The 57,671-nt window shown below is 35.1% G+C and carries 56 protein-coding genes (2 of these 56 running past the window's edge); 8 read left to right on the top strand and 48 right to left on the bottom strand.

The annotated features are described in order from the left end of the window. From nuoF to pepT, 30 genes are all read right to left on the bottom strand, one after another. Nucleotides 1-1,304, bottom strand: the 5' portion of a protein-coding gene (nuoF, locus tag M2098_RS01950) for an NADH-quinone oxidoreductase subunit NuoF (RefSeq protein ID WP_280681242.1). 586 nt of this gene lie to the left of the window's left edge; only the first 1,304 of its 1,890 coding nucleotides appear in the window; the start codon lies at nt 1,302-1,304; its stop codon lies beyond the left edge, outside the window. An 8-nt stretch (nt 1,305-1,312) separates the two neighbouring features. After that, a complete protein-coding gene (locus M2098_RS01945) occupies nt 1,313-1,813 on the bottom strand; it encodes an NAD(P)H-dependent oxidoreductase subunit E (protein WP_134169646.1) in 501 nt (166 codons plus the stop codon). A 414-nt stretch (nt 1,814-2,227) separates the two neighbouring features. After that, nucleotides 2,228-2,743 (bottom strand): hypothetical protein, encoded by a 516-nt coding sequence (locus M2098_RS01940; RefSeq protein ID WP_280685241.1) that lies wholly within the window; start codon nt 2,741-2,743, stop codon nt 2,228-2,230. Nucleotides 2,744-2,767: 24 nt separating this feature from the next. Continuing rightward, nucleotides 2,768-3,991 (bottom strand): AAA family ATPase, encoded by a 1,224-nt coding sequence (locus M2098_RS01935; RefSeq protein WP_280681238.1) that lies wholly within the window; start codon nt 3,989-3,991, stop codon nt 2,768-2,770. A gap of 143 nt (nt 3,992-4,134) precedes the next feature. Continuing rightward, nucleotides 4,135-5,493: a PFL family protein gene (locus M2098_RS01930; RefSeq protein WP_134169648.1), complete on the bottom strand. Its 1,359-nt coding sequence runs from the start codon at nt 5,491-5,493 to the stop codon at nt 4,135-4,137. An 11-nt stretch (nt 5,494-5,504) separates the two neighbouring features. Continuing rightward, nucleotides 5,505-5,774, bottom strand: a complete 270-nt coding sequence (locus tag M2098_RS01925) for an ACT domain-containing protein (RefSeq protein WP_134169650.1) — start codon at nt 5,772-5,774, stop codon at nt 5,505-5,507. A gap of 213 nt (nt 5,775-5,987) precedes the next feature. Continuing rightward, nucleotides 5,988-6,755, bottom strand: coding sequence for a MurR/RpiR family transcriptional regulator (locus M2098_RS01920; protein ID WP_280681237.1), 768 nt, complete (start codon nt 6,753-6,755; stop codon nt 5,988-5,990). Beyond that, the gene (locus M2098_RS01915; protein WP_280681236.1) at nt 6,752-7,507 is read right to left on the bottom strand and encodes a MurR/RpiR family transcriptional regulator; all 756 of its coding nucleotides are present in this window, start codon (nt 7,505-7,507) and stop codon (nt 6,752-6,754) included. The genes M2098_RS01920 and M2098_RS01915 overlap by 4 nt, the downstream gene beginning before the upstream one ends. 89 nt (nt 7,508-7,596) lie before the next feature. Continuing rightward, complete coding sequence (locus tag M2098_RS01910) at nt 7,597-8,067, bottom strand: PTS glucose transporter subunit IIA (protein WP_280681234.1); 471 nt, start codon at nt 8,065-8,067, stop codon at nt 7,597-7,599. Beyond that, nucleotides 8,067-9,395: a 6-phospho-alpha-glucosidase gene (locus M2098_RS01905; RefSeq protein WP_280681233.1), complete on the bottom strand. Its 1,329-nt coding sequence runs from the start codon at nt 9,393-9,395 to the stop codon at nt 8,067-8,069. Before M2098_RS01905 ends, M2098_RS01910 begins: the two co-directional genes overlap by 1 nt. 15 nt (nt 9,396-9,410) lie before the next feature. Beyond that, on the bottom strand, nt 9,411-9,884 hold the full coding sequence (locus M2098_RS01900; RefSeq protein WP_280686045.1) for a hypothetical protein: 474 nt from the start codon (nt 9,882-9,884) through the stop codon (nt 9,411-9,413). 11 nt (nt 9,885-9,895) lie between these two features. Further along, nucleotides 9,896-11,467: an alpha-glucoside-specific PTS transporter subunit IIBC gene (locus M2098_RS01895; RefSeq protein WP_280681229.1), complete on the bottom strand. Its 1,572-nt coding sequence runs from the start codon at nt 11,465-11,467 to the stop codon at nt 9,896-9,898. 261 nt (nt 11,468-11,728) lie between these two features. Next, nucleotides 11,729-12,883 (bottom strand): YibE/F family protein, encoded by a 1,155-nt coding sequence (locus tag M2098_RS01890; protein WP_280681228.1) that lies wholly within the window; start codon nt 12,881-12,883, stop codon nt 11,729-11,731. Nucleotides 12,884-12,977: 94 nt separating this feature from the next. After that, nucleotides 12,978-15,179, bottom strand: a complete 2,202-nt coding sequence (locus tag M2098_RS01885) for a metallophosphoesterase family protein (protein WP_280681227.1) — start codon at nt 15,177-15,179, stop codon at nt 12,978-12,980. Between the two features lie 556 nt (nt 15,180-15,735). Beyond that, complete coding sequence (locus M2098_RS01880) at nt 15,736-16,692, bottom strand: transketolase C-terminal domain-containing protein (RefSeq protein ID WP_280681226.1); 957 nt, start codon at nt 16,690-16,692, stop codon at nt 15,736-15,738. Then, a complete protein-coding gene (locus M2098_RS01875) occupies nt 16,692-17,546 on the bottom strand; it encodes a transketolase (RefSeq protein WP_280681225.1) in 855 nt (284 codons plus the stop codon). Before M2098_RS01875 ends, M2098_RS01880 begins: the two co-directional genes overlap by 1 nt. A gap of 13 nt (nt 17,547-17,559) precedes the next feature. Beyond that, entirely contained in the window at nt 17,560-17,838 is a 279-nt protein-coding gene (locus M2098_RS01870; RefSeq protein ID WP_134171288.1) for a PTS sugar transporter subunit IIB, read from the bottom strand. Between the two features lie 98 nt (nt 17,839-17,936). After that, the gene (locus tag M2098_RS01865; protein ID WP_280681223.1) at nt 17,937-19,313 is read right to left on the bottom strand and encodes a PTS ascorbate transporter subunit IIC; all 1,377 of its coding nucleotides are present in this window, start codon (nt 19,311-19,313) and stop codon (nt 17,937-17,939) included. A 35-nt stretch (nt 19,314-19,348) separates the two neighbouring features. Continuing rightward, nucleotides 19,349-19,795: a PTS sugar transporter subunit IIA gene (locus M2098_RS01860; protein ID WP_134171293.1), complete on the bottom strand. Its 447-nt coding sequence runs from the start codon at nt 19,793-19,795 to the stop codon at nt 19,349-19,351. 198 nt (nt 19,796-19,993) lie between these two features. Further along, nucleotides 19,994-20,656: a deoxyribose-phosphate aldolase gene (gene deoC / locus M2098_RS01855; RefSeq protein WP_280681219.1), complete on the bottom strand. Its 663-nt coding sequence runs from the start codon at nt 20,654-20,656 to the stop codon at nt 19,994-19,996. 77 nt (nt 20,657-20,733) lie between these two features. Then, entirely contained in the window at nt 20,734-22,758 is a 2,025-nt protein-coding gene (locus tag M2098_RS01850; protein ID WP_280681213.1) for a BglG family transcription antiterminator, read from the bottom strand. A gap of 174 nt (nt 22,759-22,932) precedes the next feature. Beyond that, nucleotides 22,933-24,528: a vWA domain-containing protein gene (locus tag M2098_RS01845; protein ID WP_280681212.1), complete on the bottom strand. Its 1,596-nt coding sequence runs from the start codon at nt 24,526-24,528 to the stop codon at nt 22,933-22,935. 78 nt (nt 24,529-24,606) lie between these two features. After that, nucleotides 24,607-25,935, bottom strand: a complete 1,329-nt coding sequence (locus M2098_RS01840; RefSeq protein WP_280681210.1) for a sigma-70 family RNA polymerase sigma factor — start codon at nt 25,933-25,935, stop codon at nt 24,607-24,609. 388 nt (nt 25,936-26,323) lie between these two features. Continuing rightward, on the bottom strand, nt 26,324-26,767 hold the full coding sequence (locus M2098_RS01835; protein ID WP_280681209.1) for a DUF3284 domain-containing protein: 444 nt from the start codon (nt 26,765-26,767) through the stop codon (nt 26,324-26,326). Then, nucleotides 26,764-27,660, bottom strand: coding sequence for an ROK family protein (locus M2098_RS01830; protein WP_280681207.1), 897 nt, complete (start codon nt 27,658-27,660; stop codon nt 26,764-26,766). The genes M2098_RS01835 and M2098_RS01830 overlap by 4 nt, the downstream gene beginning before the upstream one ends. Nucleotides 27,661-27,798: 138 nt before the next feature. Then, complete coding sequence (locus tag M2098_RS01825; protein WP_280681205.1) at nt 27,799-28,029, bottom strand: hypothetical protein; 231 nt, start codon at nt 28,027-28,029, stop codon at nt 27,799-27,801. A gap of 125 nt (nt 28,030-28,154) precedes the next feature. Next, on the bottom strand, nt 28,155-29,048 hold the full coding sequence (locus tag M2098_RS01820; RefSeq protein ID WP_280681203.1) for an ROK family protein: 894 nt from the start codon (nt 29,046-29,048) through the stop codon (nt 28,155-28,157). Nucleotides 29,049-29,143: 95 nt separating this feature from the next. Continuing rightward, complete coding sequence (locus M2098_RS01815; protein ID WP_280681200.1) at nt 29,144-29,785, bottom strand: GDSL-type esterase/lipase family protein; 642 nt, start codon at nt 29,783-29,785, stop codon at nt 29,144-29,146. Continuing rightward, nucleotides 29,785-31,923, bottom strand: coding sequence for a Tex family protein (locus tag M2098_RS01810; protein ID WP_280681198.1), 2,139 nt, complete (start codon nt 31,921-31,923; stop codon nt 29,785-29,787). Before M2098_RS01810 ends, M2098_RS01815 begins: the two co-directional genes overlap by 1 nt. Beyond that, a complete protein-coding gene (pepT, locus tag M2098_RS01805) occupies nt 31,920-33,146 on the bottom strand; it encodes a peptidase T (protein WP_280681196.1) in 1,227 nt (408 codons plus the stop codon). Before pepT ends, M2098_RS01810 begins: the two co-directional genes overlap by 4 nt. A 140-nt stretch (nt 33,147-33,286) precedes the next feature. On the opposite strand from pepT, the gene M2098_RS01800 reads away from it, so the two are divergent. Beyond that, nucleotides 33,287-33,994 (top strand): hypothetical protein, encoded by a 708-nt coding sequence (locus M2098_RS01800; protein ID WP_280681194.1) that lies wholly within the window; start codon nt 33,287-33,289, stop codon nt 33,992-33,994. 15 nt (nt 33,995-34,009) lie between these two features. On the opposite strand, the gene M2098_RS01795 is transcribed toward M2098_RS01800, so the two are convergent. The 15 genes from M2098_RS01795 to M2098_RS01725 all read right to left on the bottom strand — a co-directional run bounded on the left by M2098_RS01795 (nt 34,010) and on the right by M2098_RS01725 (nt 48,037). Next, on the bottom strand, nt 34,010-35,014 hold the full coding sequence (locus tag M2098_RS01795) for an HAD-IIB family hydrolase (RefSeq protein ID WP_280681192.1): 1,005 nt from the start codon (nt 35,012-35,014) through the stop codon (nt 34,010-34,012). Nucleotides 35,015-35,044: 30 nt separating this feature from the next. Then, nucleotides 35,045-35,662 carry a dihydroxyacetone kinase subunit L gene (locus M2098_RS01790; RefSeq protein ID WP_280681190.1) on the bottom strand — a complete coding sequence of 206 codons (618 nt, stop codon included), beginning with the start codon at nt 35,660-35,662 and terminating at the stop codon, nt 35,045-35,047. An 8-nt stretch (nt 35,663-35,670) separates the two neighbouring features. Then, nucleotides 35,671-36,681 carry a dihydroxyacetone kinase subunit DhaK gene (locus M2098_RS01785; protein WP_280681188.1) on the bottom strand — a complete coding sequence of 337 codons (1,011 nt, stop codon included), beginning with the start codon at nt 36,679-36,681 and terminating at the stop codon, nt 35,671-35,673. A 7-nt stretch (nt 36,682-36,688) separates the two neighbouring features. Then, entirely contained in the window at nt 36,689-37,351 is a 663-nt protein-coding gene (locus tag M2098_RS01780; protein ID WP_134170128.1) for a class II aldolase/adducin family protein, read from the bottom strand. A gap of 8 nt (nt 37,352-37,359) precedes the next feature. Then, nucleotides 37,360-39,423 carry a BglG family transcription antiterminator gene (locus M2098_RS01775; RefSeq protein ID WP_280681186.1) on the bottom strand — a complete coding sequence of 688 codons (2,064 nt, stop codon included), beginning with the start codon at nt 39,421-39,423 and terminating at the stop codon, nt 37,360-37,362. A gap of 19 nt (nt 39,424-39,442) precedes the next feature. After that, entirely contained in the window at nt 39,443-40,438 is a 996-nt protein-coding gene (locus M2098_RS01770; RefSeq protein WP_280681184.1) for a dihydroxyacetone kinase subunit DhaK, read from the bottom strand. A gap of 12 nt (nt 40,439-40,450) precedes the next feature. Further along, nucleotides 40,451-41,086, bottom strand: a complete 636-nt coding sequence (gene dhaL, locus M2098_RS01765; RefSeq protein WP_280681182.1) for a dihydroxyacetone kinase subunit DhaL — start codon at nt 41,084-41,086, stop codon at nt 40,451-40,453. Nucleotide 41,087: 1 nt separating this feature from the next. Next, nucleotides 41,088-42,458, bottom strand: a complete 1,371-nt coding sequence (locus tag M2098_RS01760; RefSeq protein WP_280681180.1) for a PTS transporter subunit IIC — start codon at nt 42,456-42,458, stop codon at nt 41,088-41,090. Nucleotides 42,459-42,488: 30 nt separating this feature from the next. Then, on the bottom strand, nt 42,489-42,770 hold the full coding sequence (locus tag M2098_RS01755) for a PTS sugar transporter subunit IIB (protein ID WP_134170137.1): 282 nt from the start codon (nt 42,768-42,770) through the stop codon (nt 42,489-42,491). Between the two features lie 8 nt (nt 42,771-42,778). After that, entirely contained in the window at nt 42,779-43,246 is a 468-nt protein-coding gene (locus M2098_RS01750) for a PTS sugar transporter subunit IIA (protein WP_208318311.1), read from the bottom strand. A 225-nt stretch (nt 43,247-43,471) separates the two neighbouring features. After that, a complete protein-coding gene (locus tag M2098_RS01745) occupies nt 43,472-44,047 on the bottom strand; it encodes a histidine phosphatase family protein (protein WP_280681178.1) in 576 nt (191 codons plus the stop codon). A gap of 138 nt (nt 44,048-44,185) precedes the next feature. Next, entirely contained in the window at nt 44,186-44,932 is a 747-nt protein-coding gene (locus M2098_RS01740) for a copper homeostasis protein CutC (protein WP_280681175.1), read from the bottom strand. A 57-nt stretch (nt 44,933-44,989) separates the two neighbouring features. Continuing rightward, nucleotides 44,990-45,724 carry an SIS domain-containing protein gene (locus M2098_RS01735; RefSeq protein WP_280681172.1) on the bottom strand — a complete coding sequence of 245 codons (735 nt, stop codon included), beginning with the start codon at nt 45,722-45,724 and terminating at the stop codon, nt 44,990-44,992. Nucleotides 45,725-45,733: 9 nt separating this feature from the next. Then, entirely contained in the window at nt 45,734-46,534 is an 801-nt protein-coding gene (locus M2098_RS01730; protein WP_280681170.1) for an HAD family hydrolase, read from the bottom strand. Nucleotides 46,535-46,549: 15 nt separating this feature from the next. Then, on the bottom strand, nt 46,550-48,037 hold the full coding sequence (locus M2098_RS01725; RefSeq protein WP_134170147.1) for a DUF1846 domain-containing protein: 1,488 nt from the start codon (nt 48,035-48,037) through the stop codon (nt 46,550-46,552). 819 nt (nt 48,038-48,856) lie between these two features. On the opposite strand from M2098_RS01725, the gene M2098_RS01720 reads away from it, so the two are divergent. The 7 genes from M2098_RS01720 (at nt 48,857) to M2098_RS01690 (ending at nt 55,237) form a co-directional block, all read left to right on the top strand. Then, complete coding sequence (locus tag M2098_RS01720) at nt 48,857-49,837, top strand: ABC transporter substrate-binding protein (RefSeq protein WP_280681166.1); 981 nt, start codon at nt 48,857-48,859, stop codon at nt 49,835-49,837. 28 nt (nt 49,838-49,865) lie between these two features. Continuing rightward, nucleotides 49,866-50,789 carry an ABC transporter permease gene (locus M2098_RS01715; protein WP_280681164.1) on the top strand — a complete coding sequence of 308 codons (924 nt, stop codon included), beginning with the start codon at nt 49,866-49,868 and terminating at the stop codon, nt 50,787-50,789. Between the two features lies 1 nt (nt 50,790). Further along, nucleotides 50,791-51,600, top strand: coding sequence for an ATP-binding cassette domain-containing protein (locus tag M2098_RS01710; protein ID WP_280681162.1), 810 nt, complete (start codon nt 50,791-50,793; stop codon nt 51,598-51,600). A gap of 344 nt (nt 51,601-51,944) precedes the next feature. Then, a complete protein-coding gene (locus tag M2098_RS01705; RefSeq protein WP_280681160.1) occupies nt 51,945-52,562 on the top strand; it encodes an ECF transporter S component in 618 nt (205 codons plus the stop codon). Between the two features lie 10 nt (nt 52,563-52,572). After that, a complete protein-coding gene (gene coaBC, locus M2098_RS01700) occupies nt 52,573-53,748 on the top strand; it encodes a bifunctional phosphopantothenoylcysteine decarboxylase/phosphopantothenate--cysteine ligase CoaBC (protein WP_280681158.1) in 1,176 nt (391 codons plus the stop codon). 9 nt (nt 53,749-53,757) lie between these two features. Further along, nucleotides 53,758-54,534, top strand: a complete 777-nt coding sequence (locus M2098_RS01695; protein ID WP_134168549.1) for a type III pantothenate kinase — start codon at nt 53,758-53,760, stop codon at nt 54,532-54,534. Beyond that, nucleotides 54,512-55,237 carry a hypothetical protein gene (locus M2098_RS01690; protein ID WP_280681156.1) on the top strand — a complete coding sequence of 242 codons (726 nt, stop codon included), beginning with the start codon at nt 54,512-54,514 and terminating at the stop codon, nt 55,235-55,237. Before M2098_RS01695 ends, M2098_RS01690 begins: the two co-directional genes overlap by 23 nt. Nucleotides 55,238-55,249: 12 nt before the next feature. Here M2098_RS01690 and M2098_RS01685 read toward each other — a convergent pair whose 3' ends face one another. The 3 genes in view from M2098_RS01685 to M2098_RS01675 are tightly spaced (at most 9 nt apart) and all read right to left on the bottom strand, a layout consistent with a single transcriptional unit that may run on beyond the window. Further along, nucleotides 55,250-56,101 (bottom strand): patatin family protein, encoded by an 852-nt coding sequence (locus M2098_RS01685; RefSeq protein WP_280681155.1) that lies wholly within the window; start codon nt 56,099-56,101, stop codon nt 55,250-55,252. 9 nt (nt 56,102-56,110) lie between these two features. Next, entirely contained in the window at nt 56,111-57,646 is a 1,536-nt protein-coding gene (gene cls, locus M2098_RS01680; RefSeq protein ID WP_280681153.1) for a cardiolipin synthase, read from the bottom strand. An 8-nt stretch (nt 57,647-57,654) separates the two neighbouring features. Then, on the bottom strand, nt 57,655-57,671 hold the 3' portion of the coding sequence (locus M2098_RS01675; RefSeq protein ID WP_280681151.1) for a hypothetical protein. 940 nt of this gene lie beyond the right edge of the window; the window shows 17 of its 957 coding nt (coding positions 941-957); its start codon lies beyond the right edge, outside the window — the gene reads right to left on this strand; its stop codon occupies nt 57,655-57,657.

The following is a 57,671-nucleotide window of genomic DNA, read 5'->3' as shown; positions in this document are numbered from 1 at the left end:
CATCCTCCAGAAGGTCCTCCTGTTTGTGCAGCTTTGAATTTTTTACCGTTTGGTACTCCACCACCGATTTCGTTAACGATTTCACCTAATGTGATTCCCATAGGAACTTCCACTAGACCAACGTTTTTAACTTTACCACCGATAGCGAATACTTTTGTTCCACGACCACCTTCAGTACCCATGCTAGAGAACCATTCAGCTCCCTTAAGGATAATTTGTGGCACGTTAGAGTATGTTTCTACGTTGTTAAGTACTGTTGGTTTACCAAATAACCCTTTAACAGCAGGGAATGGTGGACGTGGTCTTGGTTCTCCACGGTTACCTTCAATACTTGTAATAAGTGCTGTTTCTTCCCCACAAACGAAAGCTCCAGCTCCTAAACGAATTTCCATATCGTAGTCGAATCCAGTTCCGAAAATATCTTTTCCTAAGAATCCGTCACGACGTGCTTGGTCGATCGCAATTTGTAAACGTTGTACAGCAATTGGGTATTCAGCACGTACGTATACGAAACCATGGTTGGCTCCGATTGCGTAAGCAGCTAATGCCATTGCTTCAATAATAACATGTGGATCACCTTCAAGAATTGAACGGTCCATGAATGCTCCTGGATCCCCTTCATCAGCGTTACATGCTACATATTTTGTACTATTTTCTTCTCTAGCCGCAAATGACCATTTAAGACCTGTAGGGAATCCTCCCCCTCCACGTCCTCTTAGTCCGCTGGCTTTTATTGTGTCAATTACATCTTCAGGAGTCATTTCCGTTAGAGCTTTGTATAACGCTTGGTATCCATCAGTTGCAATGTATTCTTCAATTTTTTCTGGGTCAATAACCCCACAATTTCTTAAAGCAACACGTTTTTGTTTCTTATAGAAATCTGTATCTTGTAGAGGAAGCACTTTACCTTCAGGACTTACTGTATCTTCATATAATAAGTCTGTACACACTTCTCCCCCGATAATGTGTTTATTTAAAATAATATCCATACTTTCTGGAGTTACTTGTGAATAGAATACTCCTTCTGGATAAACAAGTACGACTGGTCCTAGCGCACATAAACCAAAACATCCTGTTTTTACAACTAATACTTTATCAGTTAAGTTGTTTTCAGCTAATACTGTATCAATTTGGTCAGCTAGTTTACGTGAACCTGATGAAGTACATCCTGTACCTGCACAAATAACAATTTGTTTTTCATATTCACTATCTTGAACTAGTGCCTCATGAGAGTTTAATGCTTGACGTACGTGAACCACGTTTTCATAACGTTTTTTAATATTTTGTAATGTTTCGAAATCCATATGTTTCCCTACGCCTCCATATCTCTGTATTTACGTAAGATACCGTCAACTTCTTCAACAGTAACCTTTCCGTAAACATCTTCATTTACTAAGATAACTGGTGCTAAACCACAAGCACCAACACAACGAGTTGCATCAATTGAGAATAATCCATCCTCTGTACAACCACCTGCTTTGATGTTTAATTTGTTTTGGATTTCATCCAATACTTTATCTGCACCTTTTACGTAACATGCAGTCCCCATACAAACACTAATTTTGTATTTACCTTTTGGTACGAGTGAGAACTGTGAGTAGAATGTAACTACTCCATAGATTTCAGATAATGATTTATCTAAACCGTTAGCGATCATTTTTTGCACTTCTAAAGGTAAGTACCCATAGATTTCTTGCGCTTCTTGCAAGACAGGCATTAACCCACCGCGTTGATCTTTATGTTTAGCAATCACTTCATTAAGCAAATCTTCTTGCTCTTTAGTTCCTTGAAACGGAACGACTTTTTCTGACATTCGCGATCCTCCTTAAAATTCTTATGCGCTCATAGACTATTATAGTATAAATAAGTTCAGTTTTCCACAACTTTAGCAAAAGATTGAAAGCACTACCAATCCTTTATTTATCAGTATTTTTGTTAGTTAAAGGTAACTATAAAATATGTACAGTACGCCTTTCATAACATGTGCAATTTTCATCAAGAAAACGCTATTTTGAAGGATTTGTACAGTATAAATAAAAAAAGAATCAACCTTTTGCACCAAATCGCTATGCAATAAGATTTATCCACTACTTTGCAATAACAACGATTTATTTGTACTAAAAGATTCATTCAGTTTGCACAGTGCACTTTATTGTTCATAAAAAGGCGAAAGAGCACTAAAAAGAACAGACACTTGTCACGCTAACGTTCTGTTCCTTTTGAATCCTTATATTTCATCTTGCAATAAATCTGCTAAACATAATTCAGCTCTATCAAAATTGTGTAATCGTTTATACTCAATTAGCGTGGAAATTAATAAATCGACATTTGAGAAATAATTATAGATAAAATCATATTTTTTTATTTGATTCATTTTAAGTATTTGTTTGCAGTAAACCGATGGTTTCATTTTACTCTTGTATTTCTGATAATCGCTATACTTATTTTCAGCAATGATAATTAGTATTTCAACTTCAGGACAAGTTAAGTATGTTTTTACAGAGTGAATTTTCATTCGATGCAACGTTTTCCGTGGCTCAAACTTTTCTTTCTTACTATCGATAATTCTCACAACCTCAATTCTTTGGTCTCCAAAATCGCGATTTAAATGGTTTTGTACTAATTTGTCAATTGTCATCCGCCCAAAAATTTGCTCATAGAGAAGTTCTGATTTGTTAAACCTAAGTTTATTACTGTCCAACAATCTATCGATAATTGCTTTTTCTGCGTTCCCTTCGCACATACATACAATTATATTCATTAGAGTTTACTCCTCTATTTTACTGTTTTGATTTCTGTTTTTAGAAAACATCTTAACAATTGATTTATGTAATCGCATGTAAGCATCGTAAGAAATAGTTGTACCAACTTTCCCTGCATCATTTAAATACCACTCACTTTTCTTAATATCTGTTCGCTTTTGCAACTTTGAAAGATTTACAAGCGATAAATCGCAAGACTTCTGTTCTTTATTCGCTATATAGATTGAGTCATTTCGATCTAATACATCAACAATTTCTGAATAATGTGTACTAAAAATAAGAGTAGCAGCATTTGGATTGGTATCTTTAGACCTGAAGAGACGAATAATATCAATAATAATAGATTTATGAAAGTGATTCTCAATTTCATCAACTACAAAGTATCCACCTGATCGTAGAATAGATATTATATAGTTAAACATTAGCAAACCTTTTCGTGTTCCCGAAGATAAAATTGTCCATAATTCTGAATATGTTAGTTCCATCGCTTTATTTGAACTATAAAATTTTAAAAGATACAATGATTTACGTGAGTTTTCAACACTAACATTTTTCACATATTCAATTGATTTATCGAAATATTGTATAATTTCGACAGATGTATCTAACGTGTGAAGTCGAATAGAATCATTATCATCATAGAAATCAATAATTGATTGATCCTTATTGCCTATAGTAATCCATGATATTGATTTATCCAACTCTAAAAAAGCTTTCATTTCATTATTCAGTGTTAAACGCTCCATGACTTTGCTATATGTATCGCTATCTCGATAGTTTGATTTGTTTACTGCTGTATTCAAGCTTCTTTCAAAAATTATTTCATTTACAAAGTAAAATTCTTCATCCTCATCATCTTTTATAATTCGAGATTCTAGATGATATACCTTTTTATCCTTAGTATAAAATAAATCTACTTCAATGGGTGAATCAATATAAATGGTTTTTAGGAATTTATTGATTTCTATATTATTTAAATTTCTATTACAAAGAAAAACTAAACAAATAAATTTTAGCATTTCTATTGTCGTTGTTTTTCCTGACGCATTAGTTCCTAGAATAGATATTAATTTATTCACATAAAAATTATCCGAAAGTGCGAATACATCATTATCCAAACTATATTTCACAACATTTTGGGAGTTCACGCAACTAAATTCAAATGTTTTTTCTTTATATCGCTTTATATTTGAAACTTTTACAAATAATAGTCTAGTAATATCATGCATAACTTATCACCTCTTTTAAAGTATACGACATTTCCGTTTAAATTAAAAGCAAATATGATTTTTGTTCTATTTTTCTATGCATTTTTATGATTTTTTAGTAATTATTAAAAAAGACCGATATTTTTAAATATCGATCCAGATCACTAATTTTTCAAACTTTGAAGCGGTGCTGGGATTTTCCCTTTACGGTTAATCATTACACTACAGTCTGTTTGGTTAATTTTCATAACTGGCCCAGATCCTAGTAGTCCACCAAATTCAAGTTCATCTCCAACATCTTTTCCAATTGCTGGAATAAGACGTACTGCAGTAGTTTTTGAGTTCACCATACCAATTGCTGCTTCATCTGCAATAATTCCAGAAATCACAGATGCACTTGTGTATCCAGGCACAACAATCATATCTAGTCCTACACTACATACAGCTGTCATCGCTTCTAGTTTTTCAAGAGTTAAAACACCTTTACGAGTTGCTTCAATCATTCCTGCATCTTCACTCACTGGAATAAATGCTCCAGAAAGTCCTCCAACAGAACTACTTGCCATAACTCCACCTTTTTTAACCGCGTCATTCAACATGGCTAAACATGCAGTAGTTCCATATGCTCCACATACATCAAGACCCATTTCTTCAAGAATGTAAGCAACTGAATCTCCTACAGCAGGTGTTGGTGCTAATGATAAATCCACAATTCCAAATGGCACACCTAGTCGTTCACTTGCTAAGTTACCAACCATTTGTCCCATTCTCGTGATTTTAAATGCAGTCTTTTTAATCAAGTCTGCAATTTCATCCATTGGTAAATCCTTTGGTGCTTTGGCAAGTGCTGCACGAACAACACCTGGACCACTAACTCCAACATGCAATACAACATCAGGTTCACCAACTCCGTGGAATGCTCCAGCCATAAATGGGTTATCTTCTGGTGCATTACAGAAGACAACTAATTTAGCTGCCCCAATACATTGGCGATCTTTTGTTAGTTCACTAGCTTCTACAATTTTGCGTCCCATCAATTCAACAGCATTCATATTAATTCCTGCTTTTGTTGAACCGATGTTTACCGAAGCACAAACATGTTCTGTTTCTGCTAAGGCACGAGGAATACTTTCCATTAATTCGCGGTCTCCAGCGGCACACCCTTTTTGAACAAGCGCACTGTATCCACCAATAAAGTTAACACCAACAGCTTGTGCACACTTTTCTAATACATGTGCATACTTAACAGGGTCTCCCCCACTAACAGCAACAAGCATTGAAATTGGTGTAACAGAAATACGTTTATTAATGATAGGAATTCCATATTCCTTTTCAATTTGTTCACCAACAGCCACTAAGTTTTTTGCTTTTGTTGTAATCTTGTTGTAGATTTTCTCACAAGATTTATCTATATCGGCATCTGCACAGTCTAAAAGTGAAATACCCATGGTAATCGTACGGACATCAAGATCTTCTTCATTGATCATCTTGATCGTTTCAAGTATGTTATCGACATTAATCATAGAAACACTCCTTAAATTGTGTGCATAGATTTAAAGATATCTTCATGCATAACATGAATATCTAAACCTTTGCTTTTCCCAAATGCTTCCATGTCATCAACAAACATTGTAAATTCTGTTGCCAATTGATCAACCTCAACTAACATAATCATTACGAACATATCGTCCATAATCGTTTGTGATACATCCACAACATTTGCTTTTGCTTCTGCACATTTGTTTGAAACGTTTGCTAAAATTCCAACTCCATCTTTTCCAACTACACTTATTACTGCGCGCATAACTTTTCCTCCTCTTACAAACAATTGTATTCATACTGCGAACACTTTCATTTTTTCTATTATATGAAATATGCACAAGAAACACAATAAAATTATGCCTTAGTTTTCCTGTATTGCTCATGTAACCGCTATATCTAATATATCCATATTTTATATACATCAAAAATCCAGCTAATTTGAAAAAGTGAACCCTTTGTTGATGCAAATTTTAACTTATACACATTCTTCCTTTGACTTGTATTCAAGATAGCGTAGAAATAGCATATTGGATATTAAGAAGAAATGTCCAGTAATACTGTACTCAATATCGTAATATCCAGTTGGAAAATCACTTGATGTAAAGGTGATTGCATAATTGGCATGTTTTTCAAGATAACTTTCCCCATCACGACATACACCAAGCACAGGAATATGCATACGATTTAAATACTTTAATAGATTAATCATCGTGCTGTTATTTCCTTGATATGATGCAACAATGAAGAAATCTTGTGCATCTACATACGTAAGTAGGGTATCTAATTCATGATCTCCTTCAATTACATGAATGATTTTTTGACGATATGCAAATTCTCGTTTCAATTCCATCGCAAAATTATACTGCACAGTTCCTGTAGCAAATACAAATATTCGATTGGCTTTATCAAGTTTCTCTAAACATTCATGCAAATCCATACTCTTTAATCTATGCATCGTTCGTTCTAATTCTTGAATGGACTGATCAATGATTGCCACATCAAATTTTGATTCATCGTCTAGCTCCATCTTGATGCGAAACTTCAATTCACTATACCCTTCAAGTCCCAGTTTTTTGGTAAAACTTAAAATTCTTGTGTGCGATAAATTACATACTTGGGCAAGTTCCAATACACTCATTTTCTTACATTGGCGCTTATGATGATAAATATACTGCCAAATGTATAAATCCGTTTCATTGAGTTCTTCATATTTTTGACGAACGAGTTCTTCTAATCGAATCATTGAAACTCACCTTCTTTCATTTGCATGTAACACATCAACAAATAATCGATGAGGATGTAATAATTGACTAAGGCTTCATATCTTGCACCACAAGGATTATCCACATTTACAGGTTCTACAAATAAGCAATGCTCTGCAATATGCGTCAATGAATTATCTTTATTTACACTTATAGAAATCATTGGAATGTTATTGATTTTTAGTTGTCTAGCAAATTCCAACATTCGTATCGTTTCCCCAGAATACGTAATAATTAAAACTAGATCAGTCGGTTGAAGTACTTGTAAGAAAGCATCTTTATCCATGTGATCATCAATGTGAAAAAATAGTTTCTTTACATTAAGAAATGAACGTTTTAATTCTTTTGCTACACTACTTTGTACATTGCCCGTACTAAATACATACAGATTTCTTGCTTTTGCAATTGCATCTACAATCGGTTTGAAGTTTACAGTCTTTAGATACTCTGTGTAATTTGCATATGCTTGAAATACTTGTTGTTGGCGGTCTGCTTGTTCTTGCTCTTTTACTAATTCTTGTGCAAGAAGCACCTTAAATTCACTGTATCCTTTACATCCAATTTTCTTCGCAAAGCGTAAAATTGTTGTACGTGATACATTACAACGTTTTGCTAGCTCCTCAATTGAGACATGAACACAGTCTTTTTGATTTTTTGAGATAATCTTCCAAATGTATAAATCATTCTCATTTAAGTTTTGGTAATTCGCATTTACTCGTTCGAATAGTTTCATTTGCTTTCCTCTATAACTTTACTTTACCCCACCCAAACTTACTTGTCTACCCTTACATAAATAAGTGCCAACGATTGCTGGCACTTATCTTACTTGTATTCAAGTATTACATCTTCATTTGCTTTCACTGCTTTTGAGTAGTATTTCTGAACTTGATGCTGATTATCATCGACAATGACTAACATAATGATATCCTTAAGTCCATGTTCTTTAAAGTACGCTAAATCAAAACTAATCAGTGATTGTCCAGCTTTTACATGATCTTGAATATGTACATGCCGTTTAAAAACATCCTTTTTGCATGCAAAGGTATCAAGTCCAATATGAATTAACATCTCTACACCATCAGAATTAATAAAGCCAATTGCGTGAGAGCTTTCATCATTAGCAAGTGTGATACGTGCATCACATGGAGCAACCACACAACCACTGGTTGGTTGTATTGCAATTCCATCACCCATCATCTTTTGTGAAAACACATCATCAGGTACATGCTCTAATTCTACACTTTCGCCATCCACAAACGCGTAGAGTTCTTTGTTTTTCTTTTTAAAAAACATTATTTAAGTTCTGGCCAATACTCTTTATTTGCTTCAATTAAGTCATCTAGGATCAATTTAGCAACGCGCGCACTTGGCACTGTTTTTGAAAGCGTAATTGCTTGCCATAGTTTTTGGTATGATCCTTCAATCCAAGCAGCAACTGTTAACTTTTCAACAGATACTTGTTGTTCCATCAATCCTTTTTGGAATTGTGGGATGGCTCCTTGCACAATTCTTTCGTATCCATTACTTCCAACAATACAAGGTACTTCTACCATTGCTGTACGATCAAAGTTTTCAATTGTTCCTTCATTAGGTACAATCAACAACATTTTCTCTTTTGTGTTTTTTGCGATTGCACAAGCTAAGTCCACAATGTATGTTGCATGTGCATCTGGTTCAAATGGTGAACCTTTTGCAGTACCTGCTTCAATGATGTTATTGCAAACTTCAAAGATATGTTTTTCTCTATGTTCCATAACTTCATTAGCACGTGTATGATTAGGATTTGCATGTTCAACAACATAGTCGGGGAATAAGTAATATTTCAAATATGTATTTGGAATAGTTTCTGGATCTAGTGCATATACATCTTTTGCTTTAGCAAATGTGTCCATCCATGAATTTTCAACATGTTGATCTGTTTGACTAATTGCACCAGCAAATCCATTTTCTGCCATCTTTTTACGAATGATTGGCATTAAATCATTTCCTTCATTGTCATAAATCTTGTGCCACCAACCAAAGTGGTTTAATCCATAATATTGTGTATCAAGTTGTTTACGGCTTTTCAAGCCAACCATGTCTGCCATTTTTTCTTCAAGGTCAACTGGCATATCACATATATTAAGAATTTTTGAATCTGGACGTAAGCGTCTTGTTGCTTCTGCAACAATAGCTGCAGGATTTGAATAGTTTAACATCCATGCATTTGGTGAATACTTTTCCATATAATCAATCAGTTCAATAATTCCACCAATTGAACGCATTCCATATGCGATACCACCTGGACCACAAGTTTCTTGTCCAACAACTCCATACTTTAATGGAATCTTTTCGTCTTTTTCACGCATTGCATATTTTCCAACACGAATGTGTGCCATACAGAAATCTACATCTGTAAATGCTTCTTCTGGATCAGTTGTATAACTAAACTCAATCTCTGGTGCATTTTCTTTAATGTATATTTCACATGCCTTTGCGATGGTTTCTTGACGCTTACCATCATTGTCATAAAACTTAATTTTACGAATTGGAAAACGGTCTTGTTCCTCAAGCAACATTAACGCAATTCCTGGTGTAAAGGTACTTCCTCCACCGGCTACTACTATTGAATACTTTTTCATGTGTTTTTGCCTCCTCTACATGATTTGCATAGATGCATAGAAACATAGAATACTAAGTGCCATAATAGCAACATTAGGTATCATGTAAGACCATGCATGTCGTATCGTTTCAAATACTTGTGCTCTTGTCCAAGATGATTTGTATAAACGGTATGTTTGAATTGCTAGAAATCCTAACACACAAACATAGAATATATTTCCTAGTAGCATTTGTGCTACCATCAACATCATTAAACTAAAGATCACAATATTTGTATCTTTTGCCTCTATTTGTTTTTTGAAATACTGTAGTTGATACGCTACAAATGGATTGATGATTGCTACTAAAAAGGAAATAGCAACCGCAGGATCTTGTTGCAACAATGCTTGCAAGTCCATTTGCGAACCAATCAATTTATACGAAACTTGAATATAGAACATGATAGGCGTCACACATAGAAGTATTTGTGCTAACGTATACCATTTCTTTAACTTTTTAGTTTTCATCATATCGTCCTTTCTTATGCAGCTAGTAATTTTTCAAAGTCATCACGAACAGATGCAACAGTTAATCCAATAATTACTTGCATTGATTTTCCTTTAGCTGCTAATCCATGTGTTCCAATTTGTTTGAAATACTTATCGTCTTTTACAATTGTTTCATCTTTTACGGTGACGCGAAGACGTGTCACACAGTTTGTAACATCTTCAATATTATCCGCACCACCAAGTCCTTCTAATATCATTTCAACATATGCCAAATCGTTACCTGAAGATGTCATTCCTTTTTTCTCTCTGAATTCTTTTTTTGAGTAGAATTTTACATCTTCATCTTCATCAACTTCTCTTCCTGGTGTTGCGAAGTTAAATTTTAAAATCAACGTTCTAAATACAATGAAGTAAATTCCTGTAAAGGCAATTCCAATTGCAAATTGAATCAAATACGTTGACCAGTGTGAACTCATTAATGGAATCCAGTTTAAGGCAGCACATTCAATTGCTCCACCTGAGAAAATTCCAACAACTCCAGCCATATATGCCACCGTTGCAAGTGTTGCTGCTAAGATACAGTGCACAACATATAGTGCGGGCGCAATAAACAAGAATGTAAACTCAATTGGCTCAGTAACACCACACATAACAGCTGTTAAAGTAATTGGTATTAATAATCCTAGTACACGTTTTTTCTTTTCCGATTTTGCAGTTGCATAGAATGCTAAAGCAATACCTGGACAACCAAACATCTTAGACATTCCTGTAAGTGTAAATCCAAATTGTGGTGCAAGTGATTTTAATGATTCACTTGATGCTGCCAATGTTGGTAACATGTTTGCCCAAGCAGAATACATACCACCAGTAACTACCGCATTATCGTAGAAGAATGGTGAGTACAGTAAGTGGTGAAGTCCAAATGGAATCAGTAATCTTTCTAAGAAGATAAATACCCAAACTCCAAAGTTACCTGTCGTCACCACAAATCCTTGGAATGCAGTCATCGCCCCTTGAACCATTGGCCATAACCAAGCAGACAATAATGCTACTGGAATCATCACAAAGAATCCAATCATAACAACGAATGTTGATCCATTAAATGTTCCTAACCACTCTGGAAGTTTCGTGTCGTAGAAACGGTTGTGAATATAAATCACGATTCCAGAAATCATTAATGCACCAATCATTCCCATATCTAGTGTTTTAATATTTGCAATCATCGTTAATCCACTAGTTCCACCTATATCTTGGCTAAAGTCTACACCAAACGTTGGACCCCATTGCGCAAGAATCGTACTTAAGAAATAATGGAATGTTAGAAATAATACGAGTGCTTCCATACATGCACGTGCATTTTGTTTTTTTGCAAGTCCAATTGGTAAGCTTACCGCAAATAGTAATGGAAGTTGATTAAATACTGTCCATCCTCCTTGTAAAATGATATTCCAACACTGATACCATATGTGTGTTGGTGCTGCCATTCCACCCATAATCGCTTCTGTCGTAAACAATGTTCCAACTCCAATACAGATTCCCGCAAACGCGAAAAGCAGTACCGGCGTGAACATCGCTCCTCCAAATCTTTGTATTTTTTGCATCATATCGTTTACCCCCTTTTAGAACAATCGTAACTGATATTGCTTGATACATTCACATCATAACATCCGATTTTTGAAGCACAATACTTTGCGATTCTTTGGGAACAAATACACAATTTCATACATATGAATATATCCTGTGATTTTTCACAAAGCCTTTAAAATAGGCATAATATTCACTTTTTTATGACTGCACGTAAAAAAAGACCAAGTGCATATTTACTTGCATTTGGTCGATTTATTTTATGTATTACTGATGATTTTTTATTCTTGTACAGGTACCTTTTTTGTTTTCGCACTTAAGATATATGCACCAAGCAATGAGGTAAATGGTACAGTCAATACAATCCCAATACTTCCTGCTAATGCCTGTGCAATCTCTAGTGAAACATAGTCCATGTTAAGTATTTGATTGGCATTTACACTGTATGCCATAAATAGAATCATTGTCGCAAAGGAACTTCCTGCATACGCAAGAATTAATGTATTTGACATCGTTCCTATCATATCTTTTCCTACATTGATTCCAGATTGAAATAATTGATATGCAGATAACTCTGGATTTACTTCATGTATTTCATGTAGTGTACTTGCAATACTCATTGCCACATCTAATAAGGCTCCCACTGCCGCAATCAATACTCCGGCAAATAATATATCGCGGATATGTAGTCCTGTTTGATTGGCAATCATAAACAATGTTTCAACTTCTTCTAACTGAAATCCTGACACTCGTAAAATCGATGAAAAGATATTGAAGATGAGTCCTGCAACCATCACACCACATGCAGTCCCCACAAAGGCTACTAATGTCTTCTTTGTTGGTCCATCAATAATCAGTAAGGTAAAAGCAGATATAATCACTGCACTTATAATCGCAATCAAGATTGGTGAGTACCCATGGAAGATTAGTGGTAAGGTGAAAAATAGAACAGTTATAAAAGTAAAGGCTAAACCAATAGATGCTTTTAGTCCCTTCATTCCACCTACTGCAATCATCAACACCACAAATAGTCCAATCATTAAGTAGATACCATTTGTTCGTTGATAATTGTAGATACTTACACTGTTTCCTGCTTGTGTTTCATCTACTGCCACAATGACTTTACTACCTTCTTCAACTAGAATGTTATGTGTTTTCGTGACATAGTTGGTAATACTAAATTCTTTACCTTCTAGTTTCCCGCTTGTCACTTTTACTTTTACATCCTGTGTTCCACGATATCCTGAACTCGTTTGTTCATCCGCTTCTAAGTATTGATCATGCACTTTAGTAATCGTAGCTTTTTCGTATTGTAGATTATCTGCATGTATTAGTGAATAGGATTCTAGTTTCTCTGTATTTAACCAATATAAAAACACAAAGAAACAGCATGCACACACAAGTAACACGATTGTACTGATTCTCTTTTTATCCATCGTTATCTTTTTCATCATGTAATTAAGAGAGATAGCTTATCCACTATCTCTCACCTTTCTATTCCATTATTTTGTAATAGAGTCTTAATCAAACTTAGTTTTTTCTTTTTAGCTTGTAAGCTCCTAATACCATACCACTAGCTAGTAACATCAAGGCAAATACCATTGGTGTTGTACTATCTCCTGTATCAGGTGATGTTGCTGGTTTTGATACATCATTATCTTTTGGTGTATCAACTACTGGCTTTTCATCCACTGGTTTTTCTACCACTGGTGTATCCGCAGTTTTCTTAATTGTATAACTATCTACTGTTTCTAATGTATCTGTACGGTATGCTTCCATTGTAAATGTATCATCTGTAAATGACAAGTGCATAAACATTGGTACTTTTGGTTGTGCACGTTTTGCTAGATATTCATATTCTGTAACTAAATCATAGTATTTACTTCCACTTGCACTACTTGTTGTTAGATATAAAATTCCATCAGGATTTTCTACTTCACTTGCAGTTGCATCAATTCCTTCTACAGGCATGAAGTTTTTCATAATCTTTGTACGTGCATAGCAGTGGTCGTGTCCCATTAAGACTACATCCACACCTAATTCTTCAAATACCGGCACGAATGCTTGTTGTCTTGGTTCTACTTGATCTTTATATGTTGATTGTTTTCCAGATGCATAAATACTTTGGTGGAACATTACAACTTTCCATGCAAAGTCTTGATCTTTCGTTTCTTCGTTTACTTTACGCATGAACTCAACATGTTCTTCATTGTTTGAATTACTTGTATTCAGTACCATGTATAGTACATTTCCATATGTATAGTAGTAATCACTATTTGCAGCACTTGCACCCAATCCTGAAAGATTTGGTTCATTGAAGTGGTTTCCATAGTTTTTGGCAATATCGTGGTTTCCTACAGCTGTAGCTGATGGAATTCCTTGTAGTGCTTTTGGTGTAAAGTATGCATCATACTCACTTTCTTTATTGGCTACATCGACCATATCTCCAGTATTGGCAATAAAGCTTACATTTGGGAACATTCCTAATGCTTTATCTAATGTATTTTCCCATCCAAGTAAGTCCGTTGGAATGGTTCCTGTACCGATTTGTGCATCTGATAAGAAGATAAATTCATATCCATTATCTACATTTTTCGTAGTTAGTTTGTATACTTTTGAATATCCATCTGCATTTCCGACACGATATACATAATTTTTACCTGGTTCAATTCCATTGTAATCTACTTTATTTGAGTAGTAGTGTGTATCTGTGAATTTTGTATATGCTTTTTCAGTTGATTTAGCAGGTATTGTTGATGCTTTTGCTTCATCAAATACGCTTACATCATTACCTTCCATGATTTGAAGTGCTCCTGCATTTTCAGAAGTCGCAAACCAAGCAAGGTTTAATGAACTTTCATCTCTACCTACGTTTAATGATACATTTTTCACTGCATCACTATCTGGTAATTTATCACCAGCAGGGTTGATGTTGAATTCAACTAATTCAAATAATGCATCTTCATCCACTTCATCATATGTGTGAAGTTCCACTGCAATTGTGATATCCATAAATGTATTTCCATACGCATCAGTATCAGCAACATCCAACTGACTAACTGTCATTTTCCAATCATCATCCCAAACATCTTTGTATGTGCCAGGAACATAACCATCAGCTAAACTTGATACATCTTCTACCAAGAATTCTTCTTCGATATATTCATCAACTTTTACTTGACTACCATACTCTGTATTTGCTTTATAGTTGCTTGTTGGAATGTTGAAGAAATTTCCAACTGGTTTTCCGTTGATGTACATAATCATTGCATCATTATACTTAACTTTTCCAGTAATCGCATAAATGCTATCTACTTGTTTTTGTGTTAAGCGGAATGTGTGACGTAAATAGTATGTACTGTATGTTGTCCCATCATCGTTTGTCTTTAACACTTGTCCATTATCATTTTCTTTTGTCGTAAATTTCTTTCCTTGATATGTAGGCCAAGCAGCATCATCAAATTTCATATCGACACCATAGTCTAACCAACCAATTGGGTACGCCCAACCGTTACGTTTATTCCATCCTTCATACCATGTATCTTTATTTGGATCTGTATTATCATCCAAATATTTCCACTCCATTGTGTCTTGCGCTACATTATAATTCGACAAGACTTCGATTGGAGCTTCATCTTGTGTTTGTGTGACAAAAACTTTATGTTCGCCACCAAAGTTTCCACTCAACAATGTCATAATTGTTACTAATGTTATTCCAATTTTCTTAAACATAATTATCTCCTTACATGTTCAATTTCATTACTTGCTACCTATCATCGTGATACTTTACTTATAACGATGACTATTCAATGCATTTATGAAGCCTAGTACTCGTAATTATGTGTACATACATAACTCCACCCAAATTTGCATCCTTTGTAGTTACACTTGATGTATCTTTTTTCACCTAATCTTTTTGATATTTTCAAGTTATTCTACGACCAAGCTACAATAACATTACCTTTACACACAAAAATACCCCCTCTTTATTATCATTCCTCCTTCTATATAATCTTTATGATTACAAAATACAAAAGTAAGAAAATTTTGACACACAACTTTCCCCAAAATTTTATATCACTTCTTTTCTTATCTGTCCCCATTATGAAAGATTGCTATTTTCTAAGCAACCTAACATTTGCACCCTACCCGTGCATATTCCTGTTTTTTCATTTAATAATGATAACGTGTATTTACCGATTGTTGTATAAAATACAAAAAGCAACCGAAATTGGTTGCTAATTCAAATAGCAACTACATTTGGTTGCTTTTCTATTGTAATAAAAGATTAGATGGTAAGATTTTGAATTGTCTTTACTACATCATCTTTGGTTAAGCCAAACTCTTTTTGTAAGTATTCTTGTGAACCTACTTGTCCAAATGCTTCTTTACAGCCCATTCTCGTTAATGGAATTTGTAATGCTTGTTCTGCTATTACTTCAGCTACTGCACTACCTAGACCACCCGTAATTGAATGATTTTCCAAAACAACGATATGTTTTTTATCTTTGCTATGTTTAAGAATTGCCTCAACATCTAATGGTTTAATTGTAAACATATCAAGAACTTCAACATCGATACCTTGATTTGCTAGTTCATCTGCTGCATCAAGTGCATCACTGACAAGTTGTCCTGCACTAATTAATAGTACATCTTTACCTTCACGTAATAGATTTGCTTTTCCTAATTTGAAAGTTGAACCTTTCGCATAAAGATTACGTACACCTTTACGATTTCCACGTATATAGTGTATTCCATCCATCTTCGCAAATTCTTTAATGATCCAATCCATTTGTACATCATCAGCAGCATCACAAATCACAACATTTGGAATGGTGCGCATCAGTGCTACATCTTCCCATGTTGTATGTGTTCCACCATTTGGTCCAGCACAAAATCCTGGATCTGATCCATAAATATTTAATGTATTAAATGCATATGCTCCAGATAAGAAAATTTGATCAAATACGCGTCGTGATGCAAATGGTCCAAACGTATGCACAAATGGCACAAAACCAGTAACACTTAATCCTGCAGCTACTCCAATCATATTTGCTTCAGCAATACCTACATTAATAAAGTTATCTGGATGTGACTTTTGAATATTTGTCCATCCACTAGCACCACCTAAGTCTGCTTCAAGTGCAACTACTTTTGCATTTTCTTGTATTGCTTCTTGTAGGGCACCAACTACCGACATACGCATTTCTTGTTTGTCTTGTCTATATCTATCTAAAGTAAACATTAGGCACCCTCCTTTGCAATATATGCTTCCAAGTTTGCAATTGCTTCACTTGTTGCTAGTTGTGTTTCTTCGCTGTTAAATTTTACAGAGTGATTTGCTGCTAACTGTTCAAAGTATGGAATTCCTTGTCCTTTAATTGTATCTAGAACAATACATACAGCTTGATCTTTTACATCCAAACTCAATTCGATTGCATCAGCGATAGCTTTTTCATCTACACCATTAACACTTACTGTATGAAAACCAAATGCACGCATTTTTGCTTCAATATCAAATGGATTACAAACATCGCATGTATATCCATCTAACTGTCTTTTATTATTATCAATAAAGACGATGCAATTATTCAGTTTATTATGTGCGATATATTGGAATGCTTCCCAACATTGCCCTTCATTTAGTTCTCCATCACCAACGATTAGATATACTTTTTGGTCTGTGTGATTCATTTTGAAGCCTGTCGCGATTCCTGCTGCTACACTGGTTCCTTGACCTAATGAACCAGTTGTCATATCAACACCTGGTGTTTTTGAACGGTCTGGATGTGAAGGCATATTTGTACCTCCAGCATTTAAGGTATACAGCATATCTTTTTCAAAAAAACCAACATTTGCCAATGTCGCATATAATCCAGGACCAGCATGACCTTTTGATAAAACAAACATATCTCGCTTGTCCCATGATGGATTACTTGCATCGTAGCGCATATACTTTCCATAAAGTACACTCAACACTTCAACAATAGATAACGATCCCCCAACATGTCCGTATCCTAATGATGATAGCATTTTGATCACATCAAGACGAATCTTTGCAGATAGTACTTTCAAATCTTTTACTTCACTTGCATTCATACATCAAACCTCGCTACTTCTTCATCTCTGCATCGAGTTTTGTTTCTAGTTCCGTCATGTCCATAATGTTATCTAAGATAATCACTCTTGGTAAAGAAGACACGAATTGTTCCAAATCTTTTCCAACAACAAATAAGTCTGCTGCATTTTCTGTTGCATCACTTACTGATGAGTGTGTTACATCAATTCCTGTGTAGCCAAGGTTTTTTAATGTTTTTTCAACATTCATACGAACAAGCATACTTGATCCTAACCCTGAACCACAGCAACACATGATTCTTTTTACTTCCATATTTTTTCCTCCTTATGAAATTATTATACATTTTTAAATAAAGGAGATACGTAACATATCTCCTTTTTTGACCATATGTCAATTACTCATTTATTCAATTAGTCTGCTTTTTTCTTTGGCATAATGTAGTTGTAAGCAATCGGGATTAAGAATAATACAATACATACAACCATTAATGCATTTCCTTGCACAAATTGTGCGATGTTTCCAAAGAAGATACCAGCGACTGAGAAGTCAGCATCTGAGAATGTTGTGTTCGCAAAGTTTAACGCTCCCATAACTGGCATACAAATTGCAGGTAGGAATGTGATCAGTAATCCGTGTAGGAATGAACCAACTACACATCCACGTAATCCACCTTCTGCATTTCCAAATACTCCAGCAGTTGCACCACAGAAGAAGTGAGGAATTACACCTGGTAAAATTAAGGCAACAGGAATGATTGAAGAGTTAATAAATCCAAGAATAAACAATCCAACAATTCCACCAAAGAATGAAACTAAGAATCCAATCAATACCGCATTTGGTGCATATGGGAATACCACTGGGCAGTCAAGTGCAGGTTTTGCATTTGGTACAAGTTTTTCTGCGATTCCTTTAAATGCAGGTACGATTTCTCCAATGATTAAACGTACCCCAGATAGAATAATGTATACTCCTCCAGAGAAGTTTAATCCACGAATGAATGCCCAAATAAACCAGTTCTCACCGTTGAAAATTGGATCAAGAACTGCTGAATCACCTTTTCCAACTGCTACTGCTGTAACTAAAATGAAGAAGACAACCATTGTTAAACCAATTGCAACTGTTGTATCACGCAAGAATGAGAAACGTTGTGGGAAGTTAATATCTTCTGATGATTTTTTCCCTTTTACTAATTTTCCAACTTGTGCAGAGAACCAGTATCCAACACTACCAAAGTGTCCAAATGCAAGTTCATCCGTTTTTACGATTTTACGCATCGTAGGTTGTGTAATTGCTGGTGCAAGTACCATGATTAAACCAAGAACTAATCCACCAGAGATAATTAATGGAACTCCACTTAATCCACCAATGTTTAAAATAACAGCTAGCATACATGCCATGTATAGTGTGTGGTGTCCAGTTAAGAAAATGTAGTTTAATCTAGAGAAACGAGCAATGATAATATTTGCGACCATTCCTGCACACATAATGTATGCTGTTTCTTTTGCGAAATCTGCTAACCCTAAAGAAACAATCGCTTCATTGTTTGGAACAACCCCTTGTACTCCAAACGCGTAGTTAAATAGTGTTCCAAAATCATTTAATGATCCTGTTTGCAGGAAACTTGCTCCAGCACTTAACACTAAGAACCCAACAATTGTTTTTACGGTTCCTTTAACTACATCCTCTACTGGTTTCTTTTGTAGAATTAACCCCAGTAGTGCCATCAAACCAACAAGAATTGACGGCGTTGACAAAATGTCTAAAATTACTTGTAAAAAACTGTTCATTTGTAAACCCCCTTTAAATTATGTTTTACTAACAGTTATTCATTTGCAGCTGCAATGAATTGCGTATATGCATCATCTGCAGTTTTTGCAGTGGCAAGTTGTTCAATTCGTTTTTCATCTGTGAAGATATTAGATACAGCTTGCATCGCTTGCATGTGGGATTCTGAATCACTGGCAGCTAACGTTACGAGAAGTCGTACATCAAACCCATCTGGTTTGAAGCGTACTGGTTGACGTAATATCGTTATAGCCAATTGTTTTTTCAGTACCCCCTGCTCTGAACTTGCATGAAGTAAAGCTAAGTCTTTACATAGCACATAATATGGTCCAAATTTTTCAGTGTTTTCAATGATTGCATCGATATATCTTGCTTCTACATATCCACCATCGATCAATGGTTGTACGCCAACATGTATAGCATCTATCCAATCTTTTACACTCTCAACAATTTGTACGTTTTCACGTTGTAACATATTTTTCATGTTTTCCTCCCGCTTACTTCTTACAAGCACATTATCAAATAACTTAGACATAAATAGAAGTCCAAATGTATGCAACTGTTTGTGCAAAATTTGTACATTCTACAACTTCTTATCTTCATTATTGTACATAAAAACCCCATAAACATCATTGTTTTTTACAATCTGTCGATGGGGTGATCCGATTCTTCTATTTCGTTTTTAGTATCCGCCAGTGACTTTTTCACCAACGACAAGTTTAATTCCTGAACTTGTTCCAATACGTGTTGCACCCGCTTCTACCATTTTTTCAACGTCTTCAGCACTACGTACACCACCAGCAGCTTTTACTTCTGCTTTATCACCAACCGTGTCTTTCATCAATTTTACAACACGTGGGTTTGCACCTTCTGTTGAAAATCCAGTACTTGTTTTCACAAAATGTGCACCTGCTTCAACACAAAGCTCACTTGCTTTTATAATTTCTTCGTCTGTTAATAAACAAGTTTCTAAAATTACTTTTACGGTATTTCCTTTTGCAGCTTCAACTACTGCACGTACATCTTCACGTACTACATCATAGTTTTTGCCTTTTAATTCACCGATGTTTAAAACCATATCGACTTCTTTTGCACCTTGTTCGATTGCTACTTTTGTTTCCCAAGCTTTTGCAGCTGTACTCATCGCACCTAGTGGAAATCCAACAACTGTACAAACTTTTACATCCGTTCCTGCAAGTTGTTCTACACAAAAAGGTACCCAGTATGAGTTTACACAAACACTCATAAAGTCATATTCTTTCGCTTCTTGGCATAACTTTGCAATTTGATCACGAGTTGCATCTGCCTTTAATAACGTGTGATCAATTAATTTATTCATTTTCATTTTTATTTCTCCTTTGTTTTTTATTTACTCTATTCTTAATAAAGAATAGTCATACATAATGTACTTCAACACCATGGTTAAGCTTTCAGTGCTTTACCTATAACTTGTAACATTTGTGGGGCATTTTTGCAAGCAAGTATCTCTGATTGTATCTCCTCATTTGAAAATAGGTGCATAACATCCTTTAAGATTTTTAAATGTTTGACCTTATCTTCAGCAGCTAATACCAAAATTACCTTTGCCATTCTTTGTTTTGGAAAGTACACACCCGATTCAAATACATTCATATTAAAGTCTAGTTGGACAACTCCATCTTCAGGTTTTGCATGCGCCAATACCACATGGTCATTAATAAACATGTATGGTCCCATCTTTCGTGTTTGACGGATCATTGCATCCACAAAATCGGTTGTAATACTTTTCTTTTCAACAAGTGGTTCACTGGACAAGCGAATGGCTTCTTGCCAGTCATAGTCTTCATCATGAAAGTAGATTGTCTCTTCATTTAAAAAGGATAACATCCCTCTACTACCATCTTGAAGTGGATGATAACGAATCTCGGTAAGCGATTCTAAGTAATGCTGTAAATCGATTTTTAGTGCTTGATGGTCTTCTTCTTTGACGTATTTTTTCACAATTTCAAGTACATCATCCGCACGAATTTGTCCTTTGCCTGATGTACGCATACATTTTCGTAAAATCATAACACGGTCTGCATCAGATAAAATGGGATGCACAATAATGCAATTGCTGCAGTTAGGTACTTCAACTGTCGATATTACTACTTGATAGTCATCAAAAGATATATCGTTGCCACGAAGTGCAACTACATCAATGGTATCTGCGTGTGGTATAAGTGTACTAACTTCTGCACGAAGCATATTTCCTGTGGATATTCCATTTGGACAGATAATTAAAATGTTCATTTGATCTACTGTTTGATTGGTAGAAATGAATCCACCAAAATGTAGGGTTAAATATGCAATTTCATTATCTGCAATGGGAACTCCAATTTGTTGGGCTAAATACTCTGCTGCTTTTTTGGTAATTTCAAAGAGCTCTGGGTATTGTCCTTTTACATCATTAATCAATGGATTTCCTATTTGAATCCCATACCGATACCGATATAAACTTGCTTTTAAATGTACAAAGATACTACGTTCAACAACTTCTTTGTTTTCAAATTCAACACAAGCAAGTCTAGAAAATTCACTTACTAGTGAAGTTGCTAAATCATAGGCTTCTTGGTCTTCACTTACATCATTGATTTCCATCGATGTTACTTCAAGTCGTGAGCCAAGTAAATGTAAGGTTAAATAGATACATTCATCCTCTACAAGATGATGAAACTTTCTTTGCACTAACGTGTATTCATAAGTATCCATAATTTTATTTTTATCGATATCTGTAAAATGGAATGATTCATCTTCTTGTCCCAGTACAGGCACAAAATGAGCCAAAGCAACTAATGTATCTCTGACATATTGTGTATCTAATGTTTTTTCTATATAATCAAACTTCTTTAGGTTTTCCTCTACTTGTTCTTGATATGGAGAACTGAGTGCTCCTGTATGATAATATGAAATCAATTCAGGAAAATACAAGAAGAAAAGTGCACGTTTTCGAATGATGTCTCCTTGAATAATATAGCCTGTCTTATTCTCAAATTTTAAGGTAAGTCCATATTCTTGTAGTTTAGTAGATGCTACCTTTAAATCATTAATAATCGTATTTCTTGAGACTTGGCAAACATCAATAAAATCCTCAATCAACAATGGACGATCCTTTTGTAAAATCATACAAATGATAATAAGCACGCGTTCACTTGGTGAGAAGTATACATTGCGTACTAACGGTTCACTATACATCAATTCACGAATTTGTTCTTTCTGTTTTTGTGACAGATTGATCCCTTTACTTCTTTCAAGGGTGACTTCTTCAATGTTATGGCTCGCTAAAAAATCATTGATCTTACACAAATCATAATACACGCTTCGTTTAGAGATTTGTTTTTCATCAACAATTTCTTGAATCTTAATATGTACCTCACTTTGCAGTAATGTATTTAATAATTCCTGACATCTTGTATCGAGTTCAATCATGTTCGTCACCTCACCTAAATACACCATAACACATTTTATATTTTCAACGAAGTCCAAAATTTGTCATAAACTTGTCCAATAATTGTAAATCGAACAAGAATTAATAAATATTAAAAAGACAAAGCACAAACTTTATCACAGTTGATAAAATTACGCCTTGTCTTTGCACTTTGATTATTTTTGTGTTCTTACTTTTTTACGTGTGTAGAAAATCACTGCACCTGAGATAACTAATAATCCCATGTAGAATAATCCATTTGATGTATCTGCAGTTTTTACACTTCCATTTACACCTTCTACGCTTACAATAATATTATCTTTTTTATCTACATCAACCGAAGGTTTTTCACTTGGTTTTGGCGTTGGTTTAGGCGTTGGTTTAGGTGTAGGTGTTACTGGTTTTTCAACAGCTACTTTCGCAAAACTAACTTGTACACTTTGGTTATCTGTTATGTTTTCAATCGTGTAACTTGCTTGCTTATCTGCTACATTTACACTTTGATTATTTACCAATAATTTTGATACTTGGTATCCTTCATCTGCTTCCCATGCAACTTGATAACTTGCACCTTTACCTACTAAACGTGAAGTTGAAACACGTCCATGTTCACCACTGTTTGTTGTTACTTCATAAATTGGTAAATCTACTGAACTTGTCGTACTTGCTTGTTTTACACTCGTTGCTGTTTTATAGTCGTAATCAAAATTATAAACAAGTGTATTTCCAACTTTCCTGTTTGTATTTTGTGCAATTTGCACTTTGAAAGATAAATCAATACGGTCAAGTTCACTCATTTTTCCTGTATGTATTTTTAGTATACGACTTTGTGCTGCTAAGCTATCATCAACAATTACATTACTTGTAGTTATTAGTGAATTTGGTACATATGTAAATCCTTCTGGAATTTGTACTTCGATATCCAACTTTTCAATAAATGTATAGATATCAACATATATTCCATCAAAAATACTTGATAAATTATCTACAGAAGCATCATAGAATTGACCAGATGCACTCATTTGTGACATATTGTAAAGAACATCTCTAGCTTCTTGTGTAACCTTATCCAATCGATATCCAATCGAAGTAATATGTACATTTGGGTTATTAGTAACTAATCCTTGCATCGATGCATAACATGAATCACGGTATGCATCATCACTAGAAACTAAATAGTCTTGTGGCGCTCCATCACCTAATAAAACAAGATACTGCTTAGCTAAAACATTTCCATATGAATCAAATTGCAATTTAGCTGCTTCGATTCCATCTTTCATTGCTGTTTGTGCACCCGTAATCGTGATACCGTCAATTGCTTGTACTACTTGATTACTATCACTTGAAAGTTCTACATATGTAATCGCGTTTGGATATGTATCACTAGTTCCAGGAATTGTCATTCCTCCTCCAAATCCAATTACGCTAACGCGTATGTTACGATTACTGTGTGCAAGTAATTCCGTTGCGAATTGTTTTGCACTTTCTTTTGCTGTAGTAAATGGTTCTCCATGCATACTATATGAAGTATCCAATAGTAAAACAACATCAATGGGTTCATATGTAACTCCATTTTCACTTGTTTTTCCACCAACGATTGATAAATCTAAACTATACATATCATCACTACCAGCAACAACTGTATTAGAAGCTGTTGCATCTACTTGAATTCCTGGATCATCATTTTCACTTGCACTTATTTGCATCGTATATGCACTTAGTCCAAACACAATCACCATCATTAAACTTAAGAATACTTTTACTTTTTTCATCTCTATTTCCTCCTTCAACACATGACCGTCTAGAAACAACGTTAATTTATCCCTAGTTGCTTCTTAAGACGAGACACATCACACACTTGGATCACTTTTTTTAAAATAATTTTCAGATTCGAGTGAAACTTTGAGTTCATTACCCGCCTGATCTGTCACATAAAATATATTTGATGAATAGTTGTCATACACGAAAGTTATGGTTTGTGTATCTTTGTTATATGTAAATTGAAGATGTGGATCACCATTTTTTATATAGCGAATCTTTGCTTCATCCACACCAGATATCAAATCTTTTATATACACGGTACATACATCACCATCAAGTGTATATCCTTCATATTCTGGCAAATCGATATCAATGTTATTTACTTCAAAGCTATAACTATCTACAACCTTGTCATCTTTCATCAGATGTACTTCATAATTTCCATTTTCATAAATTGTTAAATCTTCCCTTTGATTCAACAAGATTTTGTCATAATTATCATTGGTTGTTTCTACACGAACTTCGATTGGTTGATTGGTGTAGTTGTCACTATAGTCTACATTTGCAATATGACTTGGTTCCACAATTGCAACTGGTTTATTAACCTGTGGTTTATCTTCAGGCATAGCAAACCAAATTGCAGCACCTCCAGCAACACATAATGAACCAGCAAGCGTGATTTTCCATGCACTAATACCTGCAGCTGCCACCTTAGGTATTGGTGATTGCATCAGTTCGGCGATATTTGTATGCAAATTCACATTTGCAGTTTCTGTTTCAAACATATACGCATATGTTTGATACATCAATGGTGTAAATGCAAGTGCTCTTGCTTTGTAGGTTTGTGGAGTTAACCCTTGTTCCTTCAATGATTTTTGTAAAGTTGTTTTTACTTTACGCAATCGACTTTTTACTGTTCCTAATGGAATATTCATAATCGATGCAATTTCATTTTCTGAATAACCATTAAGAAATTTTAAAGTTGCGACATCCTTAAACTTCGCATCAAGTGTATTCACTTTGTGCGAAACAACTTCATAAATCATTTTGTCATCACCATTTTCAGGCATTACAAAACGATGTTTATCAATATATGCATCCACATCTTTTGCCTGTTCTAATGAAATGGTTTCCGCTTTTGGTTTTCTGACAATGTTAATTAGTTCATTGTACGCAATCCGCATAATCCATACATGGAATGCTTCTGGATGCTTTAGTTTTGCGACATGTCGGTGAACTGCAATAAATGTATTTTGTACAACATCACTTGCAATTTCTTGATCACTTACATGATGTAAAGCAAAAAAGTATATGCGCTTATGATATTGCTCATATATTTTTTCAAATGCATGAATGCTACCTTTTTGAACATCTAAAACAATGTCTACTGTAATTGGATTTTTCTGTTCTTTTTTCATACTTTCTTCCCTTAACACGTTTCTGACACACACCGTGATTTCTCTCTATTCATCAATGATTTTATACTACACTAACTTTATTTTACGGGTCATAGGAAATCTGTCAATTCATATGCCCATCATATGAAAATAGTTATATTATATATAAAATCAAAACATAATTTGTATGTAAAAGTGTACAAAAAAATACGCCGTAATGACGTATTTCTTGAATTTCATTTTGTTTGGTCTACATCCATATCCTGCTAGAGATTTATCAAGATGTATGCCTTACCATTTGCAATACTGGTCTTGTATATAGTAAGAAAGCCAACGCATGTAATTCATGTATATTATAGTATAAACACTGTAAATAGCAACGCATATACCATAATTGCTTACTTGCAATCTATGCTTCTTTTTCCTCGTCTCTTAGTGAGATGATATGTTTCTCAATTGCTTCAAAGCGTCCTGACATTTTCGCTTTTGCTGTAAATTCACGGAAACGACGAATGATCGCTTGAAATGAATTCTTTGAATTTACAATTTCTGTGTAATGTACTTTTATTTTGAATGGACCTTTTTCTTGAATTTCATGTTTGAAGTATTGCTTTCCATCAGGCAAATCCATTTCCAAAGCATAAACTTTTCCATATTCAAATTCTGTGATGACCTTACGAGATATAAAGTTACCAGTTTTTAGTTGGTAGGTTTGCTTGTATGAAAAACCTTCTTTGATATCATTTGTACTTACACGCTTTTTTGTTGCTTTTGGCAACTCTTGAACAAAGCTGTTCACGATGAAATCAAAGTATTCTTCTTTTGATATTTTTAATGTCTTACTTAACTTCATGCAACTACCTTTGTGAATGCAAGAGCTGCTGCTCCAATAAGACCACTGTCTTCATCAAGATTTGATTTTTGGATATTTACATATTGACGTAAATTATCAAATGTTTTCGTTTCTACACGACGTTGAATATCTTCAACAAAACCATCAATTTTTAATGCTACACTTCCTCCAAGAATTACGATTTCTGGGTCAAGTAAGCTCATTAAACTTGCAATACCATTTGCTAAATATTCTTTTGCATCTTCCATGACTTCTTTTGCAATTGCATTTCCTTCAACTGCTAAATCGTTCACTTCACCTGCATGTTTTACATCTAAACCTTTTTCCTTTGCACGATTGGTAATTGCTGTACCACTACTAATCGCTTCAATTCCACCTGGCTTGATAATTCCATGACTTGGTCCATTACGCCATAGTGGCATATTTGCAATTTCATGAGCGAATCCATGCGCACCTTGATAGATTTCACGGTTAATAACCAATCCTGCACCAACTCCTGTTGAAATCGTTAAGAAAGAAACATAACGGTAATCTTTACCTTTACCGATAGTTGCTTCTGCTAGTGTTGCTAAATTTGCATCATTTTCTAGGAATACAGGTACACCCAATAATTTTTTCATTTCATCTGTCAGTTTAAAGAAATGCCAACCTGGAATATTTGGCGAATCAAGAACTGAACCATTAATTAAATCTAGTGGTCCTGGACAAGAAACTCCTGCACCAACGATTTCTTTATTGAATGAATCGATACTTTCTTTAATTTTATGTAATGTGTTTTGTGGTTCATGAATATCAGTTGCAAATTGCACGCGCTCTAACACTTCATATGCATCATTAATTAAAGCGACACGCGTATTTGTTCCCCCAATATCAATTCCTACTGCGTATTTCATATTTCTCCTCCTATGATTAAGATGTCTGCCTCTATCATTATACGATAAAAATGAGTAAGAAACTACTAGTCGAATCTTTTTATATACAACACTTTTCAATAGAAAAGAACTGCATGACACAGTTCAATTCTCATTCATCTATAAAATATATATTGCATATAGAAATATTGCTGCACCTATAATAAAAAGGAATAATCCAATCTTTAATAAAGGTAGTGTTTTCCCATCCCACGCTTTTTTATTTGTAAAAGCCCGAAATCGATAACTTATTGATGCTCCAGCTAACAATATAATACCAATACCACAAATCAAAGCACCAGTCATAGCTATTGGTTCATTTTGAAACAACAGACTAATTTCATGTAACATGTCAACACCTCTTTCCATACTCATATTATCAAAAATACATCGCATGTACTATTTATGTACCCGAATAGTTCAAAAAAAAGACCTAATGAATGTTTCATTAGATCTCATTTTCATGAAAATATGGATTATGCTTTTAGGAATGCAAGTGCTGCTGCTCCTAATAAACCACTATCTTCATTTAGGTTTGATGTTTCAATTTTAATGTATTGATCAAAACCTGGTAGTACTTTTGCTTTTACTAAAGCTTCAACTTCTTTTGTGAATCCTTCAATCTTTAATGAGACACTTCCACCAAGAATGAAGATGTCTGGATCCTCAACTGCAAAAATCATCGCGATTGCATTAGCTAAATATTCTTTTGCATCATCCATGATTTCTTTTGCAATTGCATTTCCAGCAACTGCTAAGTCATTTACTTCTCCAGCATGAGCAACTTCTAAACCAAGTGCTCGTGCACGATTGGTAATTGCGGTTCCACTACTGATTGCCTCTAATGCTCCACTTGCTAAAATGGAATGTTTTGGTCCATCTTTCCACATGATCATGTTACAAACTTCATTTGCCTGTCCGTGTGCACCTTGAATGATTTGTTTATCTACAACATAACCAGAACCAATCCCTGTTGAGATCGTTAAAAAATGAACGAAGCGATACGACTTTCCTTTTCCAACGGTTGCTTCGGCTAAACATGCTAAGTTTGCATCGTTTTCTAAATAAACGGATACACCATAGCGTTTTTCCATTTCTGCAACAATTGGATAATGAAACCAGTTTTCCCCTAAATTCACTGCCATACCAATTTTACCATTGATCAAGTCCATTGGACCTGCACAAGATAATCCAACACCAACAATGTCATGACCAAAATCGTAAATGGCTTTTCCAATGGAATCAAGCATCACACTAGGATCTGCTTTTTCTGTTGGAAACTCGACACGTTTTGTAATTGTATAATTTTCATCAACAAGTGCAATTCTCGTGTTGGTTCCCCCAATATCTATTCCTACCGCATATTTCATCTGAGTACCTACCCTTCAATCTTTTTATAACATAGAAAAAGAGCAAACACAATACTTGGTATATACCAATGTTGTATTTCCTCTTTTTTTCGTGTTTATTCGTTAATATATGGCTCAATTAAGGATGCAAACTTGTCATATCCTTTTTTGCTTAGATGAAGTCCATCTGTTGTATATTCTGGATTCATCTCTCCATCTTTTAAGAATTCTGGATACATATCAATGTATTTTACAACTGCACCATCAAAGTTTAATGCAAGCTCTTTATACTCTTTACCAAGTAACCATAACGAACGGTTATTACGGTTACGTGTAATTTTCTCTTTAGAGACAGGTAGTGGTGAAACGATATAAATTTGATCAATATGATAATTGCGTTCGAAAATCGCAAGTAGATTATTTACGTTAAAGGCGATATCTAACACATCACCTTGATGCGCATGTCCAGCAACATGTTTTCCATGTTCTTCATTTAAATCATTCGTTCCAATCATCAAGAATAATTTATTTGGTTTGTATAGTTTAATTGCATAGTCATGTAAATATAGTAACTGATGACTTGTTGCTCCATCCAATCCATTGTTGTAGATATGTGCATTTGGAAAATAATGCGCAATATCAAATCCATATAAAATAGAATGCCCAAATAATACGGTTTCGCCTGGAGTTGCTCCATAACCACGATCTTGAATCTCTTTTACTCTATCTTGTTGATAGTCAAAATACACGTTTTCCATTATTTCCCCCTTATAGTTAATTGCACTTTGTGCTTTTCTTCGTCCTTTTTATAAACCCATACCTTAATAATATCACCAACACTTACTACATCGCTTGGGTGATTGATGCGACGTTCACTCAATTGCGAAATGTGAACAAGTCCATCCTCCTTTAATCCTATATCAACAAAGGCCCCAAAGTCCACTACATTACGCACAACTCCTTCAAAAACATCACCCACTTTGATATCTTCAAAGGATAATACGTCTTGACGTAATAATGGCGCATCATATTTATCACGATAATCACGAAGTGGCATCGTAATGGCATCCAGTATGTCATCAAGTGTATATGCATCCGTTTCAACAGTTGTTGCTAGAGCTGTGCGATTGCAATTTTGAATGGCTTCTTTTGCTTTATCTGTACCCATATCACTAACTTCTAGTTGAAGTTCCTTTAATACCTTTTTTGCTACATCATAGCTCTCCGGGTGAATTGCGGTACGGTCTAATGGTTGTTTTCCATCTTCAATACGCAAGAAACCAGCAGCTTGTTCAAATGCTTTGGGTCCAATTTTTGGAATCTTTTTAATTTGTGTACGTGAAAGGATTGGTCCTTCTTTTTCACGATACTCAACGATGCTCTTTGCACTTGCTAGGGTTAATCCAGCAACATTACTTAATAAAGTAGCACTTGCTTGGTTAATATTAACACCAACTAAGTTTACTGCTTTTTCAACAACGAAATTCAAACGTTCTTTTAATTTACTTACAGGTAAATCATGTTGATATTGTCCAACCCCAATACTTTGTGGATCAATTTTAATCAATTCACTTAATGGATCAAGTAATCGTCTTGCAATGGAAATTGCACTACGTTCTTCTACATGTAATTTTGGAAATTCTTCAATTGCTAGTTTACTTGCACTATACACTGAAGCACCTGCTTCACTGACAAGTGTAAAGGCAACTGGTAAATTGTAATCTTTAATTACTTGTGAAACAAAGCGTTCACTTTCTCTACTTGCAGTACCATTTCCAATCGCAATTAAATCAATGTTGTATTTTTTCACAAGATCTACGAGTGTTTTTGTTGCTTCTTTCACTTTATTTACTGGTTGATGTGGATAGATGACTGCGATTGTTTCCATCTTTCCTGTATCATTAACCACGGCTAGTTTACAACCAGTGCGAAACGCAGGGTCAAAACCTAGAATCGTTTTGTTTTTCATTGGTGGTTGTAGTAATAATTTTTCTAAGTTTAGTGAGAACACATCGATACTTGCATCATGTGCTTTTTCACTAAGTTCACTTCGCACCATACGTTCGATACTTGGAAAAGCCAAACGTTTGCATCCATCCAAAATCGCTTCTTTTACATAGTCTACTGTTGCTGATTGCTCCCACTTGGCAAAGCGTGTAAATAGCCAGTTTTGAATATACTCTTCATTGATTTCAATATTTACACTTATCACTTTTTCTTTTTCAGCACGATCAATTGCCATTACATTATGTGGTTGTAAACTTGATACACGTCCTTCAAATGCATAATACATTTGATACACTTTCTTTTCATCTTCTGCATCTTTTTTAATCTTTGTGACAAGTTTTCCATAATTTGCCATAGAGTCATAGATTTTATTACGCACATTTTGTTTATCTGTAATCTTCTCAGCAATAATATCTTTTGCTCCTTGAATAATTGCTTCTTTATCTGGGTATGCTTCACACGCATAAGCCAGAATTTCATCATCTTGTAGAGTTTTTGGTAACTTCAAAAACAAGTTTGCAAGTGGTTCAAGCCCTGCTGCAATTGCTAGACCCGCTCTTGTTTTCTTTTTTTGTTTATATGGACGATAAATATCTTCCACCTGACTTAGTTTTGTTGCTTCTTTGATTTCAGCAACAATTGCATCAGTTAATTTCCCTTTTTCTTCTATTAAACGTAGAACATCTTCTTTACGTTTCTCAAGTTGTACTTGATAGTTGTACATCTCACTCAATTCACGAATTTGTTCTTCATCTAATCCTTTTGTCATCTCTTTACGATATCTTGCAATAAAAGGAACTGTGTTTCCTTCTTCAAGAAGCGTAAGGGTTGTTTGCACTTGTGCCTCTGATATTTGTAGTTGCTTTGCAACTGCTTCTATTTGATTCATATATTCTCCACTTTACTTGTCATTACATTTTTTAAAATTTCTACCATTTGCTTCATTTCATCAATACAAAGGTATTCATATTTTCCATGGAAGTTATCTCCACCAGTACCTAAGTTTGGCGTCAATAATCCTTCATAAGATAAACGAGCTCCATCTGTTCCTCCACGAATTGGTTCATAGTGAACAGGAATCCCCATATCTTGCATCACCATACGAACATCATCCACAATATACATGTGATCTTTAAATAGTTCTGCCATATTGTAATAACTATCTTCAATATCCACTTTGATGGTGTTCTTATCATATGTAGCATTCATTGCATCTTGAATCACGTAAAAATCTTGTTTTTGTGCTTCAAATTTCTCACGACTGTGATTACGAATAATATATTCCAATGTTGCAAACTCACTTTGTCCATTAAATAAAGTTAAGTGATTAAATCCTTCATAACCTTCAGTTTTCGCTGGATCTAAATCAAGTGGTAAAGCCATATGAAATTCCATCGCAAGTTTACTTGCATTAAGCAGTTTATCTTTTGCACTTCCTGGATGGATACTATTTCCTTGTACATGTACTGTTGCGCTTGCCGCATTGAAGTTTTCAAAACTAATCACATTAATTTCAGCACCATCAATTGTATATGCATAATCTGCATCAACTTTTTTTACATCAACGTGATCAGCTCCATGTCCAATTTCTTCATCTGGTGTAAAGATAACTTTAATCGTTGGATGCTTAACATCAGGATGTTTTACATAATACTGAATCAAATCCATGATGATACTGATTCCAGCTTTATCATCAGCACCAAGCAATGTTGTTCCATCAGTTACTAAAAGATCTTTTCCAATACAATGTTCCAAACTTGGAAACATTTTTGGATCCATTGTAATTTGTTCTTTCTCGTTTAAAACAATTGTCGAACCATCATAGTTTGTAATCAATCGTGGATTCACATGTTTTCCACTCATATCACTACTTGTATCCATGTGTGCAATTAAACCAATACAATCTACATCCTGTTCAACATTTTTTTCTAGTGTTGCATACACAACCCCATATTCACTTGTATACACATCAAGTAATCCAAACGCATTAAGTTGTTCTTCCAAGATTTTGGCTAACTCCAACTGACTTGCAGTTGAAGGAATACTTGTACTCATTGGATCAGATGTTGTTTCCATTTTTGCATACGCAATAAAACGATCTACTATATTCATTTTCATACCTTCCAATTCATTTTAACTACTGTTAATTTCCTTATGTAATTCCTTTGTTTTTATACATAAGGACTACGTTTTTATTATACGATAATTTCGATAAAAGTGGTAAAAATGCTTGTAAATGTTATACTAAATATATGAAAACATTATTACTAGCTGGAGAAATCACAGATTTCTTAAATGAGTTGTTTAACATCATCGATATTGAAGACATATTTAGCTTGATCTTTTTTATCGTTGTAATGGTTGGAATTGTATCAAGTTCAAGCAAGAAAAAGAAACAACAGCAAATGAAATATCAAACGACTTATGTACCAAAGGAAATGAAACGCCAAAATGTACAAGTTGATTTAACAAGCAAAAGAAAAAGTGCACCTAGACAAAAAAGTAAAGGTGCTGAAAAGAAAGGGATTTTCGCTCAGATTGCACAGTCGATTCAAGCTGGAATTGAAGAAGCGAATGCCCAAACCAATAAGCTAAAATCAAACGTATATAAACCAAATCAAAAAGTACAAATGGATGTGACAAATCATCAAGTTTCAGATGAGCAACAAAACTTATACGAAGAAAGAAATCAAGCATATGAAGTACGCAAGAGATTTGAAAAAAAACAGGCGAAAACAGATAAGCAAAGCATCTTAGATACAACTATGGATGCACACGAACAAAACGTTCTTGATGCAGAAACTGTATATACTGCTGCATATGATTCACGAATGAGTAATGAATATCAAATGTTTGCTTGGGAACCTGTTGTCCCTAAAGAAGCAATGGCTGCTGAGCCTGCAATAGAAGCAGAACCGGCACTATCCGTAGACGAAGAAAAAGGTTGGATTATTATTTAATAATCCAGCCTTTTATTATAGAAAAACACTTATGAATACCAATACAATCCACAACAAACCGAGTGTAATATTTTGAATTACCTTGTTTTTGTATAGTGGGTCTTTGTATCGATCACGATAGCGATTATAACTTTGTTTAAAAAAGAATAGAGAAATATAAAAGTAACTTACATATAGCGGAAAATTATAAAGTAAAATACCTAAACCAACTAGATATAGCAATACTTTCCAGTGCATGTTCAAAATCGGTTTTGCGCGTTTATCAAGGTGTTGTTTGACAATCTCTGATACATCTGTGACAACTTTGCTTGCAACTGCTTTTACTTCATCGCTTGCATTATCCATGGCATATCCTTGATAGGTAGCAATCATCTGCATATCATTTCCTCCATCACCAACAACAAGAACATCTTCTACAGGTGGTAAATGATTGGAAACCAACCATTGCAATGCAGTTGCTTTATTACTATCTTTGCCATTGATATCTAACGTTTCAATATTTGGATTTATTGATACTTGAGAACCATAATTTTGTTGGAGTAGTTTTGCTGATTTAACTACTTTATCATGACTATCAAAACGCATATCAATTCCGTAGTATGTGTATGCCTCTACTTTTTCGATACCCATTTCTTTTGTGAAGTAGTTGTATGTTTTTGCCACTTCAATATCACTGTTAACTAAGATACGATCAAAACCTGCCGACAAAATATAATACGAGCTACTGCGTACAATTGGATCACTAATTATCATTTTGGCTAGTTCACCTGAAAAGGATACTTCATGAATCACTTCATATGCATTATTGTAGATCACCGAACCATTATTGCAAATGGCAAAGTGAAATGGAATTTTATGTTTTTCAATGTCTTTTCGTAGTGTTAAAATATCACGACCTGTCACAAAGACAAACACATGTCCTGCATCGATCCACTCACCAATAGCAGTAATAGTTTTCTTGTGGATGATTCCTTTTTCACTGATGAGTGTCCCATCAACATCGCTTGCTAATACTTTCATAATCCTCCTTTTAAAAAAAGGTAGGTTGTCCTACCCTTTCATACTGATTTCAAATGCTTCAAATAATAATACAGCTACATATGCTCCTGGATCCAGTAAATCTCTAGAAGCTTCTCCTCGTGTTGCTGCACGTCCATGTTTGGCAATCATCGTAGCAGTTTGCTCATAACCTTGTCTAGCTGCTTTGCTTGCTTTACTTGCTAATTGCACTAATGGAAGTTCTATATTTTCTTTTAATACTTGAACTGCTGGATCGATTCCATCAACAAATGTTTTTTCACCAACGTTTGCCTTACCTCGATTGATAACACCTGCTTCAAAACTGTTGAAGAACTGCACCCAGTTTTCATTTGTAAGTTCATTTTGATTTCGTAAATCTTTTCCTGCTTGCATCAAACCAGAAGCCATTAGCGTTCCCATCGTTGATGGCACTGCACTTGCCATGGCTTTTCCACCAGCATATACAAGTTTTCCTAGATCTTGTTCATCAGTATCTTTGATAGCAAGATATGCAGCGCGAAATCCATCTGACATGGTAAGTCCTAAATCTCCATCACCAACAATTTGATCCATTTCAATAAGTGTTTCTTTATTTTCTTGCATGATGTTAGCAACAACTTCAAGATATCGTTTCATCTCTTGTAACATATTGCCTCCTACATTTGCTTAAAAAATGGTGTATTGACTGGATAATCAATCAATGGTTTTAATTCTTCATCAACTTTCAGCAGTGAAATCGAAACACCTGCCATTTCAAGTGCTGTTGCATATTCACCTACATAATAACGATATGCTTTAATGCCTTTTTCTTTTAAAATCGAATCAATTTTTCTTGTAACAATGTACTGTTCATCTAGTGGAGTTGCACCCAACCCATTAACAAGCACGGCAACTTCATCACCTTCAACATATGGTAAATCCACAAGAATTTGTTGCATCATTTCTTCTGTGATTTGATCTGCACTTTCTAATGGACCACGGCGTATTCCTGTTTCTCCATGTATTCCCATACCGATTTCCATTTCATTTTCTTCAATGGAAAATCCTGCTTTTCCAACTCTTGGAACTACACATGCACTTAAGGCAACACCCATCGTACGTACGTTATCTGCTGCTTTTTGGGCGATTCTTGTAACGGTTTCTAAATCATACATTTTTGCCGCTGCTGCTCCAGCACATTTATAGACAAAGAAAATTCCAGCCACACCTCTACGTGTGCTTTTTTCTCCTGGTGCACTTGGTCCAGCACTAGCTACATCATCAGCTCCAAGAACGGTAGTCACTTGTATATTTTCTTCAAAGTCGGCCATTTCTGCAGCCATATCAAAGTTAAAGATATCCCCATTATAGTTTCCATAAATGTAAAGAACTCCTGCACCTTGATCAATGTCTTTGGTAATTTCAAACATTTGTTCTGCTGATGGAGATTGAAATACATCACCTACTGCACAACCATCAAGCATCCCATCACCAACATAACCTAGAAATAGTGGTAAATGTCCAGATCCACCACCAGTAGAAATTCCTACTTTTCCTGGCGTTTTGTTTTTGGTGACATAACACTGAAGATCATCATTTACACAAGTTACTTGGTCTTGATGTGCAATATAGATCCCTTCTAACATTTCCTTTAGATAGTTCTCTGGATTGTTTATAATCTTTTTCATATAGAACCTACTTTAGTGTAATTTCTTTTGGATATGCCCAACTTTGTAATTCTTCAGCTGGGAAGAATTCAGGTTCTTTACCATTCAATGCAGTTAATGTGTTGTAGTAAAGTTGTGCAAGTTCTTCAATATATGCAGCTTTTAAATACGCTTCATAAATGTCATTTGCATCACATGCAACTGCTCCATGACCTTTCATTAAGAAACAATCCGCTTCTTTTACTGGCTCGACTGCTGTTTCTGCTAGCTCTGGGGTTCCAGGACGACCATATGCAGCTACTGGCACACGACCTTTTGATAATCCCATTGTTGCAACTTCATAAACAATCGCTGGTAATGGTTTATTTAATACTGCAAATGTTGTTGCATACATAGAGTGTGTATGTGCAATAGCAACCACATCTTCTCTTGTTTCATATATTTTTAAATGCATAAGTGATTCACTTGTTGGACGTAATCCAGATAAGTTTTCAATTACCACTGCATTCATATCCATTACAATCATATCTCTAGGTGTCAACAATTCACGGTCAACACTTGTTGGTGTAATTACAACATAACCAGTTTCTTTATCACGAGCAGAAAAGTTTCCTGATTTATGTTTACATAAGCCATCTTTTTGTGCGCGTTTTGCGATTTCGCACACATCTTTCTTTAAAGCTTCTAACATAGTTCCTCCTATTTTATTAATATGTTAAGCATTTGGTCAACATCACTTGCTTGACGCAATGCTTTCATTTTCGTTTCATTCTCTGTTATTTCAATAAACTGAAATAATGGGTTTAAGTGTTTGGTACGATCTGGTGTTGCTAGTACTACAATCATATCCGCTTCTAAATAATCAAAGATCGGAATACGTTTTGGTAGTCGTAAAAGTCCCATTGCAACTTCATTTACACCATCATCAATTCCTGCATGTGCCACGATGACACCATCAGCAATCGCAATATATGGTTTATCTTGTTCAATCGAATCAATCATCTTTTTTACATAACGAGATTCAATATCTCCTTGATCGAGTAAGGGTTTAGCTGCCTTTTCAATGGCTTGTTGCCACGAAAGTTCTTCATGTTCTACTTGAACGGTTTTTATCGTTAAAATATCTGCAAGTGACAACTCTACTCCTTCTTGATGTACAACTTTTTGTGTAGGTAAAGAAGGATCTTGAAATAAGTAGTGTTGCAAGTCTTTTACCATTTGCTCATTATCATCCACTTGGGCGTGTTTTCTAACAATATCCATAATCTCAGATAAGTTGATGCGATGTGGTTTAATTCCACTTAAGCTTCCCATCACCTTTTCTCTAAAACGTTGTTTTGCATAATCATTTAGAAATGGCTTTACTAAATATTGTGGTTTTTCACTGTCCAAGCGTACCGTTGTAAAAATCAAATCGTATGGTTTATCATATTCTTCAAATGCACGAATTGATAAACAATCTTTGAATTCAATCTCAGGTAACAATTCAGATAGTGTGACATACAAATAGTTGGATACTGTCACACCGTTTGAACAAATTACAATCGCTTTTTTCTTTTCCTCAATGATCTCAAGATTTCCTTCTTTTTTTAGCCACGCTCCAAAAAGCACAGTTAAATACACAAGTTCATCATCAACGATTTCACTTCCTACAAATGCTGCAAATGGTTGACTTGCTCGTCGTACCATTTCATGCAGTTGGGCATGTTGTGGTAAGACCATATCAATTGCACTATTTTCGATATGAAATTTGTATTTCATTCGATAATATGCAGGTTTACAGTGTTGCACTAATGCTTCTAGTAGTGCGGATTTTCCTTGAATTTGGACCAAGGAAATCTCTTCAAAGCGTTCAATCATATCAAATGCTGCATCAGTAATTTGCTTTTCAACTTCCACATCATCCGTACGCATCGAACTCACATTTGAACTTTGAATTTGTGCTGCAATAAACATCCGTTCCAACTGATTTTCTACGGCATATTTTTGCACAAGAATATTGGTTGCTGTATATTCACTAGTTCCAACAATATGTTGAAATGATTCAGCAATTGCATCCAATAATTTACCTTGTTTGATGCGACGTAAAATCAAATATAGAATAAATGGTAATTCCTCCAAGCGTTCATCTGTGAATTTGATATTTAACTTATCTTCGATCAACATAATCGATTCATACACAGATGCAAATTCTGCTTCTTCAATATTACAGATTTTCTTTATGACACAAGCTCCATTTGGCATTAGTAATACTTTGCGAATCGCCGTGATTAAACTTTCACGTTTCGCAAATTCGCTTCCTGTCATTCGATATCCATCTTTTCTTGAATAATGCACATCTACTTTGTAATTACGACATAAGGTTTGTTGCAGCTTTTTAAGATCAAGTAAGAATGTATTCTTACTAATATTGAGTTCGTATGTAAAATCAGCAGTGGATAATTCTTCTTGGCGGCATAGTAAAAGAAGCACAATTAAATACTGTCTTTCTTTATCTGAATATGTATAATCAGCTTCTTCTAGGTTAAAGTTTTCGGTCTTATATTCATCAATAACTGGTGCTGGAATTTGAAACTTTCCCGTTTTTAAACGTTCAATGCATTCAAATCCATTATCCATTAGATAATCATTTACTTTCTCTAGCGAATAACTCAGTTGCTTTCTTGATAAATCAAGCATGTCTTGTAATTGCTTTCCAGTAATTGTTGGATTATCTACGATTTGTAATAAGACATTACGACTTCTTTCATCCAAATATGCCATCCTTACCCCCTGTTTCTATTTATACACGCAAACCCATACTATCTGCTTCCACTTCAAGTAATTCATGAAGTTCATCATCCATACGCATGATGGTTAATGCAGCTCCATTCATATCTAGCGAGGTTACATAATTACCAACCAACACTTTATCAATATTGATATTTCTTGCTTGAAGTTCGCTTTCAACATCATTATACAATACGTAAAGTTCCATAATTGGTGTTGCTCCTAAACCAGAGACAATTACAGAAAGTGTTTCATCTGCTTTCACTTCCAAATCATCAACTACAGCCTTTACCATATCTTTTGCAATATCTTTTGCATTTTTTAAATCTTCCACATGCATTCCTGGTTCTCCATGGTGTCCAATTCCAAATTCCATTTTTCCTTCATCAATATGGAAGTTTGGTTTTCCTACAGCAGGAATGGTACATGAAGATAATCCCACACAAATACTGCGTGTTTGATCCACTGTTTTTTGTGCAACATGAATGACTTCATCAAGCGTAGCTCCTTGACTTGCCTTTGCCCCTGCAACTTTCCACATGAATACACCACCAGCAATACCGTGACGTTTTTCTTTTGTTTCTTTTGGTGAAGATGATACATCATCTGTTGCAACAACGTATTTTACTTCTACTCCTTCATCTAGACACATGTCGACTGCCATTTTTACATTCATGTTATCTCCAGCGTAGTTACCAAATAAGCAAGCAACTCCATTTCCACTATCAACACTCATAAATGCATCATAGAATGCTTGTGCTGGCGGAGAAGAAAATACTTCTCCAACCGCTACTGCATCAAGCATTTGGCGTCCTACATAGCCAAGAAATGCTGGCTCATGTCCACTTCCACCACCACTAACAAGTCCTACCTTGCCAGCAATCGGTGCCGCTTTTAATTTCATAACATGATCATTTTCACTTAATATTTCTAACTCTGGACGAGCTTTTTCAATACCTTTCATCATATCCTCAACGATGAAATCAGCATGATTCACAAATCTTTGCATACTATAACCCACCTATCTTAATAACTTCTTACAGCCATCAGCAAACGACTCAAGAATGAGTTGGGCACTTGTTGCACCGGCATCTTGATGCCCTTTTGAACGTTCCCCTAGTCTTGATGCACGTCCAAGTTTTGCCACCATATGTTTTGTTGCTTCAAGTCCTGCTTGTGATGCCCCAACCATTTCAGTTAACGCTTTATTTACATCTTGTGATGCATCAAATTCTTTATGATATGCGTAAATTGCTGGATCTAATACATCAACCAGTGTTTTATCATTCACTTTTGCTGGTGATATCTTTTTAATATTGTCATATGCTTTATCTAGCATTTCACCAATGATTTGACCATCAATCTCTTCATGTTGTTTACTAGCAACATATAGGCCGCGAAAGAAATTTCCGTATAATGGACCCATACTTCCTCCAATTTTACTCATAAGCATTTTGCTGATGATTTGAAAACCTGTACTCATGTTTTCTTCACCTGTCAATGCTTCTTTTGCTAGTGTAAAGCCTTTATTCATGTTAATTCCATGATCACCATCACCAATTGCACCATCGATTTCACTTAAGTAATCACGATTTTTTTGAATGCATGTAATGATGGTTACAACTATTTCAATTCCTTCTTGATTCGTAAACTTCATATTATGCTCTTTCTGCTGCTGCTACTTCTTTTGCGTTTTTTGCTTCTCTACGTAATTCACGGTAGTACATTGTGTATCCTGCTAACCAAGCTACAAGTACAACCACTGGGATAAAGTTTCCATTCACTACATCAAATATTTGCGAAATTCCATATGTAAATACTGGACCATCAATTGATGAGTTTGAAATCATTTGTCCTGCTGCTAAATCTACAGCGCCTGTTGTGTTTGCTAAGTCTGTAATAAATGGTGCAAATGCTGTACCAATCCATAAGAAACATGGAACACCGATTGTACAAAGAATTAACATTCTTGGTAAGTTTCCTTTTGTTACTAGGTATGCAGGTACTGCTAATGCAATATTGATAATTCCAGCAAATGGTAAGATTTCGTTTCCTGGTAAAATCATAGACATTAATAATGTTACTGGCACTGACCAAATAACTGCTAACCAAATTTCATTTGATCCACCAAGGAATGGCCAGTCAAGACCAACAATTAAACTTCTTCCTTCGAAACGTTTGTTCATAAAGTCACTAACTGCTTCAGAAATTGGTGATAACGCTTGCATAAAGTATTTTGAAATAACCGGGAATAATGTTAATGCAGTTGCAGCTTGAACTCCTAATGTTAAGATTTCAGCTGGACTCCATTTTGCCATGATTCCAAATACACATCCTAAAATAAATCCAAGAACGTGGTTTTCTGCAAAGATACCAACTTTGTCTTTTAATGCTTCTGCATCAAAGTCTTTGTTGAATGCAGGAATTTTACGTAATAATAAATCGAATGGGTACAAAATAGCTCCAAAGAATACCATTTTGTGTGTACAAGTAACTCCAGGAATTCCTGATAATTCTTCAATACGGTGTGAGTGTACATCCGCTGTTTTAAGTTCAAAGATAATTTGAATTGTCGCAACTACAAATGCTAAAGGTACACTATCTGTAATGGCAACAACACAAACTGCAGTAAAGATTTTCCCCCATACATTCCATAAATCCGCATTGAATGTTTCTGTTTTCTTTAACACGATCATAATAATGTTCACAACAATAAGTAATGGGAACATTAAGAATGCATATGGCCATGACCATGAGATTGTCGATAATGTTGTCCATCCTCCATCAACAATTGGTAATGAAATACCTGTTGATTCTAACATTGCTTCTGCTGCTGGTGAAATTGCCCCAGTCATAAAGCTAATAAGCATTGACATTCCGGTAAATGCAACCCCTAATGTAATACCTGCTGAGATTGCATCTTTCACTTTCATACGAACAAGCAATCCTGCAAAAATGATGATAATTGGTACGAATACTGCTGCCCCTAAACTAAGTAGCCAGTTAACTACATTTTGTAAAATATCCATAAATTTAAACTCTCCTCTTTTGTTTTCTTATTAGCCATTATTCACGGCATCAATTAGTCTTTGTAATTCCTCTTTTTGTTTCATTCCTGTAAGAAATGCAATTCCATTGATTACTGGAATTGGGTATTCCTTATTTGTTTTCGTAATTGCAATATATGCAACCGCATCTGTCAAATGACGATCCACAGATTTTAAGTCTACTGCTTCTACTTTTGCGTCCACTTTATTTTCTTTTAGTAAACGATTTACTTTACTTGCTACGGTTTGTGAAGTTGCTACTCCACTACCACAAGCCACGATTATTTTTTTCATAGTCCCTCCTAATCGAATCCTTTTATATTGATTATTTCTTGATAATATTCATCTACTGTTTTTGCATTGAGTAAACGATCCATCAAATCTTGATCCTGCAGATTATCAACTAGGAGTTGCAACATTTCCACATGTCCATCACCTTTTATGAATCCAAGAACAAAGATTAGTTGAACGTCATGCCATACATCACTGGTTGCCATTTCACACCAAGCAATTGGTTTTGCTAGTCGAACTGCTGCAACAAATGGGGTGATAATATGTACTGCATCCGCATGCGGTATCGCAATTGGATATGGTTGCGTTGGTAAGCCTGTTGGGTATGCTTCTTCCCTTGTTACCAATGCTTGATAATATGTTTCCTTCACAAATCCTTTGGCAAAAAGTATTTCACTCATTTTCGCAAAGAAATCATTTTGATTTTCTACCTGCATATCTAGTTGAATCAGGTCTTTGATAATCATTGAACTGTCCATTTACTCTCCTTTCGCAATTGCTTGCATCTGCGCGCCGATCCATGGCAACTTGCTTAATCACATTATATGAGTAGAAACATTTTCAGGCAAAGCAATTTCGGGACAATTAATGCACAACACAATGTGCAATACAGTGATGGGCGCTAAAGTTGCGCAACCTTGTGACGTAAAATCCATAAAAAAATACCAAACTTTTCCATAAAGAATGGTATTTCTAATAAATTATCACAAATTTTGATTCATAATTTCGACTAAAGTAAACATGTCATGACCCCATGTTAATTTTAAGATACAGCAATTGCCAACACCAGTTTCCTTAATCGCTTCAAGACTAGGATCCATATGACAAGTCTCTAAGAAATAAGCAATACTCACTCCTGAACTTACTGCAAGTATGACTTGACTATCCCTATCTTGGCAAACTTGTTGCAAATAAGAACTCACTCTAGTTTTTACATCCTGTGCGCTTTCTCCACCAACTTTACTCGTTAATGTATCCCCATAAATATCTTGATGACTTGATCCTATATAGACTTCACCTTCTGCTTCTCCATACCAACGTTCACGTAAATCTTTACTTCGTTGATATGGTTGATTTGGTGCTATATACTCCATTGTGTCACAACATCTTTCACTCGTAGAACAAACAAGTGTATCAAAGTTTACATCTTTCAGTATTTCATGTGCCTGTTTGGCTTGTTCAATCCCTTTATCTGTTAGTGGTGAATCACACCACCCTTGAATCCGGTGCTGTACATTGAAGTACGTTTGTCCATGTCGAACTACATATAATGTTTTCATATACAATTCCCTCTACATGCATTATAAAACGTTATGTTTTTTACAACAAATGCTTTTGGAAACAAAAATTGCACATCTTTATGCACATAATAGGTCCCAATGAAATCTAGAAAAAAAAGACTTCATCTCAGAAGTCCCTTATGTATGTAATGCATCAATAAAGTCGATAACTGCTTGTTTGTCTACACATTCATAATCAAGTTCGTGATTATTCGCATATCCATACGATACTTGTTTTGCTTTTGCTGTAAGATCTCTTTTCCATGTTTTACATGATGCATGTACTTGCTGCAACTGCGTTTTTTCAAGTACTTTCTTTACATTATCTGCGCGCAAGCCTACACCACCTAAGATTTCGATTTGCTTTCCGTATGTATTTTGTAGGTAGGCAAGTGTTTCAATTCCAACAATAGCAGTTTTTCCTTGTCCACTTGTTAGTACACGATCCACCTTACAATCGATAAGTGTACACATTGCTTCATCAATATCTTGTACGACATCAAATGCACGATGTACAACAGCTTGTCCACCATACCTATGAATCAAATCACAAAATGCTTTTGTGCGTGTAGCATCAATTGTAAAATCTTCATTTAGAAATCCAAACACAATTGCTTCTACACCTTCTTGTAATAATATAGTTGCATCTTGTTTCATCACTTCATACTCTTCATTTGTATAATGAAATCCACCAGCTCTAGGGCGCACCATAGCTGCAATTGGCAATGAAATATGTTGTTTTACTAATTTCACAGTTCCCATACTTGGCGTTAGTCCACCTAAATATAATGCACTATTTAACTCAATACGGTTTGCCCCACCTGCTTGTGCAGCCAAACAATCTTCATAACTTCCTGCACATACTTCAAAAATTATATCTTTCATAATTCCTCACTTAATTTTGCATACAAAATGCAAAAGACAGAATTGCTTCCGTCTTCTTTACTTGGTATATAAACGTGCGTATTTTTTCATGAAGGCATCATTTTTTTCAAACCCTCCATCAACATTCGCACTCACGAACACTTCAACTTCTTGTCCATTTTGAGCTAGCGTACTTGCGCAAACTACGCTGATTGCACCACAAATAAATGCATTGGCAATCGATGATGTTGGATACATTGGAATATCGATTCCTTCAAAATAGCTTGCTGCATCTCCTTTTTGTCCGCAGTTATCAATAACAATATCTGCAACTTCTAGTAAACGTTTGTTGTGTTTATTGCGTGGCTTTGTTTCCATTGAATGGTGTACGTTAGTAATTGCAATAACGGTTGCTTTACGTCTTTTTGCTTCAACTGCAACTTCTACTGGATATGGATTTCTTCCAGAGTTACTTGCAATTAAAACAACATCACCTTCTTGAATATCAAATAAATCGACAAGTAGATCCCCATATCCATCAAGATTTTCAATTAGAGAACTCTTTGTTGGATGCTCATTTAATGTCAATTCTGTAGGCATCATTGGCACCACAAAAGCAAGTCCTCCTGCACGACCATAAAACTCTTCAGCTACAGAATGTGAATGTCCACTTCCCGTCACTAAAAAGCGATGTCCTTGACTATGCGCATTTGCAATAGTAATTCCTGCTTCTTCTATTGCCTTTGCTTGCGTATCCTTAATCTTATGCACGACGTCTAAACCAATACTAAATGTCTGCTCAACTAGTTTCATAAGTTTCTCCTATTTTAAGATTTCAAAATGTTTACAAGCTTCATAGATTCCATTTTTACCACATGGTTTTGTCACAAAGTTTGCTTTTGCTTTTACTTCATCGACGGCATTGCCCATTGCAACACCAATCCCACATGCTTCAATCATACTTATATCATTATAATTATCACCAAAAGCTATCGCTTGTTCCATCGTGCATCCAAGATGTTCACAAATATGTGCAATCGCATTTGCTTTACTTGTCTTCTTTGGGTGAATATCAAATCCATTTCCAAAGAACTTATCAAATTGTAAGTGTGGATACTTCGGTTTGATTTGTTTAAAGATGCTTGGTTCAACACGACTCACTGCAGCTAAAGGTAAACTTTGCGTATGACGTGTTTTCTTTTTTCGATGATCTTCAAAATTGCCCCAACGACCTAGCAAGATCATCAAACGATTTTGCAAAGGAAGTTTTCCTGCATATAAATATCCTTTTTCAGGAAATTGAAATTGTAAATATTGCTTAAAGTGCGTAAAATCTTGGACAAGATTTTCTGTATCCTGTTTCGATAATGGTTCACTATACAATTCATTAAATGCATGATCCATAATGTAGGTTCCATTCAAACAAATATAATAATCAAATGTGAAATACTGTGATAGTTTTTCTTTTACGAAGTATGGTGGACGACCACTAGCAATTGCAAGTTTCATTCCTTGTTCACGTAATTTATTTAGACACATCAAATCATCTTCTTCGATTCGATGTGTTATGTGGTTAAACAAAGTTCCATCAACATCAAATGCAGCTATTTTTATATCTTTCATATTTGGCTATCACAACTATTTCTTGTGATATAACTTTTGCGTTCTAAATTTTGGTGAACATGTGTAATTCATTTTTAAACGGTTAAATACATTCTCATCATCTTTTCTTAAGATTACCGTAGAGTGTACTTCACATCCTTGAAGTTTCTTTAATTGTTGCATGGCAAGTTCAGCAACTGGGTTTGTTGTTGCACTTACTGCAAGCATGACAAGCATTTCACCTGCATGAATACGTGGATTATTATTTCCAAGTATATCCGTTTTTAGTTTTTGGACTGGCTCAATAACCGATGGTGAGATCAACGGTAAACGATCATCAATTCCACCAAGTGCTTTTGCGGCATTTAATAAAGCTGCTGAACTTGCGCGTAGTAGAGTCGATGTTTTCCCTGTGATTAAACGACCATCAGGTAGTTCAATTGCAACTGCTGGTTCATCTGTTTCGATTGATTTTGCTTCGCTTGCACCAACCACCTTACGGTTACTTGGCTTAAGATTTGCTTGGTTCATCAACATTTCAATTTTTTGAATGGCTTCTTTTGAACCTGTCCCCAAACGTTCATTGACTAGTGATTGATAGTAACGACGTAAGATTTCTTTATTGGCTGCATCTTGTGCAGCATCATCATTTTCAATTGCATACCCTGCCATATTTACACCCATATCTGTTGGGCTTTTATATGGCGATACACCATTGATGTTTTCAAACATACGACGCAACACTGGGAATACTTCTACATCACGGTTATAGGAAACAACCGCTTCTCCATATGCTTCTAAATGGAATGGGTCAATCATATTTACATCATCAAGTTCTGCAGTAGCTGCTTCATATGCTAAGTTAACTGGATGCTTTAATGGAATATTCCAAATTGGGAATGTTTCATATTTAGCATAACCAGAACGCACCCCACGTTTGTGATCATGATACATTTGTGACATACATGTTGCCATCTTTCCACTTCCTGGACCAGGTGCAGTTACGACAATCAACTCTCTAGTTGTTTCAATGTATTCATTACGTCCAAATCCGTCATCACTTAAAATGACATCCACATTACTTGGATATCCTTCAATTGAATAGTGGACGTACACTTTTACATCCATACTTTCTAAACGTTCACGGAATTGAACTGCTGTTGGTTGTGCCATAAACTGCGTAATTACAACACTTCCTACATATAGATCAACACTTCTAAATGCATCGATTAGTCGCAATACTTCTTGGTCATAGGTAATTCCTAAGTCACCACGAACTTTACTTCCTTCAATGTCATTGGCATTGATTACAATCACGATTTCTACTTTATCTTGAATCTTCGAAAGCATTTGTACTTTAATATCTGGTAAGAATCCTGGAAGAACTCTTGATGCATGATAATCATCAAACAATTTCCCGCCAAACTCCAAATATAAGCGATTATCAAAGCTGGCAATCCGCTTTAAGATATTCTCACTTTGTAACTCTAAATACTTTTCCGAATTAAATGCTATTTGCTCCATTCATATAACCTCATTAACTTTCCTTAACATTATAGCAAACTTCCAAGATGAAAACGCATCAACTCAATGAAAATAAAGAAAAGTTTTTCATTCTTTATATATCACACGAAAAATAAGCATATATTATGATATATTATTATCCTTCATCATTAATGAATAAATTTACATTTAGTTACATTAGTTTACATTTTTTCATTTGATTCTCTAGATTTATTATCATTTATATTGTAATATGTAAGTACTATCAAATGTGATATGTTGATAGTATGTGTTTATCTTTGATGTATATCTATGTGTGATGGATATACGCAAAGAATGGGATAGAAATGTCTATATATTCTAGTTTAACTAGAAAAAAAGACTTCATCGAAGAGAAAAGTATTCGCTATATAATGGATACTTTTTTCTTTATCTTATTATGTAACAATTTACATTTTATGAAAAAATTACATTTTTCATTGACATGTGTTTTCATGTTTGTTACTATTTGATAAACCAATGAATGGGAGATCAAGCGATTTAAGCGCTAATAGAGAGTGAGTGATGGTGGAAATCTCACAGAGATGCTGTTTCGTAAATGGACCCATGAGGGCGAACTGAAAGATGTATTTCAAGTAGGTAAGACGGATACCCACGTTATAGGGTTAAGAATGTGATAGCATTTGAAAGTTGGATTTGGTAAATCAAATCAAACAAGGTGGCACCGCATGTGTAAGATACACTTGTCCTTGAGCTTATTTTTTAAGCAAGGATGAGTGTTTTTTTATTCAAAGCTACAATTAAATGCATCATGACCAAAACATATAGGAGGAAAAGAAAATGAAAAAAGTATTATGTTTGGCTATGAGTTTATTAATGGTATGTACATTGGTGGCCTGTTCAGGCGACAAAAAAGATGGAGGTAACAGTTCATCAAAGAAAGTAGGTATTGTACAAATTGTGGATCATGCATCACTGAATACAATTCGCAAAGCTGCCGAAAAAGAAATTACAGATACTGACGATACAATTGAAATCGTTTATAAAAATGCAAATGGTGATATGAGTACACTAAACACGATTTGCCAACAATTTAAAGATGATGGTGTCGATGCAATTATTGCCATCGCAACACCTTCAGCAATGGCTGCAGCAAACGTGAGTAAAGATATACCTGTTATCTTCTCGGCTGTATCTGATCCAATTGGTGCAAAACTTGTGGATAGTTTAGAAAAGCCAGGAGGAAACATCACTGGGACTAGTGACGAAGTACAAGTAGATCAAATTCTTGCATTAGCAACCGAGATGCTCCCAGAAACAAAATCAATTGGATTATTATACAACTCAGGAGAAGTAAACTCTGTGAGCAATATGAATAAAGCCAAAGAATATGCCAAAGCAAATGGTTTAGAAGTATATGAAAGTGCATTTGCTAATACTGCAGATATTCAAAGTTCAATGCAATACCTTTGCCAACAAGCAGATATCGTATTTACACCAAATGATAATTCTGTGGCAAGTGCAATGGATGTTGTAAGTGCAGTAGCAAATAAAACAAATACCCCATTATTTGTTGGGGCGGATTCAATGGTAGCTGATGGTGGGCTAGCAACTGTAGGAATCGACTATACATCTCTAGGAAAAGAAACTGGAGAGATGACAATCAAAGTATTAAATGGAACAAGCCCAGCAGATATTCCAGTAAAAGTATTTAAAGATAACTTGAGTGTTTACATCAATACAGATGTAGCAAACAAACTGAATATCACAACCCTAGATACAATCAAGAAAAACCACGAAACTGTCGTAGAAGTAAAATAATATTTGAGTAAACATTGGAGGAACTTGTATGAGTGTAAATACAATATTAGGTGCAATTGAATTAGGATTACTATTTTCCATTATGTCATTTGGAGTTTATGTAACATTCAAAGTATTGGACTTTCCAGATTTAACCGTAGATGGTAGCTTTACTGCAGGTGCAGTGACAAGTGCTGTACTATCTATTGCTGGACATCCGTTTTTAGCCATCCTTGGTGGTACACTCGTAAGTTGCTTTGCTGGAATGGTCACTGGATTTTTGCACACTAAGATGAAAGTGAATTACATCTTAGCAGGAATACTGACAATGACTGGATTATACTCGATCAACTTAAAAATTGCTGGTGGTACACCAAACCTTTCATTGTTTGGTGTAGAAACCATCTTCACAAAATTTCATGATGTACTTGCTAGTATTGGCTTACCAACAAGTATACTTGATCACAGCAATTTAATCTTATTGTTGGTGATTGTTATTATCTGCATGCTATTACTTTATGTATTTTTTAAAACACAGATGGGACTTGCCTTACGTGCAACCGGAAATAACGAAGAAATGGTACGTGCAAGTTCAATCAATACTGATGCGATGAAAATTATGGGGCTTGGACTAGCTAATGGATTTGTAGGGTTATGTGCAGCGATTTATACACAACACCAAACCTTCTATGATATCTCTCAAGGTATTGGAATGATGGTAGTTGCACTAACAAGTATCATCATTGGTGAAAGTGTATTTGGTAAACGTAGTGTTCTTAATTCACTTGTTTCGATTGTACTAGGAGCAATGGTTTATCGTTTACTTTTATCTTTTGCCTTAGCACAAGGAATGGATCCAAATGATTGGAAATTATTATGTGCTTCTTTAGTCGCAATTGTAATTTCGATTCCAACCATTAAAACATTTATTGAGAAAAAGCGGAAACGTGCACGCAGAATTGGAGGTAAGTAATATGTTAGAACTTAAACATATCAGTATTACATTCAACGAACACACCGTTAACGAGAAAAAGGCATTGAATGATGTGAGTTTAAAAGTTAACAATGGCGACTTCATTACGATTATCGGAAGTAATGGTGCAGGTAAAAGTACATTATTGAATTGTATAAGCGGAAGTTATGAAGTAGATGAAGGTCAAATCATTCTTAACGGAAAGCATATGGAATATATGAAAGAATACAACCGTGCTAAGAAAATTGGCCGTTTGTTTCAAGACCCATTAAAAGGAACAGCTCCAGATATGAGTATTGAAGAGAATTTGGAACTTGCTTATCGACGTGGAAATTCTCAAAACAGTTTATATCACCGATTCTTCAAAATTGGTTTAACAAAACAAGAGCGTCAATTGATGAAAGACAAAGTTTCCTTATTAGGCCTAGATTTAGAGAAACGTTTCTCAAGTAAAGTTGGATTACTATCGGGAGGTCAACGTCAAGCACTTACATTGATGATGGCAACAATTAATACACCTGATTTATTACTTCTTGATGAACATACTGCAGCTCTTGATCCAAAGACTGCTAAACAAGTAATGGAAATTACCGATACGATTATTAAAGAAGAAAATATCACAACCATTATGATTACCCATAACATTGCCCAAGCATTAGCTTATGGAAATCGTTTGATTATGATGAATGAAGGAAAAATTCTTTACGAGTTTTCCAACGAAGAAAAAGCGAACTTAACTATTGAAGATGTGATGAAATTATACCAACAAAAAAGTCACAACGACTTTAGTGACAGTATGCTATTAGATTAAAATTTGCGAACCAATTGTGATCCTTGAATGATGAGGAGGGCCTTCACTCCCTCCCTCATCGCCTTATATTACAATGTTCGATATATATAGATGAAAGAAGAAATCGTTACTAATTTCTTCTTTTTTTATATGTATCTTTTATGTGTTTTGTTTATAAGTTATGTATTTTAGATGAAATCTTGTAGGTGTTACTCGGGATAATTATTTTCTTTTTTGGGTAGTGTACGTTATAATGTATGCATAGTTTATACGTGGAAGTGATCTGAAAAGACATTTACCTACAACTTAAACCACATCTTAAACTATACAACGTTGCATTCATTTGAAGCGACAGGAGGTATAACATGAAAAAAACGAATATGAAACGCTTTACTCTACTTGCATTATTTATTGCAATAGAGATTGCAGTTAGTGTCATTCCCTTTTTAGGTTACATTAATTTGGGATTCATTAACGCAACAACTTTACATATTCCAGTCATTATTGCTGGAATCTTACTAGGAAAGAAAGAAGGAGCAATTGTTGGACTTGTCTTTGGGTTAACATCTCTTATCAAAGCAAGTATTGATCCAAACATCTCAAGTTTTGTGTTCTCGCCATTCATTACAATTGGTGGGCAAAGTGGAAACTTCGTTAGTTTATTAATTGCAATTGTGCCTAGGGTACTGGTCGGCTTTGTTGCTGGTCTTGTGTATGAACAACTTTCCAAACGCAATGCAACTGACATTCTTTCCATGTCAGTTGCTGCATTACTTGGTTCCTTAACGAACACAATTTTAGTTCTTGGTGGAATCTACATCTTCTTTGGACCAGCATATGCAAGTGTTGTAGGTATTGCCTATGATGCACTGATTGGATTTATTATGTCGATTATAACTGGTTCAGGAATTATGGAAGCTATTGCCGCAGTCATTATTGCTGTAGCTGTATGTAAAGCTGGAAAAAAAGTAGTATCACTATAAGGAGAAAACGATGAAACCATGTGTCGTAGTTGGTGTTACAAGTTCGATTGCTACATTTAAAGCCGTTCAACTTGTAAGTGACCTATTAAAAAAAGGATATGATGTAGAAGTCATAATGTCTGAAAATGCTACAAAGTTTGTAGACCCTTTGACATTTTCTTCACTGACAAAACATAAGACATACGTGCACACCTTTGATCGTGTCGAGCATTATGATGTAGAGCACATCTCATTAGCAAAAAAAGCAGATGTCTTTATCTTAGCTCCAGCAACTGCAAATATTATTGCAAAAGTGGTACATGGACTCGCTGATGATATGTTAAGTACTACGTTTTTAGCAGCAAATTGTCCAAAACTTATCGCACCTGCGATGAATACACAAATGTATAACAATCCTGTGACACAAGAAAACCTAACTAAAGCAAAAAAACTTGGCTATCATATTATTGAACCATGTGTTGGTTTACTTGCATGTGGTGATACAGGCACTGGAAAACTTGCCGATATTCCAACGATGATTGAAGCTATTGAAATGGTTGGTTATCCTAAAAAAACACTTACTGGGAAACGCGTGCTTGTTAGTGCTGGACCAACAAGGGAAGCTCTTGATCCTGTACGTTTTATCTCAAACCATAGTAGTGGAAAAATGGGATATGCAATCGCAAAGGCTGCCCGAAACATGGGAGCAAGCGTCACTTTAGTTAGTGGTCCTGTACATCTTAGTAAACCATATCGCGTAGACGTAGTTGATGTAGTCAGTGCAGATGATATGTTTGAAGCAATGACAAAAGAATATGATACATATGATTATGTCATCATGGCTGCTGCAGTTGCAGATTACACACCAAAAGTTATCGCTGATCAAAAAATTAAAAAAGATACAGAAGCAACCGCTTTTGAATTTGTGAAAACAAAGGATATCTTACAATATTTAGGTGATCATAAAAGTCATCAAAAGCTTTGTGGCTTTGCGATGGAAAGTGAAAATATGCTTGAAAACGCACGCAAGAAATTTGAAAAGAAACATTGCGACTTACTAGTTGCAAACAATATCCGTACACCTGGTGCTGGTTTTGATGTCGATACAAACATCATTACGCTAATCAATCGTGACGGAAACACAGAGTTATCCAAAGCAAGCAAAGAAGAACTTGCATATCGTATATTAGAAACACTGTGTAAATAGGAGAGAATTATGTTAGTAGTTATAGACGTTGGAAATACCAACATTACCATTGGATTATATGAAAAAGGTAGTGATACACTTGTTCAAAGTTATCGACTGACCGCACAAAATCGCATGACAAGTGATGAATATGGATTCTTTATGACAAGTTTCCTGAATGCGGCAAAAATCGATGTCAAAGATATTGAAGATGTTATCATTTCTAGTGTTGTGCCGAAAATTATGCACAGCTTTACCAATTCGATTCGAAAGTTTTTTAATATCGAACCAATGATTGTAGGTCCAGGGGTAAAAACTGGAATTTCTATTCGGATTGATAACCCACGGGAACTTGGTGCTGACCGTCTTGTAGATGCTGTAGGTGCATACTACGGATACGGTGGTGATATTCTCGTAGTTGATTTTGGTACAGCAACAACCTTTGATTTTGTAAATAGCAAAGGTGAGTATCTAGGAGGAACAACTGCTCCAGGTATTGAGATTAGTGCGCAAGCACTATCTAGTAGGGCTGCAAAATTACCAGAAATTCAAATACAACCAGTTCATAACGTACTAGCAACAAATACAATTGATAGCATGCAAGCTGGTGTATATATTGGGTATGTTGGGTTAACCGAACATATTATTAAGCTTTTCAAAGAAAAAATGGGGGACCACATTCGCGTTATCGCGACTGGTGGTTTAGGAAGGATTATAGCCGAAGGAACTGAGGAGATCGATATTTACGATCCCGACTTAACGTTTAAAGGATTACGGATGATATATGAGCGAACAAAAAAAGGGTAGAAGCACAAGAACACAATTAGAAAGCCGTGGGTTTATCGAACATTTCGATATTTACCCAAACAAGCGAGAAAAAGAAGCCTCGATTGTTAATCTTAACGATAAACAAGCAATCAAACGTACGATTGCCGCAAAACACCTTTCCTTGTTTGCTAATGAAGAAGAAATTTGTAAGTTATTACTTCAACGTTTAACTATTGAAAAAGCATTGTATACACGTATGGAAATTTGTAAGTCTTTGCAAAATGCAACACAGCAAGTTGACTTACTGATTGACTACTTAGCAGTGATCCCAAATAAGCAATACACAACACTGCCAAAACGAATCACAAAGAAGAATTCATACCCTTTACCTCGTGATCTTATTGCTAGAACACTTGGTCGTATGGATATTGAAGTATTACCTGATTTACTTAACGCATTGGTTATTAAACCTCGTAAAGTACAACGTGAAGCAATTATTGCAATTGGTTACTTACTTTACAACAATGACTTCAGTGATGAAATTGTCTTTAAAATCATTGAAGCAACCTATTACAATAGTAAAGATCCTGTCTATCGATGGAAAGTTATGATTGTCATGGGACAACTACTTCCTTATAGCACAGAGTTTCTATCATCGATTCGCAACGATGGAACCTTACGTTATAAAGAAGCACAAAAAGCATTATCCAAACAAAAAGAGATTTCAACAGACGAACTGTAGAAATCTCTTTTCTTATTTAATGAATTCCTTAATTGTATCCAATCGTGCAATCGTATCATCATATCCCAATTGGAACCATCCACGTAGTTTATCAGGATCTTGCGTATACCGCGTAATTCCATGATCTTCACTAGGACGCAAGACTAAGGCTTGTCCTTTGCTTTCTAGTTCTTCTACTTTATCCCATTGTTCTTTGTAGCGAACATGACGTAATTTCAAATCACGTGCAACATGTGGATATTTGCGATACTTCATTTTGGCTAAGCATATTTGCCATCCAGGTGCAGGTTTACGTACATATCCTTCTTCTTTCGTAGAGATAAAAATATGTTTGGTATTTCCTTGACGAATGCTTTGTTCGATTGGAATCATATCAATCAATCCTGCATCCATATATAAACCACCTAAATATTTGTAAGGTTTCGTTAATAACAGCAATGCACAACTTGCCTTCACAAGCGTTTGGTCCTTGTCTAAGTACTCTTTACTGTAATACTCCACTGTTCCCTTCTCGATGTTGTATAAGCCGATATCAAGCCTTGTACGGCTCTTATAAAAGGTATCATAATCAAGTGGTGTCTTTTTCTCAAGAAACTGGAAAACTGCATGTAAACCAAAGATCCCACCTTCTTTAAATAATGGTCGAATACCTACTGCATCTTTTTGAGTTCCTGCTTCAATTCCTGTCACTTCCAAACGATAGGGTTGACGTGAAACATAGGGCAGTAGATTTTCAGCTCCTGCGCTAATTCCAACTGAATACGGCAGTTTTATATCATGCTCTAGTAAAGCTTTTAAAACACCGCTGGTATAGGCTGCTTTGGTTCCTCCACCTTCGCAAATAATCCCAACATTTTGATTCATAAATTCCTCCTACATAAGTGGTGAGAATACATTGAGAATTGCACGAATCATTCGTACAACAAGTTTCTCACTACGACAATATTCATACGTAATTTCTTGCGAAACATCAAGCATTTCAAGATAATCACGTTTTATATCTTCAATACAACTGCTCTTATAAAACCAAATTCCACATTCATAGTGTAAGTAGTATGAACGGAAATCCATATTACTTGTTCCTACGATGGCATACTTATCATCAGAAACAAAGGTCTTTGCATGTACAAAGCCTGGTGTGTATTCATAAATTCTAACACCATTGCGTGTCAAGACTTCATAGTTTGACCGTGTCAGTTGAAACACGATTTTCTTATCTGGAATATGCGGAACTAAAATTCGCACGTCCACACCGTTCTTTGCCGCTAAGATTAATGCTGTTCGCATTTCCGAATCAATAACTAAATACGGTGTTGTGATATATACATAATCCGTTGCATTATTAATCATATTAATATGCGTGTACTCTCCAACATTTTCATCATCTGTTGGGGTATCACTAAACGGTTGTACTAAACCATCATTTGGATACATTTCAAATGCTTCATCTGGTTGCTTGAAATCATGGTAGTTATCTTTTTCTTCACTGTTATAATTCCAAAACTGTAAGAACATAAAGGTAAAACTCCATACCGCTTCTCCTTCAAGCATGGCTCCACCATCTTTCCAATGACCAAAGCGAACTTTACGATTGATATATTCATCTGCAATGTTGATTCCACCAGAGAAAGCAACTTTACCATCGATAACTGTTATTTTTCTGTGATCACGATTATTCATTTGAATGGCTAAGCGTGGTCGAATTGGATTAAACACATACGTTTTAATTCCTAGTGCTTCGAGTTTGATGTTCGTTTTACTTGGAAGTTTACTTGCACAACCAAAATCATCATAAATAAGACGTACATCTACACCTTCATTGACTTTTTGTACAAGCACTTCAAGTATACTATCCCACATGTATCCTTCATCAATGATAAAGTACTCCATAAAAATAAACTTCTCTGCACGTTGTAATTGCAACATCAACTCCGCGAAGTTTTCTTCACCTGTCGCAAAAAACTTAGTTCGCGTTTTTCCATATGGCGGAAATTGGCTTGCATTCCAAATGTAATTGATTTGTTTATAGGCACTTCCATCATTTTGTACTAAATAATGATATAGTTCTTCATTTCCTTCAATATGCGCTACGACATCTTGATGTAATACTTCATCACGTTCACGTAACTTCTTAGGTACTTTCTTTGCCCCAAACATTAAGTAAAATAACCATCCAAATACTGGTGCAATCAAAATCAAAATTGACCAGGATAATTTATACGATGGATTATCGTTTCGATTAATTACGTATAAGGCAGCTAAAATCGAAAACACATGAAAGATGGAATACGCATCTAAGCTAAAAACACTAAGAGTGTATACCCCTAGCATTACTAGCCCGAGTTGCAGCAATATCAATACTCCAACAATTACGATTTTATTGGTTAGTAATCGAAAAATTTGTTTCATCTTACCCCTTATTTTCTATTTTTTT

This window comes from Breznakia sp. PFB1-19, from assembly GCF_029893935.1.
In the GTDB taxonomy this organism is placed as follows: Bacteria; Bacillota_I; Bacilli_A; order Erysipelotrichales; family Erysipelotrichaceae; genus Breznakia; species Breznakia blatticola.
The sequence above is the reverse complement of the archived record's forward strand: the minus strand, read 5'-3'. Positions and strand labels throughout refer to the sequence as shown.

Coding starts and splice junctions, on each gene's coding strand:
- M2098_RS01735 (WP_280681172.1), bottom strand. CDS start 45,724: ATGAAACTAGTTGAGCAGACATTTAGTATTGGTTTAGACGTCGTGCAT.
- M2098_RS01890 (WP_280681228.1), bottom strand. CDS start 12,883: ATGGATAAAAAGAGAATCAGTACAATCGTGTTACTTGTGTGTGCATGC.
- M2098_RS01810 (WP_280681198.1), bottom strand. CDS start 31,923: ATGAATCAAATAGAAGCAGTTGCAAAGCAACTACAAATATCAGAGGCA.
- M2098_RS01830 (WP_280681207.1), bottom strand. CDS start 27,660: ATGAAATACGCAGTAGGAATTGATATTGGGGGAACAAATACGCGTGTC.
- dhaL (WP_280681182.1), bottom strand. CDS start 41,086: ATGAAGTTTACGAATCAAGAAGGAATTGAAATAGTTGTAACCATCATT.
- M2098_RS01770 (WP_280681184.1), bottom strand. CDS start 40,438: ATGCAAAGATTTGTGAATCATGCTGATTTCATCGTTGAGGATATGATG.
- M2098_RS01900 (WP_280686045.1), bottom strand. CDS start 9,884: ATGATGAAAACTAAAAAGTTAAAGAAATGGTATACGTTAGCACAAATA.
- M2098_RS01865 (WP_280681223.1), bottom strand. CDS start 19,313: ATGAACAGTTTTTTACAAGTAATTTTAGACATTTTGTCAACGCCGTCA.
- M2098_RS01775 (WP_280681186.1), bottom strand. CDS start 39,423: ATGGCATATTTGGATGAAAGAAGTCGTAATGTCTTATTACAAATCGTA.
- M2098_RS01895 (WP_280681229.1), bottom strand. CDS start 11,467: ATGATGCAAAAAATACAAAGATTTGGAGGAGCGATGTTCACGCCGGTA.
- M2098_RS01925 (WP_134169650.1), bottom strand. CDS start 5,774: ATGCGCGCAGTAATAAGTGTAGTTGGAAAAGATGGAGTTGGAATTTTA.
- M2098_RS01845 (WP_280681212.1), bottom strand. CDS start 24,528: ATGAAAAAAGTAAAAGTATTCTTAAGTTTAATGATGGTGATTGTGTTT.
- deoC (WP_280681219.1), bottom strand. CDS start 20,656: ATGAAAATGAATAAATTAATTGATCACACGTTATTAAAGGCAGATGCA.
- M2098_RS01920 (WP_280681237.1), bottom strand. CDS start 6,755: ATGATTCGATTAGAAGAACTCGTTCGTCAAAAATATGAAGAACTCAAT.
- M2098_RS01835 (WP_280681209.1), bottom strand. CDS start 26,767: ATGAAGTTAAGTAAGACATTAAAAATATCAAAAGAAGAATACTTTGAT.
- M2098_RS01820 (WP_280681203.1), bottom strand. CDS start 29,048: ATGAAATATGCGGTAGGAATAGATATTGGGGGAACCAACACGAGAATT.
- M2098_RS01875 (WP_280681225.1), bottom strand. CDS start 17,546: ATGAATGCAAGTGAAGTAAAAGATTTGAAAGTACTATCTGCAAAGATT.
- M2098_RS01860 (WP_134171293.1), bottom strand. CDS start 19,795: ATGAAAAATATGTTACAACGTGAAAACGTACAAATTGTTGAGAGTGTA.
- M2098_RS01685 (WP_280681155.1), bottom strand. CDS start 56,101: ATGAATCAAAATGTTGGGATTATTTGCGAAGGTGGAGGAACCAAAGCA.
- M2098_RS01880 (WP_280681226.1), bottom strand. CDS start 16,692: ATGTTTACTTTAGATAGATATAGACAAGACAAACAAGAAATGCGTATG.
- M2098_RS01870 (WP_134171288.1), bottom strand. CDS start 17,838: ATGGAAGTAAAAAGAATCATGTGTTGCTGTGGTTCAGGGTTAGGATCA.
- M2098_RS01840 (WP_280681210.1), bottom strand. CDS start 25,935: ATGAAAAAAGAACAGAAAAATCCAATTACAGTAGACATTGTTTTAGAT.
- M2098_RS01785 (WP_280681188.1), bottom strand. CDS start 36,681: ATGAAAAAGATTATAAACAATCCAGAGAACTATCTAAAGGAAATGTTA.
- M2098_RS01705 (WP_280681160.1), top strand. CDS start 51,945: ATGAAAAAAACGAATATGAAACGCTTTACTCTACTTGCATTATTTATT.
- M2098_RS01850 (WP_280681213.1), bottom strand. CDS start 22,758: ATGATTGAACTCGATACAAGATGTCAGGAATTATTAAATACATTACTG.
- M2098_RS01695 (WP_134168549.1), top strand. CDS start 53,758: ATGTTAGTAGTTATAGACGTTGGAAATACCAACATTACCATTGGATTA.
- M2098_RS01825 (WP_280681205.1), bottom strand. CDS start 28,029: ATGTTACATGAAATTAGTCTGTTGTTTCAAAATGAACCAATAGCTATG.
- M2098_RS01945 (WP_134169646.1), bottom strand. CDS start 1,813: ATGTCAGAAAAAGTCGTTCCGTTTCAAGGAACTAAAGAGCAAGAAGAT.
- M2098_RS01730 (WP_280681170.1), bottom strand. CDS start 46,534: ATGAAAGATATAAAAATAGCTGCATTTGATGTTGATGGAACTTTGTTT.
- M2098_RS01935 (WP_280681238.1), bottom strand. CDS start 3,991: ATGCATGATATTACTAGACTATTATTTGTAAAAGTTTCAAATATAAAG.
- M2098_RS01710 (WP_280681162.1), top strand. CDS start 50,791: ATGTTAGAACTTAAACATATCAGTATTACATTCAACGAACACACCGTT.
- coaBC (WP_280681158.1), top strand. CDS start 52,573: ATGAAACCATGTGTCGTAGTTGGTGTTACAAGTTCGATTGCTACATTT.
- M2098_RS01930 (WP_134169648.1), bottom strand. CDS start 5,493: ATGATTAATGTCGATAACATACTTGAAACGATCAAGATGATCAATGAA.
- M2098_RS01745 (WP_280681178.1), bottom strand. CDS start 44,047: ATGAAAACATTATATGTAGTTCGACATGGACAAACGTACTTCAATGTA.
- M2098_RS01940 (WP_280685241.1), bottom strand. CDS start 2,743: ATGTGCGAAGGGAACGCAGAAAAAGCAATTATCGATAGATTGTTGGAC.
- M2098_RS01815 (WP_280681200.1), bottom strand. CDS start 29,785: ATGGAAAACGTGTATTTTGACTATCAACAAGATAGAGTAAAAGAGATT.
- cls (WP_280681153.1), bottom strand. CDS start 57,646: ATGAAACAAATTTTTCGATTACTAACCAATAAAATCGTAATTGTTGGA.
- M2098_RS01905 (WP_280681233.1), bottom strand. CDS start 9,395: ATGAAAAAGTATTCAATAGTAGTAGCCGGTGGAGGAAGTACCTTTACA.
- M2098_RS01795 (WP_280681192.1), bottom strand. CDS start 35,014: ATGAAAGTATTAGCAAGCGATGTTGATGGGACACTCATCAGTGAAAAA.
- M2098_RS01780 (WP_134170128.1), bottom strand. CDS start 37,351: ATGTTAGAAGCTTTAAAGAAAGATGTGTGCGAAATCGCAAAACGCGCA.
- M2098_RS01885 (WP_280681227.1), bottom strand. CDS start 15,179: ATGTTTAAGAAAATTGGAATAACATTAGTAACAATTATGACATTGTTG.
- M2098_RS01800 (WP_280681194.1), top strand. CDS start 33,287: ATGAAAACATTATTACTAGCTGGAGAAATCACAGATTTCTTAAATGAG.
- pepT (WP_280681196.1), bottom strand. CDS start 33,146: ATGAATATAGTAGATCGTTTTATTGCGTATGCAAAAATGGAAACAACA.
- M2098_RS01740 (WP_280681175.1), bottom strand. CDS start 44,932: ATGAAAGATATAATTTTTGAAGTATGTGCAGGAAGTTATGAAGATTGT.
- M2098_RS01690 (WP_280681156.1), top strand. CDS start 54,512: ATGAGCGAACAAAAAAAGGGTAGAAGCACAAGAACACAATTAGAAAGC.
- M2098_RS01715 (WP_280681164.1), top strand. CDS start 49,866: ATGAGTGTAAATACAATATTAGGTGCAATTGAATTAGGATTACTATTT.
- M2098_RS01725 (WP_134170147.1), bottom strand. CDS start 48,037: ATGGAGCAAATAGCATTTAATTCGGAAAAGTATTTAGAGTTACAAAGT.
- M2098_RS01790 (WP_280681190.1), bottom strand. CDS start 35,662: ATGTTACAAGAGATGAAACGATATCTTGAAGTTGTTGCTAACATCATG.
- M2098_RS01720 (WP_280681166.1), top strand. CDS start 48,857: ATGAAAAAAGTATTATGTTTGGCTATGAGTTTATTAATGGTATGTACA.
- M2098_RS01750 (WP_208318311.1), bottom strand. CDS start 43,246: ATGGACAGTTCAATGATTATCAAAGACCTGATTCAACTAGATATGCAG.
- M2098_RS01760 (WP_280681180.1), bottom strand. CDS start 42,458: ATGGATATTTTACAAAATGTAGTTAACTGGCTACTTAGTTTAGGGGCA.
- M2098_RS01910 (WP_280681234.1), bottom strand. CDS start 8,067: ATGTTTTTTAAAAAGAAAAACAAAGAACTCTACGCGTTTGTGGATGGC.
- M2098_RS01915 (WP_280681236.1), bottom strand. CDS start 7,507: ATGAAACTATTCGAACGAGTAAATGCGAATTACCAAAACTTAAATGAG.
- M2098_RS01755 (WP_134170137.1), bottom strand. CDS start 42,770: ATGAAAAAAATAATCGTGGCTTGTGGTAGTGGAGTAGCAACTTCACAA.